Annotated in this window: 49 protein-coding genes (1 of these 49 only partly in view); 30 read left to right on the forward strand and 19 right to left on the reverse strand. The window is 72.1% G+C overall.

The window, feature by feature from the left end; genetic code table 11:
- The 3 genes from AC1DZA_RS10405 to AC1DZA_RS10415 all read left to right on the forward strand — a co-directional run.
- Positions 1–1199 carry the 3' portion of a DUF6807 family protein gene (locus AC1DZA_RS10405; RefSeq protein ID WP_476772692.1) on the forward strand. 724 nt of this gene lie to the left of the window's left edge, so only the last 1199 of its 1923 coding nucleotides appear in the window; its start codon lies beyond the left edge, outside the window; its stop codon occupies positions 1197–1199.
- Between the two features lie 8 nt (positions 1200–1207).
- The gene (locus tag AC1DZA_RS10410) at positions 1208–2329 is read left to right on the forward strand and encodes a Gfo/Idh/MocA family protein (protein WP_476772693.1); all 1122 of its coding nucleotides are present in this window, start codon (positions 1208–1210) and stop codon (positions 2327–2329) included.
- A 123-nt stretch (positions 2330–2452) separates the two neighbouring features.
- Complete coding sequence (locus tag AC1DZA_RS10415; protein ID WP_476772694.1) at positions 2453–3073, forward strand: peptidoglycan-binding domain-containing protein; 621 nt, start codon at positions 2453–2455, stop codon at positions 3071–3073.
- A gap of 109 nt (positions 3074–3182) precedes the next feature.
- Here the strand turns inward: AC1DZA_RS10415 and rplL are convergent, their stop codons facing one another.
- Both rplL and rplJ read right to left on the reverse strand, forming a co-directional pair.
- Positions 3183–3572 (reverse strand): 50S ribosomal protein L7/L12, encoded by a 390-nt coding sequence (rplL, locus tag AC1DZA_RS10420; protein ID WP_159603822.1) that lies wholly within the window; start codon positions 3570–3572, stop codon positions 3183–3185.
- A gap of 49 nt (positions 3573–3621) precedes the next feature.
- Positions 3622–4137, reverse strand: coding sequence for a 50S ribosomal protein L10 (rplJ, locus tag AC1DZA_RS10425; protein WP_130351776.1), 516 nt, complete (start codon positions 4135–4137; stop codon positions 3622–3624).
- A gap of 435 nt (positions 4138–4572) precedes the next feature.
- Here rplJ and AC1DZA_RS10430 point away from each other — a divergent pair, with 435 nt between their 5' ends.
- From AC1DZA_RS10430 to AC1DZA_RS10455, 6 genes are all read left to right on the forward strand, one after another.
- Positions 4573–5934 carry a S8 family serine peptidase gene (locus AC1DZA_RS10430; RefSeq protein ID WP_476772695.1) on the forward strand — a complete coding sequence of 454 codons (1362 nt, stop codon included), beginning with the start codon at positions 4573–4575 and terminating at the stop codon, positions 5932–5934.
- 30 nt (positions 5935–5964) lie between these two features.
- Positions 5965–6204 carry a hypothetical protein gene (locus tag AC1DZA_RS10435; RefSeq protein WP_476762674.1) on the forward strand — a complete coding sequence of 80 codons (240 nt, stop codon included), beginning with the start codon at positions 5965–5967 and terminating at the stop codon, positions 6202–6204.
- Between the two features lie 64 nt (positions 6205–6268).
- Positions 6269–6658: a RidA family protein gene (locus tag AC1DZA_RS10440; RefSeq protein WP_309974359.1), complete on the forward strand. Its 390-nt coding sequence runs from the start codon at positions 6269–6271 to the stop codon at positions 6656–6658.
- 176 nt (positions 6659–6834) lie between these two features.
- Positions 6835–8547, forward strand: a complete 1713-nt coding sequence (locus AC1DZA_RS10445; RefSeq protein WP_476772733.1) for an MDR family MFS transporter — start codon at positions 6835–6837, stop codon at positions 8545–8547.
- Position 8548: 1 nt separating this feature from the next.
- Positions 8549–9001: a MarR family winged helix-turn-helix transcriptional regulator gene (locus AC1DZA_RS10450; protein WP_476772696.1), complete on the forward strand. Its 453-nt coding sequence runs from the start codon at positions 8549–8551 to the stop codon at positions 8999–9001.
- 131 nt (positions 9002–9132) lie between these two features.
- Positions 9133–9681 carry a MarR family winged helix-turn-helix transcriptional regulator gene (locus AC1DZA_RS10455; protein ID WP_476763974.1) on the forward strand — a complete coding sequence of 183 codons (549 nt, stop codon included), beginning with the start codon at positions 9133–9135 and terminating at the stop codon, positions 9679–9681.
- On the opposite strand, the gene AC1DZA_RS10460 is transcribed toward AC1DZA_RS10455, so the two are convergent.
- Complete coding sequence (locus AC1DZA_RS10460; RefSeq protein ID WP_476772697.1) at positions 9664–11289, reverse strand: sensor histidine kinase; 1626 nt, start codon at positions 11287–11289, stop codon at positions 9664–9666. The two genes, AC1DZA_RS10455 and AC1DZA_RS10460, sit on opposite strands and share 18 nt — an antisense overlap.
- Positions 11286–12029, reverse strand: coding sequence for a response regulator transcription factor (locus AC1DZA_RS10465; protein ID WP_309974369.1), 744 nt, complete (start codon positions 12027–12029; stop codon positions 11286–11288). Before AC1DZA_RS10465 ends, AC1DZA_RS10460 begins: the two co-directional genes overlap by 4 nt.
- A gap of 198 nt (positions 12030–12227) precedes the next feature.
- Between AC1DZA_RS10465 and AC1DZA_RS10470 the strand changes: the two genes are divergently transcribed.
- The 4 genes from AC1DZA_RS10470 (at position 12228) to AC1DZA_RS10485 (ending at position 16011) form a co-directional block, all read left to right on the forward strand.
- Entirely contained in the window at positions 12228–13748 is a 1521-nt protein-coding gene (locus AC1DZA_RS10470; RefSeq protein ID WP_476772698.1) for an ABC transporter permease, read from the forward strand.
- 72 nt (positions 13749–13820) lie between these two features.
- The gene (locus tag AC1DZA_RS10475) at positions 13821–14489 is read left to right on the forward strand and encodes an ABC transporter ATP-binding protein (protein WP_476762872.1); all 669 of its coding nucleotides are present in this window, start codon (positions 13821–13823) and stop codon (positions 14487–14489) included.
- Between the two features lie 63 nt (positions 14490–14552).
- Entirely contained in the window at positions 14553–15305 is a 753-nt protein-coding gene (locus AC1DZA_RS10480; protein WP_476772699.1) for an amidase domain-containing protein, read from the forward strand.
- Between the two features lie 55 nt (positions 15306–15360).
- On the forward strand, positions 15361–16011 hold the full coding sequence (locus AC1DZA_RS10485) for an amidase domain-containing protein (protein WP_476772700.1): 651 nt from the start codon (positions 15361–15363) through the stop codon (positions 16009–16011).
- On the opposite strand, the gene AC1DZA_RS10490 is transcribed toward AC1DZA_RS10485, so the two are convergent.
- Entirely contained in the window at positions 15990–16484 is a 495-nt protein-coding gene (locus AC1DZA_RS10490; RefSeq protein ID WP_476772701.1) for a DUF1294 domain-containing protein, read from the reverse strand. The genes AC1DZA_RS10485 and AC1DZA_RS10490 overlap by 22 nt on opposite strands.
- A gap of 165 nt (positions 16485–16649) precedes the next feature.
- Here AC1DZA_RS10490 and AC1DZA_RS10495 point away from each other — a divergent pair, with 165 nt between their 5' ends.
- Both AC1DZA_RS10495 and AC1DZA_RS10500 read left to right on the forward strand, forming a co-directional pair.
- Entirely contained in the window at positions 16650–17270 is a 621-nt protein-coding gene (locus AC1DZA_RS10495; RefSeq protein ID WP_476772734.1) for a YqaJ viral recombinase family protein, read from the forward strand.
- On the forward strand, positions 17267–18061 hold the full coding sequence (locus AC1DZA_RS10500) for an alpha/beta fold hydrolase (RefSeq protein ID WP_476762126.1): 795 nt from the start codon (positions 17267–17269) through the stop codon (positions 18059–18061). The genes AC1DZA_RS10495 and AC1DZA_RS10500 overlap by 4 nt, the downstream gene beginning before the upstream one ends.
- A gap of 21 nt (positions 18062–18082) precedes the next feature.
- Here the strand turns inward: AC1DZA_RS10500 and AC1DZA_RS10505 are convergent, their stop codons facing one another.
- A complete protein-coding gene (locus tag AC1DZA_RS10505; RefSeq protein ID WP_476772702.1) occupies positions 18083–18790 on the reverse strand; it encodes a Pr6Pr family membrane protein in 708 nt (235 codons plus the stop codon).
- Positions 18791–18882: 92 nt separating this feature from the next.
- Between AC1DZA_RS10505 and AC1DZA_RS10510 the strand changes: the two genes are divergently transcribed.
- Entirely contained in the window at positions 18883–19857 is a 975-nt protein-coding gene (locus tag AC1DZA_RS10510) for an NADP-dependent oxidoreductase (protein WP_476772703.1), read from the forward strand.
- A gap of 6 nt (positions 19858–19863) precedes the next feature.
- Here AC1DZA_RS10510 and AC1DZA_RS10515 read toward each other — a convergent pair whose 3' ends face one another.
- Positions 19864–20823 carry an ArsR/SmtB family transcription factor gene (locus AC1DZA_RS10515; protein WP_476762123.1) on the reverse strand — a complete coding sequence of 320 codons (960 nt, stop codon included), beginning with the start codon at positions 20821–20823 and terminating at the stop codon, positions 19864–19866.
- Between the two features lie 56 nt (positions 20824–20879).
- Between AC1DZA_RS10515 and AC1DZA_RS10520 the strand changes: the two genes are divergently transcribed.
- The gene (locus tag AC1DZA_RS10520; RefSeq protein WP_476772704.1) at positions 20880–22322 is read left to right on the forward strand and encodes an MFS transporter; all 1443 of its coding nucleotides are present in this window, start codon (positions 20880–20882) and stop codon (positions 22320–22322) included.
- Between the two features lie 52 nt (positions 22323–22374).
- Entirely contained in the window at positions 22375–23751 is a 1377-nt protein-coding gene (locus AC1DZA_RS10525) for a cryptochrome/photolyase family protein (protein WP_476772705.1), read from the forward strand.
- Between the two features lie 33 nt (positions 23752–23784).
- Here AC1DZA_RS10525 and AC1DZA_RS10530 read toward each other — a convergent pair whose 3' ends face one another.
- The gene (locus tag AC1DZA_RS10530) at positions 23785–24720 is read right to left on the reverse strand and encodes a bifunctional helix-turn-helix transcriptional regulator/GNAT family N-acetyltransferase (RefSeq protein ID WP_476772706.1); all 936 of its coding nucleotides are present in this window, start codon (positions 24718–24720) and stop codon (positions 23785–23787) included.
- A gap of 54 nt (positions 24721–24774) precedes the next feature.
- Positions 24775–25317 (reverse strand): GNAT family N-acetyltransferase, encoded by a 543-nt coding sequence (locus AC1DZA_RS10535; protein WP_476772707.1) that lies wholly within the window; start codon positions 25315–25317, stop codon positions 24775–24777.
- Between the two features lie 51 nt (positions 25318–25368).
- Here AC1DZA_RS10535 and AC1DZA_RS10540 point away from each other — a divergent pair, with 51 nt between their 5' ends.
- A complete protein-coding gene (locus tag AC1DZA_RS10540; protein ID WP_476772708.1) occupies positions 25369–26748 on the forward strand; it encodes an ATP-binding protein in 1380 nt (459 codons plus the stop codon).
- 103 nt (positions 26749–26851) lie between these two features.
- On the opposite strand, the gene aceB is transcribed toward AC1DZA_RS10540, so the two are convergent.
- The 3 genes from aceB to AC1DZA_RS10555 all read right to left on the reverse strand — a co-directional run bounded on the left by aceB (position 26852) and on the right by AC1DZA_RS10555 (position 31112).
- Positions 26852–28543, reverse strand: a complete 1692-nt coding sequence (aceB, locus tag AC1DZA_RS10545; RefSeq protein WP_476772709.1) for a malate synthase A — start codon at positions 28541–28543, stop codon at positions 26852–26854.
- A 45-nt stretch (positions 28544–28588) separates the two neighbouring features.
- Positions 28589–29926 (reverse strand): isocitrate lyase, encoded by a 1338-nt coding sequence (gene aceA / locus AC1DZA_RS10550; protein ID WP_476772710.1) that lies wholly within the window; start codon positions 29924–29926, stop codon positions 28589–28591.
- 307 nt (positions 29927–30233) lie between these two features.
- Positions 30234–31112, reverse strand: a complete 879-nt coding sequence (locus tag AC1DZA_RS10555; RefSeq protein ID WP_476772711.1) for an NAD-dependent epimerase/dehydratase family protein — start codon at positions 31110–31112, stop codon at positions 30234–30236.
- A 55-nt stretch (positions 31113–31167) separates the two neighbouring features.
- Here AC1DZA_RS10555 and AC1DZA_RS10560 point away from each other — a divergent pair, with 55 nt between their 5' ends.
- A complete protein-coding gene (locus tag AC1DZA_RS10560; RefSeq protein ID WP_476772712.1) occupies positions 31168–31563 on the forward strand; it encodes a winged helix-turn-helix transcriptional regulator in 396 nt (131 codons plus the stop codon).
- 29 nt (positions 31564–31592) lie between these two features.
- Positions 31593–32534, forward strand: a complete 942-nt coding sequence (locus AC1DZA_RS10565; RefSeq protein ID WP_476772713.1) for an aminoglycoside phosphotransferase family protein — start codon at positions 31593–31595, stop codon at positions 32532–32534.
- Between the two features lie 62 nt (positions 32535–32596).
- On the opposite strand, the gene AC1DZA_RS10570 is transcribed toward AC1DZA_RS10565, so the two are convergent.
- From AC1DZA_RS10570 to AC1DZA_RS10580, 3 genes are read right to left on the reverse strand one after another with little or no spacing between them, the layout of a single operon-like run.
- Complete coding sequence (locus tag AC1DZA_RS10570; protein WP_476772714.1) at positions 32597–33190, reverse strand: DUF3618 domain-containing protein; 594 nt, start codon at positions 33188–33190, stop codon at positions 32597–32599.
- Complete coding sequence (locus tag AC1DZA_RS10575; protein WP_159603253.1) at positions 33187–33642, reverse strand: phage holin family protein; 456 nt, start codon at positions 33640–33642, stop codon at positions 33187–33189. Before AC1DZA_RS10575 ends, AC1DZA_RS10570 begins: the two co-directional genes overlap by 4 nt.
- Positions 33642–34523: an ATP synthase subunit B family protein gene (locus AC1DZA_RS10580; protein ID WP_476772715.1), complete on the reverse strand. Its 882-nt coding sequence runs from the start codon at positions 34521–34523 to the stop codon at positions 33642–33644. Before AC1DZA_RS10580 ends, AC1DZA_RS10575 begins: the two co-directional genes overlap by 1 nt.
- A gap of 255 nt (positions 34524–34778) precedes the next feature.
- Here AC1DZA_RS10580 and AC1DZA_RS10585 point away from each other — a divergent pair, with 255 nt between their 5' ends.
- The 4 genes from AC1DZA_RS10585 to AC1DZA_RS10600 all read left to right on the forward strand — a co-directional run bounded on the left by AC1DZA_RS10585 (position 34779) and on the right by AC1DZA_RS10600 (position 39446).
- Positions 34779–35732, forward strand: a complete 954-nt coding sequence (locus AC1DZA_RS10585; protein WP_476772716.1) for a TIGR03557 family F420-dependent LLM class oxidoreductase — start codon at positions 34779–34781, stop codon at positions 35730–35732.
- A gap of 145 nt (positions 35733–35877) precedes the next feature.
- Entirely contained in the window at positions 35878–37380 is a 1503-nt protein-coding gene (locus tag AC1DZA_RS10590; protein ID WP_476772717.1) for a helix-turn-helix domain-containing protein, read from the forward strand.
- A 225-nt stretch (positions 37381–37605) separates the two neighbouring features.
- Positions 37606–39054 carry an NAD(P)/FAD-dependent oxidoreductase gene (locus AC1DZA_RS10595; RefSeq protein WP_476772718.1) on the forward strand — a complete coding sequence of 483 codons (1449 nt, stop codon included), beginning with the start codon at positions 37606–37608 and terminating at the stop codon, positions 39052–39054.
- A complete protein-coding gene (locus AC1DZA_RS10600) occupies positions 39051–39446 on the forward strand; it encodes a cupin domain-containing protein (protein WP_476772719.1) in 396 nt (131 codons plus the stop codon). Before AC1DZA_RS10595 ends, AC1DZA_RS10600 begins: the two co-directional genes overlap by 4 nt.
- Before the next feature lie 71 nt (positions 39447–39517).
- On the opposite strand, the gene AC1DZA_RS10605 is transcribed toward AC1DZA_RS10600, so the two are convergent.
- On the reverse strand, positions 39518–40171 hold the full coding sequence (locus AC1DZA_RS10605) for a hypothetical protein (RefSeq protein ID WP_476772720.1): 654 nt from the start codon (positions 40169–40171) through the stop codon (positions 39518–39520).
- A gap of 133 nt (positions 40172–40304) precedes the next feature.
- Here AC1DZA_RS10605 and AC1DZA_RS10610 point away from each other — a divergent pair, with 133 nt between their 5' ends.
- Positions 40305–40862, forward strand: a complete 558-nt coding sequence (locus AC1DZA_RS10610; protein WP_476772721.1) for an MOSC domain-containing protein — start codon at positions 40305–40307, stop codon at positions 40860–40862.
- A 34-nt stretch (positions 40863–40896) separates the two neighbouring features.
- Here AC1DZA_RS10610 and AC1DZA_RS10615 read toward each other — a convergent pair whose 3' ends face one another.
- From AC1DZA_RS10615 to AC1DZA_RS10625, 3 genes are all read right to left on the reverse strand, one after another.
- Positions 40897–41670: a winged helix-turn-helix transcriptional regulator gene (locus tag AC1DZA_RS10615; RefSeq protein WP_476772722.1), complete on the reverse strand. Its 774-nt coding sequence runs from the start codon at positions 41668–41670 to the stop codon at positions 40897–40899.
- Positions 41671–41677: 7 nt separating this feature from the next.
- Positions 41678–42139 carry a VOC family protein gene (locus tag AC1DZA_RS10620; protein WP_476772723.1) on the reverse strand — a complete coding sequence of 154 codons (462 nt, stop codon included), beginning with the start codon at positions 42137–42139 and terminating at the stop codon, positions 41678–41680.
- A gap of 105 nt (positions 42140–42244) precedes the next feature.
- Complete coding sequence (locus AC1DZA_RS10625) at positions 42245–43966, reverse strand: PucR family transcriptional regulator (RefSeq protein WP_476772724.1); 1722 nt, start codon at positions 43964–43966, stop codon at positions 42245–42247.
- Positions 43967–44068: 102 nt separating this feature from the next.
- Between AC1DZA_RS10625 and AC1DZA_RS10630 the strand changes: the two genes are divergently transcribed.
- The 4 genes from AC1DZA_RS10630 to AC1DZA_RS10645 form a co-directional block, all read left to right on the forward strand.
- On the forward strand, positions 44069–45553 hold the full coding sequence (locus tag AC1DZA_RS10630) for a CoA-acylating methylmalonate-semialdehyde dehydrogenase (RefSeq protein WP_476772725.1): 1485 nt from the start codon (positions 44069–44071) through the stop codon (positions 45551–45553).
- A gap of 94 nt (positions 45554–45647) precedes the next feature.
- On the forward strand, positions 45648–47078 hold the full coding sequence (locus tag AC1DZA_RS10635) for an aminotransferase class III-fold pyridoxal phosphate-dependent enzyme (protein WP_476772726.1): 1431 nt from the start codon (positions 45648–45650) through the stop codon (positions 47076–47078).
- Between the two features lie 144 nt (positions 47079–47222).
- Positions 47223–48422 (forward strand): aminotransferase class I/II-fold pyridoxal phosphate-dependent enzyme, encoded by a 1200-nt coding sequence (locus AC1DZA_RS10640; protein WP_476772727.1) that lies wholly within the window; start codon positions 47223–47225, stop codon positions 48420–48422.
- A gap of 35 nt (positions 48423–48457) precedes the next feature.
- Positions 48458–48853: FAD-dependent oxidoreductase (locus AC1DZA_RS10645; protein WP_476772728.1), on the forward strand; the 396-nt coding region annotated here is incomplete at its 3' end.

The raw sequence follows: 48853 nt of genomic DNA on the forward strand, positions 1-48853 counted from the left end.
TGATCGCCTTCAACGACCTCGTCGCCCTCGGCCTCCTCGCCCGGCTCCGCGAGCTCGGCGTCGACGTGCCAGGTGAGATCTCGGTGGCGGGCATCGACGACATCCCGCTCGCGCGGTTCTCCGCTCCGGCGCTCACCACCATGTCGGTGCCGCGCCTCGAGCTCGGCGCCCAGTCGTGGCGGCGCCTGCGCGATGCCATGGCCGGCTCGCCGGCGACGCATCCGCTCTCCTACCGGGCGATCCTCGAAGCGCGCGGGAGCACGGGACCCGCGCCCGAGGCGTCGGGCTGGCTGTCGCCCGGCCGTCCGGTGCTGCGCATCGGCGACCGGGTGGTGGCCCGCTACGAGGAGGGCACGAGCATCGACTCGGTGCTCTCCCCGCGGCCCTACCTGCACCCCGTCGAGACGCTCGGCGGCGTTCGCGTGACCGACAGCCACCCCACCGACCACCTGCACCACTTCGGCATCGGCGTGGCCCTACCCGATGTCAACGGCACCTCGTACTGGGGCGGTCGCACCTACGTGCAGGACGTGGGCTCGGTCATGCTCGAGAACCAGGGCGCGCAGCGACGCGACGCGCTCACGGTCGACGACGACGTGCTGGTCGAGCGGCTCACCTGGATCGACGAACGCGAGGTGGCGCAGCTCAGCGAGGTGCGCGTGCTCACGGGGCGTCCGGCCCGTGTCGGCGAACGCGACGCCTGGACGCTCGGCTGGCGCAGCACGCTCGCCGCGAACTTCGGCGCGCTCACGCTGGGCTCCCCCGCGACGAACGGCCGCGAGGGCGCAGGCTACGGCGGCCTGTTCTGGCGGTTCCCCCGGTGGGACGCCACGGTGATCACCCGCGACGGCGAGGGCGAACGCATCGCGCACGGCTCCACGTCGCCCTGGCTCGCCGTCGTCGACGCCGGACGCCGTGTCACGGTGCTGCTCGCGCAGCCCGAGGGGCGGCCCGCGCTGCCGTGGTTCGCGCGGGTCGACGAGTACCTGGGCATCGGCCCCGCCGTGGCGTGGGACGAGGTCGTCTCGGTGCCCGAGGGCGGCCGGCTCGAGCTCGGCATCGACGCCCTGCTCATCGATCGCGCGATCACGGATGCCGCAGAGCTCGAGCTGCTGGCCTCGACGCTCGGCGCCGTGGTGAACACGCCGGTCTCCGGCCTCGAGACGGGGCTCGTCGCCAACCCGGCCCGGCACTCGTGATCGGCCGGATGCCGCGCATCGGCCTCGCGGGCGTGCACGGCCACGGCGCCAGCCACGTGCGCGCGGCGCGGGAGCTCGAACGCGAAGGACGCGCGGTGCTCGCCGCGGTGGCCGACCACCGACCACCGGGGCCCGACCTCGACGGCGTCACGGCGTACCGCGAGGCGAGCGACATGATCGCCGCGGAGGGACTCGACATCGTGGTCCTGTGCACGCCGATGCACACCCACCTCCCCCTCGCCGAGCAGGCGCTGCTGCACGGCGCGCACGTGCTGCTCGAGAAGCCGCCGACCCCGACGCTCGACGAGTTCCATCGTCTGCTCGCCGCGAGCGAGGCGACAGGGCGGGCGGTGCAGCTCGGCTTCCAGAGCCTCGGCTCGGCCGCCGTTCCGGTGATGCGCGACCTCATCGCTGCCGGGGCCATCGGCGATCCGGTGCGCTACGGCGCCCTCGCGACCTGGGTGCGGAACGTCGACTACTGGCGGCGGGCACCATGGGCCGGGCGCAGCACGCTCGACGGGGTGCCGGTGGTCGACGGCGCCGTCACGAATCCCCTCGCGCACGCGGTGGCCACGGGCCTCGCGGTCGCCGGGGCCACGCGCGAGGAGGACGTCGCCGCCGTGCGGCTCGACTTCTACCGGGCGAACGACATCGAGGTCGACGACACCTCGTCGCTCGTCGTCGACCTCGCCGGCGGCGCGACCCTCGCCGGCGCCCTCAGCCTCACCGCGCCACGGCGCAGCGAGCCGTGCATCATCGTCGAGGGCACGGCCGGGCGCCTCGTGCTCTGGTACACGCTCGACGTCATCCAGCTCGTCGAGCCCGGCTCCGACGTGCCCGTGACGAGCATCCATCCCCGCACGGGGCTCCTCGCGAACCTCGTCGACCACGTCGTCGACGGCACCCCGCTGCTCGTGCCGGCGGCATCCACCGGCGCGTTCATGCGCGTGCTGGAAGCGGTGCGGGAGAACGGCCCGCCCGCCCGAATCGCCGCGCGGCACCTGGAGCGCGTCACCGACGACGAGGGCACGCACCTCGTGGTGCAGGAGCTCGAGCGCTGGAGCGCCCGCGTCGTCGCCGAGGGCCGCACGTTCGCCGAGATCGGCGCGCCGTGGAGCCGTGTCGGCTGAGGTTGACCCGCGCCTCAGGGACAGCACGGTGGTCGTCTCATGGTCGGCGTCGTAGCGTCCCCAACGGGCGACCTGCGGTACCGATCCGGACCGCGTACGGCCCCACCGATGAAGGAGGGCACCATGACCACCGAGACCGCTGCCGCCTCAGGCGCGGCGATCAGCGCCGCCGACGGGATCACGCTGCAGAGGGTCGCCCGCGCGGGCGGCTACACGGGTCCGAACGACGGCATCCCGGGGCCGAACACCTGGAAGGCCCTGCAGCAGACCGGCAAGGGATACGGGTACGCCGGCAGCATCGACGGCTCGCCCGGGCCCGACACGTACCGGGGCGTCCAGCGGCTCGCCGCCCAGGGCGGCTACACGGGCCCCATCGACGGCGTCATGGGACCCGGGTCGTGGAAGGGCGTGCAGACCGTGCTCACGGGCTTCGGCTATGCCGGCCCGATCGACGGCGTTCCCGGAACCGACACCTGGCGGGCGCTCCAGGTGCTCGCCCGCATCGGCGGGTACTTCGGCCCGTACGACGGCGCCCTCGGGCCGAACTCCTGGAAGGGCGTGCAGGTCGTCCTCACGGGCGCCGGGTACACCGGCCCCATCGACGGCGTCGCCGGGCCGAACACCTGGAAGGCGCTGCAGCGCATCGCGCAGCGCGGCGGGTACGCGGGGCCGATCGACGGCGTCCCGGGCCCGAACACGTACGCCGGGCTGGCCGCGCTCCTCGTCCGCAGCGAGCACGACTGACCTGCACGAACGACGGATGCCCCGTGGCTCGCGATGAGCCACGGGGCATCCGTGTGTTCAGGTGACGCGGGTCACCTCAAGCGGGAAGCGCTCGAGCGAGCGCGACCACTTACTTGAGGGTGACGGTCGCGCCGGCCTCCTCGAGGGCGGCCTTCGCCTTGTCGGCGGTCTCCTTGTTCGCGCCCTCGAGCACGGCCTTGGGAGCACCGTCGACGACGGCCTTGGCCTCGCCGAGGCCGAGCGAGGTGAGCTCGCGGACGACCTTGATGACCTGGATCTTCTTCTCGCCGGCAGCCTCGAGGACGACGTCGAAGGAGTCCTTCTCCTCGACCTCTTCAGCAGCAGCGCCGCCGCCAGCGGCAGCGGGGCCGGCAACGGCGACCGGAGCGGCCGCGGTGACCTCGAAGGTCTCCTCGAACGCCTTGACGAACTCCGAGAGCTCGATGAGGGTCAGGCCCTTGAACTGCTCGAGCAGCTCTTCAGTGGACAGCTTCGCCATGATTTTTCTCCTTAGATTCTTGGTTACTCACCGCTTGAGAGGCTCGCGCCTACGCAGCGGACTCCTGCTTCTCACGCAGCGCGTCGACCGTGCGAACGGCCTTCGACAGCGGTGCGTTGAACAGATATGCGGCTCCGAACAGCGAGGCCTTGAAGGCACCGGCGAGCTTCGCCAGCAGCACTTCACGGGACTCGAGGTCGGCGAGCTTGCCTACCTCTTCGGCGGTCAGGGGCTTGCCATCGAAATAGCCGCCCTTGACCACGAGGAGGGGGTTCGCCTTGGCGAAGTCACGCAGGGCCTTCGCGACGGCGACCGGGTCACCGTGCACGAATGCGATCGCGGAGGGACCGGCGAGCTCGTCGTCGAACGACGAGATGCCGGCGTTGTTCGCCGCGATCTTGGTCAGCGTGTTCTTCACCACGGCGTAGCTCGCGTCCTCACTGATGGACTTGCGCAGCGTCTTGAGCTGCGCAACAGTGAGGCCGCGGTATTCGGTCAGCAGAACGGCGGTCGAGCTCTCGAACAGGTTCGTGAGTTCGGCAACCGAGGCTTCCTTGTTCGCCATGGCCACTCCTTGTGAATTCAACGCGCACCGCGGAAGCGGTGCACGGCCTGGGAGCGCTGGAAGCTCAGAGCGTCGAGCAAAAGAAAAGAGCTCCGGCGCAGTTGCGCGGAGCTCGGCCCGAATGAACGGGAAGTCTTCGTCACACCTGCGCGGGCACTTGCTTTCGCAAGACTTCGGTCGACTCGCCCCGTGAATGAACTCGGTGCGCGCACGACAACCAGCGGTCTTCGGCTCCGACAAGAGTAGCGGATGCCGCGGGCGCCGCCAAATCGGCCCGCCCGCGGCATCCGGCACCGACTTCGCGGATGGTGGAGCGGCGGTCAGTGCCGCCCCCGATGTCGGATGCCGGATCGAAGCTGAGACTGTGCGCAGTACGGGCGCTGCACCCCGACCCCGAGGCGCATCCGGCAGCTTCCGCGATCGAAGGAACACATCATGACGACAGAGACCGTCGCCGACCGCGTGCCCGAGGGGCCGACCGGACGACAGATCATCACGTTCGCGCAGGTGGACCCGGCAACCGCGGCTCGGGAGCTGCGGGACGTCGCAGGGCTCGACCTCGCCAACGCCCGCGACGTGGGCGCGTTCGGCACGCTCGAGGAGGTCGCCGGCGACGGCGTCTACCTCGAGGAGCTGAACATCGCGATCGTCGACTCGGTGCCGGATCAGCTGGGCGCCCTCTCACGCGCGGTCGACGACTCGGCGAGCCCCGTGCTCGCCATCGAGCCCGAGGTGTGGGTGCACGCCCTCACCATGGAGGACACCCGCACGTTCGAGGACGTCGAGACCGGCGAGACCACGCAGGACGACGAGGTCGACGCCGCGGAGGTCTACGCCGACACCGCCGCGTACACGTGGGGCCTGAGGGCCGTACGGGCCATCCCGCCGATCCTGCGCACCGCGCCGTGGTCGGGCACCGGCATGCGCGTCGCGATCCTCGACACCGGCATCGACCTGGGGCATCCCGACTTCGCCGGACGCGTGCTGGCGAGCCAGTCGTTCATCCCGGGGCAGCCGGTGCACGACGGCCACTCGCACGGCACGCACTGCGCGGGCACGGCGGCCGGCATCAAGGTGCCGCCGGGCGGACAGCGCCGCTACGGCGTCGCGCACGGCGCCCGCCTGCTCGTGGGCAAGGTGCTGTCGAACTCGGGCAGCGGCACGAGCGGGCAGATCCTCGCGGGCATCAACTGGGCCATCCAGCAGGGTGCGACCGTGATCTCGATGTCGCTCGGCTCCTCGGTGAACGTCGGCCAGGCGCACTTCACGTACTACGAGCAGGCCGCGGTGGCCGCGCTCAACGCCGGGACGCTCATCGTCGCGGCGGCGGGCAACGACGGCTGGGCCCCGGTGAACGCGCCGGCGAACAGCCCCTCGGTGCTGGCCGTGGCCGCGGTCGACCAGACGCTCCAGCGCGCGTCGTTCTCATGCGTGGCGCTGAACGGCGGTGGCGGCGAGGTCAACGTCGCGGCCCCCGGCGTGGCGACGTACTCGACGGTGCCGGTGGAGAAGGGCTCCTACGGCGTGAAGAGCGGCACCAGCATGGCGACCCCGCATGTCGCGGGCATCGCGGCGACCATCGCCCAGAAGACCGGCCTGCGCGGGCGCGAGCTCTGGCGCGAGATCGAGCGCACCGCCCTGGCGCTGCCGCAGTCGGCGCAGCAGGTGGGCGCGGGCCTCGCGGTCGTGCCGACGCGGATGCTGAAGATCGTGGTGCCGACGCCGATCCCGTGGCGCCCGGGCCCGATCATCGATCCCGGCCCCATCCAGCCGCCCATCGACGTCCCGGCGCCGTGAGCGACCGGCGAACTCGGTGGTGAGACGGGGATGACGAAGGAAGGCCGGCGTCGCGTGCACGTCACGCTCGGCGGCGACCCCGAGGCGGCGAGGTCCGTGGAGGACCTCGCCGCCGCGGGCCTCGAGGTCGAGGAGCGCCTCGATGCCATCGGCGTGGTCACCGGCTGGGCCGATGACGAGACCCTCGAGCGGCTGCGCTCGATCGACGGCGTGACGGTGGAGGCGGAACGCGGCGTGCAGCTGCCGCCACCGGACGCACCGGTGCAATAGCGCACGACGGGGTGCCCCGGGTCCCGGTGGGCGCCGTGTCGGAGGCCGGGAGTAGACCGGGGACATGGAGATCACTCACCTGAATCCCGCGTCGTCGTTCCGGAACCCCGCGTTCAGCCAGGGGGTCCTCGTCCGCGGCGCGTCGAACCTGTTGTACGTCGGCGGCCAGAACGCCACGGACTCGTCGGGGGCCATCATCGAGGGCGGCCTCGGGGCGCAGACCGAGCAGGCGCTGAAGAACGTGCTCGCCGTGCTCGCCGAGGCCGGCGCCGACCAGTCCAACGTGGTGCGCCTCGCCGTGTACCTCGTCGACGGCGAGTCGGTCGACGAGGGCTACGCCGCATCCGCGAAGGTCTGGGGCATGAACCCGACCGCTCTCACCGTGCTCATCGTGCCGCGCCTCGGCCGGCCCGACGCGCTCGTCGAGATCGAGGCGGTGGCCGTCCTCGAATGAGCGCGGCGTGGCCGGCGGAGGTCGGCAGCGCCGAAGGCGGCCCGGGGGAATAGTTGACCCACGTCCAAAGTTGACTAAATACAACTACTTATATATAGTTGCTGAATATCAACTTTCAGGCCCCTGCCTCACCAGGCGGAGCGCCTCGCACGACGTAAGGGATCAACGTGACTTCTGTGGCAGACAAGCCGGCGACCGGGGCCGTTCCGGCCGTTCCGGCGCAACGCACCCCCCGCGAGGTGATCATCGCCATCTCGGGCCTCGTCGTGGCGATGTTCGTCGCCGTCATCTCCGGCACGGTCGTCTCGACCTCGATGCCGCTCATCATCGCCGACCTCGGCGGCGACCAGACCGCCTACACCTGGGTCATCACCGCGAGCCTGCTCGCCATGGCCGTCTCGACCCCGATCTGGGGCAAGCTCGCCGACCTGGTGAACCGCAAGGTGCTGCTCATGGCGGCGATCGGCCTGTTCGTCGTCGGCACGGCGATCGCGGGCTTCGCCCAGGACACCACGACCCTCATCGCCGTGCGCGTGATCCAGGGCCTCGGCGCCGGCGGGCTCATGTCGCTCGTCATGATCCTCATCGCGGTCATCATCTCGCCGCGCGAGCGCGGCAAGTACATGGGCTTCGTCGGCGGCATCATGGCCGTCGCGACCATCGGCGGTCCGCTGCTCGGCGGCGTCATCACCGACGCCTGGGGCTGGCGCGCCAACTTCTTCCTTCCGGTGCCGCTCGCGATCATCGCGCTCATCGTCATCTCGCGCACGCTGCACCTGCCGGCCATGCCGAAGCGCGCGGTGAAGATCGACTACCTCGGCATCGTGCTGCTCGCCGTGGGCGTCTCGCTGCTGCTCGTCTGGGTGTCACTCGGCGGCAGCGAGTTCGAGTGGGACTCGATGACCAGCTACGTGATGATCGGCGTCTCCGCCGCCGCCATCATCGGCTTCATCATCACCGAGTTCTTCGTGCCCGAGCCCATCGTGCCGATGACGCTCTTCAAGAACCGCACCTTCACGCTCGCCGTGATCGCCTCGGTCGCGATCGGCGTCTCCATGTTCGCGACCAGCGTCTTCCTGGCCCAGTACTTCCAGCTCGCCCGCGGCGCGACCCCCACGGAGTCGGGGCTCATGACGATCCCGATGATCGTCGGCCAGATGGGCGCCTCGATCCTCATCGGCGCACTCATCAGCAAGTTCGGCAAGTGGAAGCGCTTCATGCTCCTCGGGTCGCTGCTCGTCGTCGCCGGCAGCTACCTCATGACGACGCTCAGCTACGACACCGACTACCTCTGGGTCAGCGTCTACATGATCGTCCTCGGCGCGGGCCTCGGCATGGTCATGCAGAACCTCACACTCGTCGTGCAGAACGACACGCCCGCCTCGCAGCTGGGTGCGGCGAGCTCGAACGTGAACTTCTTCCGCACGATCGCCGGCACCATCGGCGTGACGATCATGGGCTCGATCCTGGCCACCCAGGTCACCACGCACATCACGTCGGGCCTGAAGGGCTACACCCCCACCTCGCCCGAAGACGTCGAAGCCCTGAAGGGCCTCGCCGGCGGCGGCATCCCGCACGTCTCCGAGCTGCCCGACGGCATCCGCGTCATCATCGAGAGCGCGTACGGCAACGGCATCGCCGATGTCTTCTGGGTCGCCGTGCCGCTCGCGGTGCTGAGCGTCCTCGCGATCGCGTTCCTGCCCAACAAGGCGCTCTCGACGAAGACCTCGGCCGAGCAGCTGAAGGAGGAGCTCGAGCAGGTCGCGATCGACCTGGCCGAGGCCGAGATCGGGTCGCCCGTCACGTCGTCCATCCAGATGGTCGAGGAGGACGCCGAGGCCGAGCGTGCCGCGAAGGCTGCGAAGACCTCCTCCGAGTCCGCCCGCTGACATGACGCTCGCGATCGAGGTTCCCGACCGTACCGACGAGGCCATCGCCGACGTCGAGGAGCAGTTGAGCATGCTGTTCGGCCGCATCCGCACGGTCTGGAAGGAGTCGGCCGAGCAGGTGCATCCCGACCTGCAGCCGGCCGGCTACAAGCTCATCTCCGCGATCACCCGGCTGGGCACGACCAACGCGCACGTGCTGGCCGAGATGTTCGAGATGGACAAGTCCGTCGTGAGCCGCCAGATCCGCATGCTCGAGGAGCTCGGGCTCGTCGAGACGCGTCCCGACGAGACCGACGGCCGCGTGCGCGTGCTCGTCGCCACCCGGAACGCGCTCGACGCGCTGCAGGGCGTGCGCGACCGCAACCAGCAGCGGCTGCGCGCTGTGCTCGCCGGCCACCCCGAGGCGGAGCTGCGGAGCTTCGCGAGCCTGCTGCGGAGCCTCGGCGACGCCTGACATCCCTCGCCCGATCGCCCCTCGAACGCGACGAAGGCCCGCCCTCCTCCCGGAGTGCGGGCCTTCGCTCGTCCACGGAGGATGTCCGCCCCGTCGCGACAGGCGCCCTCGACCCGAATAGGATCACCCGCATGACCGACACCGCCTCGAGTGCCGCCCGCACGGCCACCGACGACGAGATCGCGTCGGTCGAGGAGCAGCTCCGCCGACTCTTCGGCCGGGTGCGGCTCGTCTGGAAGGAGGCGGCCGCCGCGGTGCACCCCGACCTCCAGCCCGTCGGTTACAAGATCCTGTCGGCGCTCGTGCGCCGCGGGCGCATGCACGCCGGCGCGATCGCCGAGGTCTTCGAGATCGACAAGAGCGTCGTGAGCCGCCAGGTGAAGCACCTCGAGTCGCTCGGGCTGGCCCGGGTCGTCGCCGACCCCGACGACGGACGAGCGCGTTTCATCGAGGCGACGGACGAGGCGATCGCGAGCGTCGAGCAGAAGGGCTCGCGGATGCAACAGCGGCTCTACGCGCGGCTGCGCACGTGGTCGGGCGACGACGTCGAGACACTCGCCACCCTCCTCGGGCGGCTCGGCAGCGAAGTGGTGGAGGACGGCGCGGAACCGGAGGGCGCCGAGTCCGACGCGACCGACCGTGAACCCGAGGCGGGCTCGGGCTCAGCGACCGGCGACTGACCGCTCCGCCGCGTCCACCCCGTCGGCCTGGTCCGCCGGCACGCGGCCGCGCCCGTCGTCGGCCGACGCCGGCTCCTCGGCTGACGCGGCGGGCAACCGCACGGTGAACCGCGTGGCGCCGGGCTCGCTCGAGACCGACACCTCGCCGTGGTGGGCGCCGACCACGGCCTGCACGATCGCCAGCCCGAGCCCCGTGCTGCCGGCTCGGCGGGACCGCGACGAGTCACCCCTCACGAACCGTTCGAAGAGCGAGTCGACGAGCTCGGGCGGGATGCCGGGTCCGTCGTCCTCGACGGTGAGCACCACGTCGGAACCGTCACGGGCAAGCGAGGCGACCACGCTTGTGCCGTCGGGCGTGTGCACCCGGGCGTTGGCGAGCAGGTTCGTGACGACCTGTCGCAGGCGCGGCTCGTCGCCGACGACGACGGTCGCGGCATCCGGCAGTCGCACCTCCCAGTCGTGGTCGGGCCCCGCGGCCTGCGCGTCGCCGACCGCCTCGACCACGACGCGGCCGAGGTCGACGGGCCGGGCTGCGAGCTCGCGGCCCTCGTCGAGCCGCGCGAGCAGCAGCAGGTCCTCGACGAGCTCGGTCATGCGCACCGACTCGGACTCGATGCGTCCGATCGCGTGCGTCACGTCGGGCGGCAGCTCGCCGCCGTGCAGGCGCGTCAGCTCCGCGTAGCCGCGGATCGAGGCGAGCGGCGTGCGAAGTTCGTGGCTCGCGTCGGCGACGAAGCGGCGCACCTTCTGCTCGCTCTGCTCGCGCGCCGAGAGGGCGGATGCCACGTGCCCGAGCATGCGGTTGAACGCGGTGCCGAGCCGGCCGACCTCGGTGCCCTCGTCGTCGACCCTGACACGCTCGGCGAGTGCGACGTCGCCGCGGTCGAGCGGCAGGTTGGACACGCGCTGGGCGGTCGCGGTGACCTGGGCGAGGGGGCTGAGCGCCCGGCGGATCACGGACGAGCCGATGACGAGGGCGATCACGAGGCCGACGATGGCGACGATGGCGATGGTGAGCGCCAGCTGCATCGTCGAGGCGTTGACTTCGGCGAGCGGCAGGGCGAGGACGACGGCGACCTCGCCCCACTCCTCCTGCGTGTGGGCGATGGCCCGGTACTCGCCGAACCGGGGCACGTCGACGGTGTGCGGCTCGCCATCGGGCGGCACCGCGCCGAGCGCGTCGGCGATGTTCGGCGGCAGGTCGAGCACGCGGCCGCGCTCGGTGATGTATCCGGCCCGCGTCGTGCCGTCGTCGGTGACGAGTGCGGCGAGCGTGCCGGCCTCCTGACCCGGGATGTTCAGCACGAGGCCGGGCGCCTCGTCGGGGTCGCCGGGGAATCCGGGCGGCTGGCCCGCGATGGCGACGTTGGCCCGGGAGCTCGCCGAGGCCAGGTTCGCATCGAGGCGCGCGACCGACGACTCGTGGAACACGGCCACGCTCACCACGCCGACGACGGCGCTCACGGCCACCAGCAGGCCGGCGACGATGACGAGGAGCCGCCGGTGCAGCGTCCAGGTGAAGCGACGGCGCGGGGCATCCGTCGTCTCGTGGATCGCCGCCTCCTCACGCGACGCGGCGGCGTGCCCGGGGTCGCCGGGCCTGGTCATCCGACGGCCTTGAGCATGTACCCGGCGCCACGGACCGTGTGGATCATCGGCTCGCGGCCGGCGTCGATCTTCTTGCGCAGGTAGGAGATGTAGAGCTCGACGACCGACTCCTTGCCGCCGAAGTCGTACGACCACACGCGGTCGAGGATCTGCGCCTTCGAGAGCACCCGGCGGGGGTTGCGCATGAGGAAGCGCAGCAGCTCGAACTCGGTGGCGGTGAGCTCGATGGGCGTGCCGGCGCGGGCGACCTCGTAGGAGTCCTCATCGAGGGTGAGGTCGCCGACGGTGAGCACGGGGTCCTTCGCCTGCGCGAGGGTGAGGGTCGAGCGCCGGATGAGTCCGCGCAGGCGCGCGACCACCTCCTCGAGGCTGAACGGCTTGGTGACGTAGTCGTCGCCGCCGGCGGTGAGCCCGGCGATTCGGTCGTCGAGGGAGTCCTTCGCGGTGAGGAAGAGCACGGGCGTCTCGGTGCCGTCGGCGCGCACGCGCTGCAGCACCTCGAGCCCGTCGATGTCGGGGAGCATGATGTCGAGCACGATGGCGTCGGGACGGAACTCGCGCGCGACCTTCACGGCGCTGAACCCGTCGGCGGCGGTGCGCACGTCCCAGCCCTCGTAGCGCAGGGCCATCTTCAGGAGCTCGGTCAGGGAGTGCTCGTCGTCGACGACGAGCACTCGCACCATCGAGCCGTCGCCCTTCGTGATCGGGGCGCGGTGCTGGGCGGTCGGCGCAGTGCTCATGTCTCCAGTATCCGCTTCGGCCTATGCGTTCCCTATGACGCAGATGAGCGGATGCCGCAGCTCGGCGCCGACCCCCGCGACGCCGCCGACGCATAGGCGATTCATCGTGGGGCCAGTGACCCCGCATAGCCCGGCTGCCTAGCGTCGCGATCGGCGTCCTGCCCGGGCGGCCTCCCCCACGACCTCAGAGGAGACCCCATGTTCTTCACCTCCCTCCGGCGCGAGCTCGCCGGGCGGCGCAGGCAGACCGCGATCGTCGCGATCGGCATGGCGCTCGCGATCGCGCTCGTCATCATCGTGAACTCCGTGGCGTCGGGAGTGCGCGATGCGCAGGCGTCGGTGCTGCAGTCCGTCTACGGCGTCGGCACCGATCTCACCGTGTCGCAGGAGCCCACTCCGCCCGCCGAGGGCGAGGCGGGCGCCGGCCCCGGGCGCTTCGAGTTCGGCGCCGACGACGGCACCGCGTCCGGCGATTCCACCGAGGTCAGCCAGTCGCGGCTCACCGCCGGCTTCGGCTCGACCACCTTCGACGCGTCGGCGCTGGAGACGGCGACCGAGGTCGACGGCGTGGCCGCGGCATCCGCTGCCCTGTCGTTGACGAACATGACCTTCTCGGGTGAGATGCCGCAGTTCGCGACCCGCGACGAGGGCACGCTGCCCGCCGACGGCGGAGGCGACGACGCGACCGCCCAGCAGCCGCCGACCGGGGGCTTCGACGGGGCCGGCGGCAGTGCGTTCGACGTGGACAGCTTCACGGTGCTCGGCATCGACCCCGCGGCCGCCGCGGTCGGCCCGCTGTCGTCGGTGGAACTCGCCGACGGGCGCGGGCTCGAGGCGGCCGACGCCGGACAGCCCGTGGCCGTGCTCGACGCGTCGTACGCCACGAGCGCCGACCTCGCGGTGGGCGACACCATCGACGTGGGCGGTACGGAGTTCGAGATCCTCGGCACCGTGACGTCCACGTCGGCGGATGCCGCGACCGCGTCGAACGTGTACATCCCGCTCGACCTGGCCCAGTCGCTCTCGGGCCTCGACGGTCAGGTCAGCGACGTCTACGTGCAGGCGGAATCGTCCGACCGCATCGCCGACGTGCAGGCCGACCTCGAGGAGGCGCTCCCCGACTCGACCGTGTCGACGCAGGCCGACCTCGCCGCCTCGGTGTCGGGCTCGCTGGCGACCGCGTCGACCCTCGTCTCGAACCTCGGGCTGTGGCTCTCGCTCGCCGTGCTCGTCGCCGCGTTCCTCATCGCGATCCTCTTCACGATCCAGGGCGTGGCCCGGCGCACCCGCGAGTTCGGCACGCTGAAGGCCATCGGCTGGTCGAACCACCGTGTCGTCGGGCAGGTGGCCGGCGAGTCGCTCGTGCAGGGCCTCATCGGCGGGGCGGCCGGCCTCGTGCTCGGCCTCGCCGGCATCTGGGTGATCAACCTCATCGCCCCGACGCTCGGCGGGAGCGCCACCACGGGTGCCCTGCCCGGCGGCGGTGCCCTGACGGCCGGCGGGGCCGGTGGCGGACCGAGCGCTGCCGGACCCTTCGGCGACCGACTGGCGGATGCCGCGGGCTCCACGACGGAGGTCGTGCTGAACGCGCCCGTGACCATCTCGGTGATCGCGATCGCCATCGGCCTCGCCGTGCTCGGCGGACTCCTGGCCGGCGCGATCGGCGGCTGGCGCGCGTCGCGCCTCCGACCCGCCGAGGCCCTGCGCAGCGTCGCCTGAGCCCGCCCCGCTCGGCGCGCCCCCACCACCCCCGAGTCCCGTTGATCCACCAACGTCCAGGAAGGACCACCCATGTACACGCTCGAGCACGTCTCGAAGACCTATTCGCAGTCCAAGCGCCGCGTCACCGCCCTGCAGGACGTGACGCTCTCCATCCCGTCGGGCCAGCTCGTCGCGATCCAGGGCCCGACCGGCGGCGGCAAGTCCACCCTGCTGCAGATGCTCGGCGCACTGGACCGGCCGACGTCGGGGCGCCTCACCCTCGGCGACGCGGAGCTCTCGCACCTGCCCGACCGCAAGCTCGGCGGCATCCGCGCCAAGGAGATCGGGTTCGTCTTCCAGGGCTTCAACCTCATCCCGACCCTCACCGCGCAGGAGAACGTCGAGACGGCGCTCGCGCCGCTCGGCGTCCCGGCCGAGGAGCGGCGCAGGCGAGCGGTCGACGCGCTCGCCTCCGTCGGGCTCGCCGATCGCGCCGGCCACATGCCCGGCGAGCTCTCGGGCGGCCAGCAGCAACGGGTCGCGATCGCGCGCGCCCTCGTGAAGGAACCCGACGTGCTCCTCGCCGACGAGCCCACCGGCAACCTGGACGAGGAGACCCGCGACGAGATCATGGACCTGCTCGAGGGCCTCTGGCGCGACCGGGGGCTCACGCTCGTGATCGTGACGCATGATTCGGCCGTCGCCAAGCGCGCCGAGCGCCGCCTGCACATCAAGCTCGGCACGGTCACCGAGCGCTGAGGTCACGCCGGGATGGCCCCCGTCCGGGGGGTTCACAGGAACCACACCGTACCGTCGAGAACGATGCCCGACTTCGCGAAGCCGTCCCAATCCGCCCTGCGGAACCGCCGTCTCCTGCTCGCCACCGCCGCGGTCGTCGTGACCGGAGGCCTCCTCGCCGGAGGCGTCGCCGTCGCCACCGCCCTCACCTCGCAGCCCGACGCCGCCGACAACACGGCCTCCCGACCGCCCGGCGAGTCGGGGGCCGAGTCGGTGCCCTCCTCCGCCGAGGACCCGAACGCCGAGCAGCTCGGCGTCGACGACTCCGACGAGGCGCTCGCGGCCTACGGCCCGGCCGTGGCGGCGCAGCTCGCGTACGTGCGCGACCACTGGCAGTCGACGGAGGACGAGACGTTCGGCTTCCTCGATGAGAACGACTGCGCGAACTTCGCGAGCCAGTCGCTGCTCGCCCGCGGCCTCACCGAGGACGACGAGTGGTGGTACTCGGGCGACGGCGACGGGTATGCCAGCGCCCCGGCGTGGGTCAGCTCGACGGCGCTCACGGACTACCTCGAGGAGCATCCCGAGCTCGCCACCGAGCTCAGCGACGACCAGCGCGACCAGGTGAAGCCGGGCGACATCGTGCAGTTCGACTGGGACGGTTCGGGCGACCGCGATCACACCGGCATCGTCACGGCGGTCATCCCCCGCAGCGACGGCACGATCGCCATCGCCTACGCCGGGCACACGGATGCCACGTGGGACCGCTCGGTCGACTACGCGATCACCGTGCTGCACCCCGGCGGCTCCGCGACGTACTGGAGCATCGCGGAGTAGCGACGCCCGGCGCGGCCGACCGGATGAGCAGCGACGCCTGCCTACGCTCGAAGGGATGCCGACTCCCGAACAGACCCGCGTGTTCCGCCGACGCCGTGCCGTCGTGGCGGCCGTCGCCGTGGCGGTGCTCGTCACGGGCGGCGCCACGATCGCGTGGGCCGTCGGGCCGCAGGACTCCGCGGCATCCGGCGTGCCCGCCCTCGACACGTCGGGCCTCAGCCCGTCGGTCGCAGCCCAGCTCGAGTACGCCTACGCGCACTGGGACGACCCCGACGCCGAGCGCTTCGGCGTGATCGACGAGAACGACTGCGTGAACTTCACCAGCCAGACCCTCCTCGCCCGCGGCTGGGCCACCGATGACGAGTGGTGGTACGACGAGGGCGGCGACGCGTATGCCTCATCGGGCGCCTGGATCAGCTCCACCATGCTCAGGGACTATCTCCTGCGGCATCCCGAGCGGGCGACGCCGCTCACCGACGACCAGCGCGACCAGGTGAAGGTCGGCGACATCGTGCAGTTCGACTGGGACGACTCGGGCGATCGCGACCACACCGGTGTCATCACGGCGGTCGTGACCGAGGACGACGGCTCGATCGACCTCGAGTACGCGGGGCACACGGATGCCACGTGGAACCGCTCCGTCGAATGGTCGATCACCGAGCAGCATCCGCACGGCGTCGCGTACTACTGGAGCATCCCCGAGTAGCCGGCACCCAGCAGCGCGGGTCCGCCGGCGAGCCAGGCGATGAGCAGCCCCAGTGCGACGACGTTGCACACCACCGTCGCCCAGAACGCCCGCCGGAACGTGCGCTTGCGCGTCTTGTGCCGGAACACCTGCTGCGCGACGAGCGCGCCGGGCCAGCCACCGACGAGCCCGAGCGCGAGCAGCGTGCGCTCGGACACCCTCGGGGCCGACCGGCGCGCGGCGGACTTGTCGGCGCCGTACACCGCGAACGCCACGACGCTCACCCCCGCGTACCAGGCGGCGAGCCACCACGACAGCGCGGATGCGGCGACCGCCAGCGCGAGCCCGCTCGCGAACACGACGAGCACCGTCCAGCTCAGCGACGCGGGCAGCGGACGGGAGCGGTCGCGGTCGGGGCGAGCGGGCGCGGGGCCGGCGGCACGAACGCGCGCGGCGCCGGGCCTCGCGGCGGGTGGCCTGCGGGCTGAGGGCATGGTCCCGATGCTATGGCCGCGCACCGTCACCCACCGCGCCGCGACGCGCCGCGCCACCGGCCGAGCGGGGTCGGTGCGCGGTACGCTCGGGAGGTGCCCGACACCCCGTTCGCCCTCTTCGACCTCGAGGGCACGGCGACGGCGGTCCGCCTCCCCCCGCCGCCCGTGCGGCATGCGCACGAGCAGCGCATCGTCGCCGACGCGAGCGACCGGGTCGCGTGGCTCCGGGCCCGCTCCCAGGGCGTGACGGCGACGGATGCCGCGAAGCTCTCGTCGCGCGCGGCGGTGCGCTCCGCCGCGTGGGAGAAGCTCCACGGCAGCCGGGGCCGCTTCGGCGGCAGCCGCTTCACCGACCACGGACGCGAACGCGAGCCCGTGATCGCCGAGTGGGTGCGCAGCACGCACGGCATCGAGCCGTCGTCGCTGCTGTTCCACGCGGCATCCGACCGCCGTCATCTCGCCACGCCCGACGGGCTGCGGGTCACCGCCGACGGCACCCCCGAGCTGTGCGAGATCAAGACGACCTCGCGGCCGTGGCGGGGCGTGCCGCGCGGCTACCTGCGCCAGGTGTGGTGGCAGCAGTACGTGCTCGGCGCCGAGCGCACCCTCGTCGTGTGGGAGCAGCACGACGACTTCGTTCCCGTCGCCGACGAGCCGCGGTGCTGCTGGGTCGATCGCGACGACGACCAGATCGCGATCCTCGTGCGCCTCGCCGAAGAGCTGCTCCTCGCCCTGCGGCCCGACGACCCGGCGCGTTCCGTCTATCGTCCGGGTGCGTTGGCGTGACGACCGTCCTCCTGCACGGGCTCGGGTCCGACCGCCGGCAGCCGCTCGGCATCTTCGAACCCGTCGTGCAGGCGGTCTCCGGGCCCGACGAGCTGATCGTCGCTCCCGACGTGCGGGCCCACGGCGGGTTCCTCGCGGTCGGGGAACCCGGCGACTTCCATCTCGACCGGCTCGCCGCCGAGGTCTGCGAGCAGGTGCCGGCGTCGCTCGTCGAGGCCCACGCCGGGCATGGCGACCCCGATGACGCCGTCACGCTCATCGGCATCTCGATGGGTGCGGCGCTCGCCCTGCGCATCGCGCTGCTCGGCCTGCTGCCCGTGCGCCGTGCGGTGTTCGTGCGGCCCGCCTTCGACGACCGCTCACTGCCCGACAACCTGCGGCCCTTCCCCGTGATCGGGCAGATCCTCGCCGATGCGGGTCCGGCCGGCGCCGACGAGTTCCAGGAGCGGGCGATCTACCGGGAGATCGCCTCGGCCACCCCCGCCGGCGGCCGGGCGCTGCTCGCCCAGTTCCAGGCACCGGATGCCGCACGCCGGGCCATGCGCCTCGTCGAGATCCCGCGCAACCGGGCGTTCGCCGACGACGCCGAGCTCGAGGAGCTGACGGCACGCGGCATCCGTTCGCTCGTGGTCGGCGCCCCCCGAGACCCGGTGCATCCCTTCGGCATCGCCGAGCGCTGGGCCGGCGGCCTGCACACCATGCTCGAGCTCGTGCCCGCCCGCGACGACGGCCAGGCCCAGCAGACGAGCGTGCTCCGCGAGCGCGTGGCCCGCTGGCTGCAGCGCGACTGAGCCTGCCGGCCTGGGCCCGGCTCAGGCGGAGGTGACGCCTTCGCGTTCGCCGTGACGCCCCGACGGTGCGGCGGCCGTGGGCTCGTCCGTGGGCTCGTCGGGTTCATGCGGCCATGGCGTGCGGCTCAGGGCGATGATGCCCGCGCCGACCAGCAGGATGAACGCCGCGATGGCGATGACGTACACGGCCACGCCGCCGTAGCCCGCCTGCTGCGCCGGGTCCAGGAACGGATAGGGGTACCAGCCGACGATCGCGCCCCGGATCATCGAGTAGACCGCCCAGGCGATGGGGAAGATCGCGATGGTCCAGAGCCGCCGCCACTCGACGCGGCGGCGTCCGGGCGCGAGCACCCAGTCGGCGATGAGGTAGAGCGGCGCCCACACGTGCAGGATCTCGTTCGACCACGGCACCGTCGTGGCCTGGTCGAGCGAGATCTCGCGGAGGAGCAGGTTGTAGACGACGAACGTCGTGGCCATGTAGGTCACGACGCACGCGCGCACCAGGTTGTAGGCCGCCGGGTCGACGCGCCGGGCGAAGGCGTACCAGGCGCCCACGAGCAGCACGATCGCCGAGAGGGCGTTCGAGAGGATCGTGAAGAAGCTGAAGAAGTTCACGACGAAGGCGAGCCGATCGCTCACCATCGACCAGCTCTGCGCGAACTGGCCCACGATCGCCACGATGATCCCCGCGGCCGCCAACAGCCGCAGCACCCCGAACAGTCGCCTCACGGAATTCCCCGTCCCCGCCGCATCCGTCGGCCCCGCGGCGCACAGTGTGCAGCATAGTGGTGCGTGGGGATGCCGACGGGGAGGAAGTGGCGATGGCGGAGACGATGCAGGCGCTCGTGATCGATCGCACCGGGGAGGCCGACGAGCTGCACCTCGCGGAGGTGCCGCGGCCCACCCGCGTGAGCGACGAGGTCGTCGTGCGCGTGGTGGCGGCCGGCGTGAACCCCATCGACGCGAAGACCCGGGCGGGCCGCGGAGTCGCCGCGGCGATCGGTTCGTATCCCGCCGTGCTCGGCAACGACTTCGCCGGGGTGGTCGAAGCGGTGCCGTACGCGGCGCACCCGCTGCAGCCCGGCGACCGCGTCTACGGCATGGGCCGCGTGCCGCGGCTCGGGGGCAGCTACGCCGAGTACATCGCCGTGTCGTCGCTGAGCGTCGCTCCGATGCCAGCATCGCTGGGCTTCGCCGAGGCGGCCGCGGTGCCGCTCGCCGCCCTCACGGCCTGGGGCGCGGTGATCGACACGGCGCGCGCACATGAGGGGCAGCGGATGCTGGTGCACGCGGCATCCGGCGGCGTCGGGCACTTCGCCGTGCAGCTCGCGGCCTACTTCGGCGCGGAGGTCACGGCGACCTGCTCGGCCCGCAATGTGGACTTCGTGCGGTCGCTCGGCGCCCGCCACGTCATCGACTACACCTCGGAACGGTTCGAGCAGGTCGCCTCCGAGCAGGACGTCGTCATCGACCTCATCGGCAACGTCGCCGATGACACCGGCACGCGGTCGCTCGACGTGCTGCGCCCCCACGGGCTCGTCGTGAACGTGCCCACCGGGTCGTGGCCGACCATGGCCGACGAGGCGGCCGGCCGCGGCATCCGTGCCACCGGCTACTCGGTGTCGCCCGACGCGCGCACGCTGGCGGTGATCACGCGGCTCATCGACGACGGCTCCGTGCGCGTGCACGTCGACCGCGAGCTGCCGCTCGCCGAGGGCGCCGAGGCGCACCGGCTGCTCGAGGGCGGGCACGTGCGTGGCAAGGTCGTGCTGCGGGTGGCGGCGGATCCGGACTGACCCCGCTCACCCCGCGCGCGACTCGAGCAGGGCACTGCCGAGTTCGCTTCGCAGGTAGAGCACGCTGCGGCCGTACCGGGTGCTCACGAGCAGGCCCGCATCGCGCAGCACGCGCAGGTGCTGGTTCACGGCCGACGCGGTGACGCCGAGGCGCACGCCGAGCTCGGTCGACGAGGCGGGATCGCCGAGCGCCGCGAGGAGGCTCGCCCGGGTCTGGCCCAGGACCGCGACGACGGCGGCCGGGTTGGCGACGTGCTCCGTCTCCCACAGCGCGCCCTGGCCGCGGGCGGAGTACATGATCATCGGCGGCCCATCGCCCACCGGCGCGGATGCCCGACGGGTGAACATGGTGGGCACGAGCGTCAGGCCGTTGCCGTCGATGGCGATCGTGCGGTCGGCGGGGTCGTGCAGCCGCACGGCGACGACGCCCCGGTCGTACTCGATGCGCTCCGAGAGCCCGTTCAGCATGGTCGCCACGCCGGCCTGCGCGATCTGGCGGCCGCGGTACACGACGTCCGCCTCGAGCACGGCGCGCATGCGCGGCCAGTACGGTTCGAAGCACGTCTCCCAGAGCTGCCGCAGCGCCCGGGCGATGCGCCGAAGCGACGCACTGGTGGATCCCGCGAACACGTCGGGGATGTGCCCGTGCACGGCGATGAGGTCGCGCCGGAAGACCTCTGGCGGTGTCTCGAGGAGGCCGGCGAACTCGTCCTCGATGCGGGTGAGCGGCGAGCTCGGACGCGGGTTCAGGAAGTCCGGCGTCCACATCCGCTCATCGATGAGCCCCGAGAGCGTGTGGAGGTCGAGGCGGGCCCGCGCCTCCTCGGTGCGGCGCAACCAGCCGAGCTGCAGCGGGAAGCGCGCGGGCTCCTTGATCGCCCGAAGCGAGAGCCCCAGCTCGCAGAGCGGCGAGATGCCGAAGCGCACGCTGCCGACGTCGTCCTCGGTCAGCAGGTACCTCAACATGTAGCCCAACGCTACATCGATTTCGACCGCCCCCGCAGCTCTGGCAGAACTGAGACGTGAGCGCGACCCCCACCCCCGACACCGGCACCCTCCCCGTCATCCAGCCCGACCTCGACGACGCATCCGCCGCCTCGGACGAGGCGAACGCCTCCGACGTCGCAGCCGCGACGGAATCCACGCACGCCGATCGACCGAACCTCTTCCGTCGCATCATCGGCTCGCTCGCCGACCCCGTGCTGCGCATCCTCGTCATCGCCACCCTCATCAGCCGGGTCGGCCGCGGCATCTTCCTCACGGTGACGGTGCTCTACTTCACGCTCATCGTCGGCCTCGCGCCGCACGAGGTGGCGATCGTCCTCGGCGCCGCGAGCGCCGCGGGCGTCCTGTCGTCGCTGGCGGGCGGCTGGCTCGCCGACCGCACGAGCGCGAAGCGCCTGCTCATCGTGCTCTCCATCGTCGACGGCATCGGCCTCGTCTGCTACGTGTTCGCCCACGACTTCGTCACGGCCCTGGTGATCGCCGTGCTCGTCGGCGCCGTCGAGCAGGCCGCCAACTCCACCCGCATGGCGATCATCGCCCGCGCCTTCGACGGCGAGAACCGGGTGCACGCCCGCGCGGTGCTGCGCACGGTGACGAACGTCGCCATCGCGGTCGGGTCGGGCATCGGCGCCGTCGCGCTGCTCGCCGGGACGGCCGACGCCTACCGCTGGATCATCGTCGGCGCGGGCGTCATGTACCTCGCGGGCGTCACCCAGCTCGTGCGGCTCCCCGCCTACGTCGACGCACCGAAGCGGGTCGCGACGGATGCCGCGGTGATCACCACGGCGACCGGGTCGACGGATGTCGCGGCATCCGCTCGCGCCGAACGCCTCGCCCGCCGCGCGCACTCGCCCTGGCGCGACCCGCGCTACCTCGGGCTCAGCGCGCTCAGCGCGGTCTTCGGCATGCAGTTCGGCGTCGGCGAGGTCGGCGTACCCCTGTGGATCGCGAACGACACGGCCGCCCCCGAGGTGCTCGTCGCGGTGGTGCTCATCCTCAACACGGCCATCGTGGTGCTGTTCCAGGTGCCGCTGTCGCGCGGCACCCACGACCTGCGACGGGCGGGCCGGGTGTCGGCGCTGGCGGCGTGGCTCATGGCCGCCGCCTGCCTGGTCTACGCCGCCGCCGCCGGGCTGCCCGCCGGCTTCGCCGCCGCGGTGATCGTCACGGCCGCCGTCACCCACGCCTTCGCCGAGGTGCTCTCCCAGGCCGGCGGCTGGGGCCTCAGCTTCGAGCTCGCCGATCCCGTGCAGGCGGGCACCTACCAGGGCGTGTTCTCGATGGGGTACTCGCTCGGCGCGATGGTCTCGCCCCTCTTCGTCACGTCGACCGCGCTGACCTTCGGATTCGGCGGCTGGGCGATCCTCGCCGTGGTGTTCCTCGCCTCCGGCCTCGGCACGTGGGCGATCGCCCGGGCCGCGGCGAGGACGGCCGCGGCGGCGCGGGCGGCGGCGGCGTAGCCGGGACCACCCGCACAGGCAGCATGACAGGGGTGTCGGCTATCGTCGCGGCATGAGCGTCGGGCCCTCGATCGTCTGGTTCCGCGACGACCTGCGGGTCGCCGACCACCCGGCGCTCGTGGCCGCGGTCGAACGCGGGGCGCCGGTCGTGTGCGTGTACGTGCTCGACGAGGAGTCGCCCAGCATCCGCCCACTCGGGGGCGCGGCGAAGTGGTGGCTGCACGGGTCACTCGAAGGCCTCGGCCAGGGCCTCGAGGCGCTGGGCGCGCGGCTCGTGCTGCGGCGGGGCCCGGCCGGCGCCGTCATCCGCTCCCTCGTGGTGGAGACCGGCGCCGGCGCGATGTTCTGGAACCGTCGCTACGGCGGCCCCGAGCGCGAGGTCGACGCGGCCCTGAAGCGCGAGCTGCGCGACGAGGGCCTCGAGGTGCAGAGCTTCGCCGCCAACCTGCTGTTCGAGCCGTGGACGATCCGCACCGGGCAGGGCACCCCGTTCTCGGTGTTCACCCCGTTCTGGCGGGCGTGCACGCAGGCGCCCGAGCCGCGGCATCCGCTGCCCGTCCCCGCGGCGATCGACGGCGGTGGCACCGCCGCCACGGATGCCGCGAGCGACGCCCTCGACGACTGGGAGCTGCTGCCCACCCACCCCGACTGGGCGGGCGGCATCCGCGCGGCGTGGACGCCGGGCACCGCCGCGGCGCACGAACGGCTCGACGAGTTCGCCGACGACGGCCTCGGCGGCTACGCCGACGGACGCGACCGCCCCGCGCTCGACGTGACGTCGCGCCTCTCGCCTCGGCTGCGCTGGGGAGAGCTGAGTCCGTTCGAGGTCTGGCACGCACTGCGCGAGCGCCGGGTCCGGGGCGAGGGCGTGAACCGGTTCCGCACGGAGCTCGGCTGGAGGGAGTTCGCCTGGCACGTGCTGTACCACTCCCCCGAGCTCGCCACCCGCAACTGGCGCGCGGAGTTCGACGCGTTCCCGTGGCCACGACTGCATCCGGCCGCGCTGCGGGCCTGGGAGGCGGGCCGCACCGGGGTGCCGCTCGTCGACGCCGGCATGCGCGAGCTCTGGGCGACCGGCAGCATGCACAACCGCGTGCGCATGGTGGTCGCGTCGTTCCTCACGAAGAACCTGCTCATCGACTGGCGCCGCGGCGAGCAGTGGTTCTGGGACACGCTCGTCGATGCCGATGCGGCGGCCAACCCGTTCAACTGGCAGTGGGTGGCCGGGTCGGGCGCCGATGCCGCGCCGTACTTCCGCGTGTTCAATCCCGAACTGCAGGCGACGAAGTTCGACCCCGACGGCGCCTACGTGCGGCGCTGGGTGCCCGAGGCCGGCACCGACGGCTACCCCGAGCCGATCGTCGACCTGAAGGCGACCCGCGCGGCGGCGCTGGACGCCTACGAGCGGGTGAAGGCGGCGCGCGGCTGAGCAGGCGGCGCGGGGCGACGCGGCGCGACGCCGCTAGAGGCGCTTCTCGAACCAGTGGTCGGCGTACACCTCCTCGTTGAACGGCTCGACCTCGACGTAGCCCGACGCCCGGTACATCGCGACGGCCTCCGTGAGGCTCGCGTTCGTCTCGAGGGTGACGGACGCCGCGCCGTGATCGCGCGCGGCCTGCTCGAGCGCCGCGAGGATGCGCCGCCCGACGCCCATGCCGCGCACGGCGTCGTCGACCCACATGCGCTTGACGTAGGCCGGCTCGTCGTCGTGGAACAGCACCGCGCCGCATCCGATCGCCCGTCCGTGCAACCGGGCGAGCACGAACAGGCCCGTCGGCTCGGCGAACTCGTGCGTGTCGGGGTGCAGGCTCCGGCCGGGGTCGAAGCCGCCCGGGAACCGCCGCGCGAGCTCGTCGTAGTAGGCGGCGAGGCAGCGCCGGGCGTCGTCTGACGCGGCATCCGCCGGCTCGACCTGCACGAGCCCCGCCTCGAGCAGCCGCATGACCGTGCCCATCGCCTCGACGAGCCGGGCCCGCTGGCCGTCGCTCAGCGGTTCGAGCACGGATGCCGCGAGCGCATCGCTGCGGCGGTCGAGCTCGGCGCGCTCGACCCGCCCCGCCGGGGTCGCCTGCACGGTGCGCACGCGCGAGTCGGCGGATGACGCGGCCTCGACGGTCACGAGCCCCTCGCGCTCGAGCGAACGGAGCAGGCGGCTGAGGTAGCCCGAGTCGAGCTCGAGTCGCTCGCGGATGGTGCGGACCTCGACGCCGTCGCCCGCCACCTCCCAGAGCACGCGGGAGCTGCCGAGCGATCGATCGCTGCCGAGGTAGTGGTCCTCGAGTGCGCCGATGCGACTCGTGACGATGCGGTTGAAGGCGCGGACGGTGTCGATCGCGCCGCGGTCGGCGGCAAGGTCGGCGGCACGGTCGGCGGCGAACGCGCGGGGCGGGCTGGACATATTGCTGACCTTAGTCAGGCAATGGGGCGGCGGCAAGGCAACCGGCGCGATCGCTCAGGGCAGCGCGCGTGCCAGCACCCAGTCCTGCTCGAGGCGGTCACCGAGACGGAACCGCTTGCGGCCGGCCTTCGCGAACCCGTGCTTCTCGTAGAACCGGATCGCCCGGGCGTTCTCCTCGTTCACGCCGAGCCACGCGGCGATCGCGCCCGTCGCGGTGGCCGCATCGAGCGTCGCCGCCATGAGCGGTCCCGCGACGACGCCCGACCCGTGCGCGAGCGCGCGCGTGTAGAACTTGCTGAGCTCGATCGCCGGTCGTGCCGTGACGGCGGCCGCGGCATCCGTATCGGCCGGATCGCCCGCGATGAGCATCGAGTACCCGACCAGGTGGCCGTCGTCCTCCTCGGCCAGCAGCAGCGTGCGGCCCGCGTCGGCGAGGTACTCCTCCATGCGCTCCACGGTGAAGTTGGCGGCGATGAACGCGGCGATGGCCTCGGCGGTGGTGGACGGCGGGCAGGCGAGGGGGAACGTGTCCGCGGCGAGCTCGGCGAGCGCCGCGGCATCCGCTGCGCCCGCCGTTCGGATCGTGAGGTCTGGCACGAACACCGATTCTTCCAGAGCACGGATGCCGCGGGGTGGCATGATCGGCCCATGGATGCCGTGACCTCGCCCATCGCCCGCTCCGACGACGGGCGGTCCTTCCTCGTCGCCGACGCCGCCGGATCGAACCTCGTCGCCGGGTCGCTCGTGATCGTCACCGCCGACGGCGAGCGCCAGCTCGCGCTCGTCGAGGAACGCTCCGAGACCGTGCCGGCGCGCCTGCGCGGGCGCCTCATCGGCATCCTCGGCGACGGCGCGCTCGACACCGCCCGCAGCCGCGCGTTCGAGTCGGGCGTGGTCGAGGAGGTCGACGCCGCGACGATCGACGTGCTGCACGCCACCACTGGGGCGCTCCTCGAGGTGGGCCGCAATCTCACCGAGCCCGGCGGCCCCGCGAAGCTCCTGCCGCGCCGCTTCAACCGTCACACCTTCTGGTGCGGCCAGAGTGGATCGGGCAAGACCTACGCGCTCGGCGTGGTGCTCGAGCAGCTCATCGCGCACACCGCCCTGCCGGTGGTGATCTTCGATCCCAACTCCGACTTCGTGCGGCTCGGCGAGCTCAATCCCGGGGCGACCGGCCCGACCGCTGAAGCGCTCGCAAGCCGCGACATCCGGGTGCTGCGCGCCCGCGGTGAGGGCGAGCACCGCCTTCGCGCGCGGTTCCTCGACATGAACCGGCCGTCCAAGGCGGCCGTGCTGCGACTCGACCCCGTGGCCGACCGCGACGAGTACAACTCGCTCATCCACATGCAGGAACTCCTCCGGGCAGGCGAGCTCGACCAGCTGATCCCCATGCTCGAGGCCGCACAGGAGGGCGGCGACCAGCATCCGCTCGCCGAGCGCATCGAGAACCTGGGCGTGCTCGACTGGGAGGTGTGGGCGGGAGCCGACACCGCGGTCACCGACGTCGTCGCCGAGCGGCCCGACGCCACGGTGCTCGACCTCGGCGGGTTCTCGACGCCCGAGCAGCAGCTCGTCGTCGCCCTCTCGCTGCTCGACGACCTCTGGGAGCGGCGCGAGGAACGACGGCCCGTGCTGCTCGTCATCGACGAGGCGCACAACCTCTGCTCGCCCCAGCTCGACTCGCCGCTCGCCGTCGCCGTGCGCGACCGTATCGTGCAGATCGCCGCAGAGGGCCGGAAGTTCGGCCTGTGGCTACTGCTGTCGACGCAGCGCCCCTCGAAGGTGCACCCCGGGATCATCTCGCAGTGCGACAACCTGGCCCTCATGAAGATGACCTCGCCCGTCGACCTCGAGGAGCTCGGCACCTACTTCGGCTACGCGCCCGTGGCGCTGCTCGCGAGGTCGCCGTGGTTCCGCCAGGGCGAGGCGCTCTTCGCCGGGGGCTTCGTGCCGACCCCGTCACTCGTGAAGGTGAACGCGCGGCTCACACCCGAGGGCGGCAGCGACGTGGGCGTGCCGCTGCGCTGAACGAGCGCGTCGTGCTGCCCGCTGCGCGGGCGGATGCCGCGACGAAGCGGATGCCGCGGGGTCCCGCCCGCGGCATCCGCTCGCCCTGTTCAGCCCGGCAGGCTCAGAGGAACCGTGCGTACGCCCCCACCGTGAGGAACGTCGGGAACTCGGGCTCGAGCGCCACGGTGCGGAACACCGAGATCGCGTCGTCGAACCGGTCGCCCTCGAACCGAGGCAGCTCGGCGACGGCCGCGGCCATGATGCGCACGATCGAGGTCTGGTCGATGCGCGTGCCCTCGGCGGTGACGGTGTTGTCGTGCAGCCACTGCCACACCTGCGAGCGCGAGATCTCGGCCGTGGCGGCATCCTCCATGAGGTTGTCGATCGCCGCCGCGCCCGTGCCGCCCAGCCAAGACTCGATGTAGCGGATCGCGATCGAGATGTTGTCGTGCACGCCCGCCTCGGTGACCTCGCCGCCGATCGACGGGATGTCGAGCAACTGCGCCGCGGTCACCTCGACGTCGTCACGCAGGCGGTCGACCTGGTTGGGCCGGTCGCCGAGCACGGCGTCGAACTCCGCACGCGCCGTCGGGATGAGGTCGGGGTGCGCGACCCAGGTGCCGTCGAAGCCGTCGGATGCCTCGCGGCGCTTGTCGGCGGACACCGCCGCGAGCGCGCGTTCGGTGACCTCGGCGTCGCGACGGTTCGGGATGAACGCGCTCATGCCGCCGATCGCGTGCGCGCCTCGCTTGTGGCAGGTCGCGACGAGCAGCTCGGTGTAGGCGCGCATGAACGGCACCGTCATGGTGATCGACCGTCGGTCGGGCATCACCCAGCGGCGACCACGGGAGCGGAACGTCTTCACGATCGAGAAGATGTAGTCCCAGCGGCCGGCGTTCAGGCCCGCGCAGTGGTCGCGCAGCTCGTAGAGGATCTCATCCATCTGGAACGCGGCCTGGATCGTCTCGATGAGCACGGTCGCCCGGATCGTGCCCTGCGGGATGCCGAGTGCGTCCTGCGCGTACACGAAGATGTCGTTCCACAGCTTCGCCTCGCGATGCGACTCGAGCTTCGGCAGGTAGAAGTACGGGCCGCGTCCGCCGTCGATGAGGCGCTGCGCGTTGTGGAAGAAGTACAGCCCGAAGTCGACGAGCGAGCCCGAGGCGTGCATCGCCCGGCCGGCCCGGTCGTGGAAGCGCAGGTGCTTCTCCACGAGGTGCCAGCCGCGCGGGCGCATCACGACGGTGGGCGTCTCGGTCGCCGTGACGCGGTAGTCGCGCCCCTCGGGGCTCGTGTACTCGAGGGTGCCGCGCGCGAAGTCGAACAGGGTCAGCTGCCCCTCGATGACGTTCGCCCAGGTGGGGCTCGTGGCATCCTCCTGGTCGGCGAGCCAGACCTTCGCGCCCGAGTTCAGGGCGTTGATCGCCATCTTGCGGTCGGTCGGGCCGGTGATCTCGACGCGACGGTCCTCCAGGCCGGGGCCGGCGCCCGCGACGCGCCACGACGGGTCGTCGCGGATCCACCTCGTCTCGGGCAGGAACCTCGGGTCGCGGCCGTTCGCCGCGTCGACGCGGGTCTGCAGCCGCACGGCAAGGAGGTCGTGCCGGGTGTGCGCGAACCGGTCGTGCAGCTCGGCGAGGAACTGCAGCGCCTCGGGCGTGAGGATCTCGTCGTACCGCTCGCCGAGCGGGGCCGTCACCTCGATGCGCGGCTCATGGGTGCGGAAGCTCGCGGTGGCGGGAGCGGGTTCGGTGGGTTCGGTGCGGTGTGCGGATGCCGCGGCATCCGTTCGCTCGATGGTCAGGGTGTTCATGATGTCGTCTCCTCGGGGAGTCGGTGGGTCAGTGGAATCAGTGGGTCAGTGGTTGAACTGGTCTTCCTCGGTCGATCCGACGAGGGCGAGCGTGGCGCTGGTGGGGTTCAGCGCGGTGGCGATCCGGTCGAAGTACCCGGTGCCGACCTCGCGCTGGTGGCGCGTGGCGGTGTATCCGGATTCCTCCGAGGCGAATTCCGCCTCCTGGAGCTCGACGTAGGCGCTCATGTGCCGCTCGTTGTAGTCCTTGGCGAGCGTGAACATGGAGTGGTTGAGGGCGTGGAAGCCCGCGAGGGTGATGAACTGGAACGCGTAGCCCATGGCCGCGAGCTCGCGCTGGAAGGTCGCGATCTGGGCGTCGTCGAGGTGGCGCTTCCAGTTGAACGACGGCGAGCAGTTATAGCTCAGGCGCTTGCCCGGGAACTTCGCGTGCACGGCCTCGGCGAAGCGGCGCGCGAGGTCGAGGTCGGGCTCGGCCGACTCGACCCAGAGCAGGTCGGCGTACTCGGCGTACGCGAGGCCGCGGGCGATGACCGGCTCGATGCCGTTCTGCACCTCGTAGAACCCCTCGGCGGTGCGCTCACCGGTGACGAAGGGGCGGTCGCGCTCGTCGTGGTCGCTCGTCAGCAGCGTCGCGGCGAGCGCGTCGGTGCGGGCGATGATGATCGACGGCACGCCGGCGACATCCGCCGCCAGCCGCGCCGCGTTGATCGTGCGGATGTGCTGCGACGTGGGGATCAGCACCTTGCCGCCCATGTGGCCGCACTTCTTCTCGCTCGCGAGCTGGTCCTCCCAGTGCACGCCGGCCGCGCCCGCCTCGATCATCTGGTGCATGAGCTCGTACGCGTTGAGCGGTCCGCCGAAGCCGGCCTCGGCGTCGGCGACGATCGGGGCCATCCAGTCGGAGATGCCGGTCTGCGCCTCGCTGCCCTGCTCGATCTGGCCGCCGCGGAGGAGCGCGTTGTTGATGCGGCGCACGACGGCGGGGACTGAGTTGGCGGGGTAGAGCGACTGGTCGGGGTAGGTCTGGCCGCTGAGGTTGGCGTCGGCCGCGACCTGCCAGCCGCTCAGGTAGATCGCCTTCAGGCCGGCACGCACCTGCTGCACCGCCTGGTTGCCGGTGAGGGCGCCGAGCGCGGCCGACCACTGCGGCTCCTCCTGCGGCGCGAACGCCGTGCCCGTGTTCTGCTGGAGGTCCTGCCAGAGCCGCTCGGCGCCGCGGCGAGCGAGCGTGCGCTCCTCGCGGACGGGGCCGCGCAGGGCGATGACGTCCTCGGCGGCGTAGTCGCGGCGGACGCCGTCCCAGCGGGGGTTCGCGTCCCATTCGAGCTGGAGCTCGGCCGCGGTCTGGGTCTGGTCGCCTGGGCGGTTCGGGGTGCTCATCGGGGTGCTCCTTCGGTGCAGCGTGCGGATGCGTCGGTGCCCCCGTCGTGACGCCGGCTGCGGCGCCGTCCGTGGGGCGGTGCATCCACTCTGCGGGCCTCGGCACCCCTGCTGACGGCGATCCCGGGGGTGAACTTCTCCGGTTCTTCTGCGCGGCGGAAGAACCGCGTCCACCCGGGCCACCCTCGCCCGATCCCACCCGGCGCGCGCCCGCCGAAATGCAGGAAGATCCGGCGCCCGAGCGGCGCGGCGGCGCCAGCACGGGCGGCGTGTCACCCGGATGTTCCTACATTTCGGTGCGCGGTGCTCAGGCGGCGGATGCCTCGCGCGCGGCTCGCGCGTCCTCGATCACGCTCACGTGCTCGGGCACCCAGCCCAGCCCGCGGGCGACGCGGCCCGTGGCGGCCTGGTCGAGGAGCAGCGCGCCGGCGAAGTCCGAGCCCAGGCGCTCGCGCGAGGCATCCGGAGTCTCGGGCGCGACGCCGGGGGCGCCGAGCACGTCTGCGACCGCCTCGGCGAGCGCCCGCACCGTCGTCGGCGAACCGTCGGACCCGATGACGCGACCACGCACGCCGGCTGCCTCGACGACCGCGAGGTAGAGGCGGGCGAGGTCGTCGACATGCACGAACGTCCACTGCTGCGACCCGTCGCCGACGAGCCGGAGCGCGCCGGCATCGGTGCGCGCGGCCTCGGCGATGAGGGACGGCACGAGCCCGCCGTCATGTCCGTACACGATGCCGGGGGCCACGATCGCCGCGTCGACGCCGGACGCGAGCAGCCGCTCCTCGAGCGGCACCCGCCAGGCGACGAGCTGCGGCGGGTCGAGGGCCGCGTCGTCGGCGAGGTCGCCGCCGGCGCCGTACTCCCAGATGCCGCTCGTCAGCACGAAGCGGCGCCCGCCGTGGCCGTACGCCCGGATGGCCGCCTCGATCACGGCGTCGTTGAAGGCGGGCGCCCCGTGCTCGGGGGCAGCCGTGTGGATCGCGGCATCCGACTCGGCGAGCCTCGAGGTGAACCAACCGACGTCGGTCACGTCGCCCTGCACCGCAGTGGCGCCGCGCTCGGCGACCTCGCGGGCCGCCCGTTCGCTGCGCACCACGGCGGTGACCTCGTGTCCCGCCTCGACGAGCACGTCGAGCACGGCCGATCCGATGTAGCCGGTCGCCCCGGTCAGAAGAATTCGCATGGCCGCAATAGTATGGATTGGATACCGGTTACTTCAACGGAACCGAGGTGGAACCGTGACGCAATCCGACGCAATCGGCGAGGCCATGCCGGCCGTCGCCAACGACGTGCTGCGCCCCGACTGCCCGAGCCGCGTGGTCATGCAGCGCATCGGCGAGCGCTGGTCGATGTTCGTGATCCTCGCCCTCGCCGACGGCCCGCTCCGGTTCACGGCGCTGAAGGCCCGCGTCGGCGTGGTCACGTCGAAGGTGCTCACCGAGACGCTGCGTGCACTCGAGGCCGACGGGCTCATCGCGCGGCAGGCCTACGCCGAGTCGCCACCGCGCGTCGAGTACGAGCTCACCGGCCTCGGCGCCTCACTGCTCGTGCCGCTCGCCGGCATGCGCGCCTGGGCGGAGACACACGTGCCCGAGGTGCTCGCCTCCCGAGCGCGCCACCTCGTGACGTCGTGACGGGCGCGGGCGAGCAACTGCACCCTCGCATGCACGATGACGAGGTGCAGACGGATGCCGCGCTCGCGGCCTCGCTGGTCGCCGCCCAGTTCCCCGAGTGGGCGGGCCCGCCCGTCGAACCGGTGCCGTCGACGGGCACCGACAACGCGATGTACCGGCTCGGCGACGACCTGTCGGTCCGGATGCCCCGCATCCACTGGGCGGTCGCCCCGCTCGAGCGCGAGTTCGCCTGGTTGCCGCGGATCGCTCCAGCACTTCCGTTCGCGGCGCCCGTGCCGCTGGCCCTCGGCGCGCCCGGCGAGGGGTACCCCTGGCCGTGGACCCTGTGCCGGTGGGTCGACGGCGTGCACCCTGCCGCCGAAGCAGACGGCCTCGATGCGCAGGCACTCGCCGCCGACCTGGGCCGGTTCGTCGTCGCCATGCGCGCGCTCGATCCGGCGGGGGCGCCGACGACGGCGTGGCCGCAGCCGTTGCACGAGGAGGACGAGCTCGTGCGCACGAACCTCGCGCTCCTCGAGGAGGAGCTGCGGCCGGTGCGCGACGACGTCGCCGCCATCTGGGAGGAGGCGCTCCGCGCGCCCCGAGCCGATCGGCTCGCGTGGATCCACGGCGACCTGTCTCCCGGCAACCTGCTGGTGCAGGGCGGCGCCGACCACGCGAGCGGCGGAGGCCTCGTCGGCGTGCTCGACTTCAGCTCGATGGGCCTCGGCGACCCGGCCAGCGACCTGCGCGCCGCGTGGAACCTGCTGCCGCCGGCGGCGCGCCCGACGTTCCGGGACGCCGTGGGCGCCGACGACGCGACCTGGGCCCGCGCTCGCGGCTGGGTGCTCCTGCAGGCCCTGGCGCAACTGCCGTACTACTCGACGCGCAATCCCCCGCTCGCCGCGAACGCCCGGCACGTCATCGCGGAACTCGTCGCAGAACGGGCCGGGCAGGACGGCGCGGGCAGGACGATGCCCCGTCCGCACTAGGGGGGTTCACTCGGGGGGAGTGGCGGACGGGGCATCCGTTCGGATCAGCCGGGTAGGCGGCCTCAGCTCATCTGGCGGTCGGCCGCGTGCTTCGCATCGTTCTGCACCTGCGACGCCGCGTCCTGACCCTCGGCCTTCACATTCTCGACGCCCTCCTGCGCGCGGTCCTTGACCGCCTCGGCGGCCTCGCGTGCGGGCTCCTTGAGGTGTTCGGCCGACTCCTTGGCGACGTCCTTGGCCTCGTCGACGAGGGGCGCCGCGGCATCCTTCACCTTGTCGGCGGCGTCCTGCTCGACGCGCGACGCCGGGATCAGCGAGGCGGCGAGGAGGCCGACGCCGAAGGCGATGAGGCCGACGGCGACCGGGTTGCCCTGAGTGGCGGACGCCACCCTGCGGGGCGCATCGGCGATGGCCTCGCCGGCGTGGCCGACCGCGGACTGCGCCGAGTCGCCGACGTCGGAGGCGGTGCCCATCACCCCGTCCTTGAACCGGGATGCGGCCCGCTTCACCTTGTCGGTCTGGCGCTGGGCGGCCTTGGCCGGGTTCACCTTGTCGGCGAGCGCGTCGACGTCCTGGCCGAGTTCACGCTGCGTGCGCTCGATGTCGGCGCGGATCACATCAGGGTCGTCCGAGCGGACGACATCGGGGTTGCTCATCGGTTCTCCTCATTCCTCTTCAGCGTCTCGGGGATCTCCTTGACGGTGTCGACGGTCTGGGGCATGCCCTCGACCTCTTCGATCTCCTTCTTGCCCGTGAAGTACAGCACCGCGGCGACGATCCCCCAGATGACCGCCACGATCACTGCCGACCACGCGTTCCCCATGAGGTATCCGAGCGCCCACCAGAGGGCGATCGAGAGGAACAGCAAGGTGAAGAATCCGGCGACGCCGGCCCCACCGAAGAGGCCCGCGCCCTTCCCGGTCTGCTTCACCGTCTGCTTCAGCTCCGCCTTGGCGAGCGCCATCTCCTGCCGGATGAGCGTCGAGATGTCACGGCTGACCTCCGCCATCAGGTCGCCCAGCGACGTCGTCGCCGCCTGCTGCTCCGACGGCGTCGGCAGGTCGGATGCCGCGTGCGAGCCCGTGCGCGGCTGGTTCAGGTTCGTCATCAGAGGCCGTCCCTCGAGGTCGTGGTGCCGCCCTCCGTCCACGTCTCACCGGCCAGCGGGTCCGCGGCAGCGCCGCCGACCGTGCCCGTGACGACCGTGGTCTCACCCGGAACGGTGGTCCCGGTGCCCGCGGCGCCGCTCGTGCCGAGCGTCCCGGTGCGGCCGTACGACGTGCCGGTGCGCGTGCCCGCGGATGCCCTGTCGCCGTTGCCGTAGGTGGCGTAGCGGCGCGAGCCGCCCGACGAGTCGTCGTCCGACGGCTGGGCCAGTGCCCGCACCAGGCGACCGACGACCACGCCGGCGCCGACGGCGATGCCGATGAAGACGCCGGGACGGCGGCGGGCGAAGCCCTTCACTTCCTCGAGCAGGTCGCGCGGATCGCGCTCGTCGAGCCACTGCGCGACGGCGCCCACGCGGTCGCCCGCCTGGCGGGCGATATCCGCCGCGAAGCCCGAACCGGTTCCGGTGCCGTTGGCCATGCTGGAGAACTCGTCGCCGACGCTGCGGAGGCCCTTCGCTGCGCGGCTCTGCTGGGTCGCGGCCTGCTGGCGCACCTCGCTGCCGACCTGGTCGGCGAGCCGGCGGGCCTGGTAGCGCGCCTCCGATCCGACCGCCTTGGTCTCCTCCTTGGCCGTTCCCGCGACGCGCTTGCCGGCGTCGCCGGCCTCCTTGGCGAGGTTGGCGGCCTCGTCGCGCTTGCCAGGCGTGGTCGACTCGTAGGTCGTGCCGCTCACGCCGGTCGTCCCGGTCGTGCCCGTGGTTCCGGTGGTGCCCGTCGTTCCCGGCACGCCGGTGGTGGTGGAGCCGCCGACTGCCGCTTCGTTCGCACCGAATGACGCGTCGTTCGAACTCGGGTATCCAGGTGTCGTGCTGTTCGTCATCGTCAACTCACTTCCCGTCTCGGTGGCCTGCACAGGCAGGCCCCGCTCGTATCCCCAAGAACGCTAGGTTCGCGGTTCCACCGCCAGAAGACCCTTGCGAGGCGTCGAACCGAGGCGTATAACGCGAGCGCGCCCGCGCCGCCGCGCGCCTCCGAGCGGCCGCAGCCGGGCATTGTGACCCGACGTCGGCACGAACGCAACCGGATTCCGGCGGCGGCGATCCGCACGTAGCCTGCCGTGGTCGAGGGGAGACGCATGCAGTACGGCTACAAGCTTTCGGCCGAGGGGTTCGGACCCAACGAGTTGGTGCGCCAGGCGAAGCTGGCGGAGGCATCCGGATTCGATTTCGTCGAGATCAGCGACCACTACCACCCGTGGCTCGACTCGCAGGGGCACTCGCCGTTCGCCTGGACTGTGCTCGGCGCCATCGCGGCGAGCACCGAGTCGGTCGGCCTGGCCACCGGCGTGACCTGCCCGACGGTGCGGTACCACCCGGCGATCATCGCGCAGGCCGCGGCGACCCTGTCGCTCGTCTCCGACGGCCGCTTCACGCTCGGCGTGGGGTCGGGCGAGCGGCTCAACGAGCACGTCGTCGGACGCGGATTCCCCGCGGTCGCCGACCGGCAGGCGATGCTCCGCGAGGCCCTCGAGATCATCCGCCTGCTGTGGCAGGGCGGCTACCAGTCGTACCGGGGCGAGTACCTCGACCTCGAGGACGCGCGCGTGTTCGACCTGCCCGACGAGCTGCCGCTGATCGCGGTGGCGGCTGGTGGCACGGATGCCGCGGAGCTGGCCGCCGAGCTCGGCGACGGGATGTTCGGCACCGAGCCGAAGCCCGAGTTGTTCGACGCCTACCGCGGTGCCGGCGGCAGCGGGCCGACCTACGGCGAGGTGGGCCTCGCGTGGGCCGAGACCGAGGAGCAGGCGGTGCAGGCCGCCTTCGAGACGAGTCGCTGGTCGCTCACGGGCTGGAAGGTCATGAGCGAGCTGCCCAATCCGGCCAACTTCGAGGCGGCCTCGCAGGTCGTGAAGCCCGAGGACGTGGCGGCGTCGATGCCGTGCGGACCGGATGCCGCGAAGCACCTCGAGGCGATCCGGGAGTACGAGCAGGTCGGCTACGACCACGTCGTGCTCATGAACAACGGTCCCGACCCCGACGGGTTCATGGACTTCTTCGCCAGGGAGCTGAAGCCGGCGCTCGGCGGGTGACATCGCGACATCCGGAATTCGCGTTCTTCTTTCGCTCCACCTTGAAGCCGAGACCCACCGTTAACCGAGGCCGCAGCGATCGAACGCAGAATATTCGGGGTTGTTCCGTTTGCGGCATCCGCTCGCCCGTGTGAGCATCGAAGGCATGGTCATCGCCGATCGCCGCGCCGCACAGGTCGAGTCCGCCGACATCGACTCCGCCGGGGTCGACCCCGACGAGGTGGACGCGCTGACCCTGGGTCGCCGCATCCGAGAGCGCCGCGTCGCCCGCGGCATGACGCTCGGCCGGCTGGCCGCCGCCATCGACCGGGCGCCGTCGCAGGTGTCGGCGATCGAGAACGGCAAGCGGGAGCCGCGGCTGTCGATGCTGCGCACGATCGCGCTCGCGCTCGGCACGACGGCCGACGAGCTGCTGAAGCCCGACGCGCCGTCGGAGCGGGCCGCGCTCGAGATCGCCGTCGAGCGGGCCCAGCGCGGACCTGTCTTCGCCGCCCTCGGACTGCCGCCGTTCCGGGTGGCGAAGGGCATGAGCGACCAGACCCTGCAGACGATCCTCGCCCTGCACCACGAGATCGACCGGCTGCATCGCGAGCGCGCGGCCACCCCCGAGGAGGCGCGGCGCGCGAACGCCGAATTGCGCGCCGAGATGCGCGCCCGCGACAACTTCTATCCCGAGCTCGAGGCGGAGGCGGCCGAGCTGCTCGAGGCCGTCGGCCACACCGGCGGACCGGTGTCGCACCAGCTCGTCGCCGACATGGCGAGCCACCTCGGCTACTCGCTGCACTACGTGGGCGACCTGCCGCACTCGACCCGCTCGGTCACCGACAAGCGCAACGGTCGCATCTACCTGCCGACCCAGCAGTCGCCGTCGCGCGACTCGCGCTCGCCCATCCTGCAGGCGCTCGCGAGCCACCTGCTCGACCACGACGAGCCCCGCGGCTACGCCGACTTCCTGCGGCAGCGCATCGAGACGAACTACCTGACCGCCGCGATCCTCCTGCCCGAGCAGGCGGCCGTGCGCTACCTCACCGAGGCGAAGAACCTGCGCCGCATCTCGATGGAGGAGCTGCGCGACCACTTCGCCGTCTCCTACGAGACCGCCGCGCACCGGTTCACGAACCTCGCGACGGCGCGCCTCGACATCCCGGTGCACTTCATGAAGGTGCACGAGTCGGGCACCATCATCAAGGCGTACGAGAACGACAAGGTGCGCTTCCCGAGCGATGCGCTCGGCGCGGTCGAGGGCACCACCGTGTGCCGCAACTGGACGGCCCGCACGGTCTTCGACGTCGAGGACCGGTTCAGCCCCTGGTACCAGTACACCGACACCTCGTCGGGCACGTTCTGGTGCACGTCGCGCATCGAGAAGGCGAAGGAGGGCGAGTACTCGGTGTCGGTCGGCGTGCCGTTCGAGCACGTGAAGTGGTTCCGCGGGCGCGAGACACCCCATCGTGCGGTGTCGCGCTGCCCCGACGAGTCCTGCTGCCGTCGCCCGCCGGGCGACCTGGCCGACACGTGGGCGGATGCCTCGTGGCCGGCCGCGCGCACCCCCACGTCGCTGCTCGCGGCGCTGCCCACCGGCACGTTCCCGGGTGTCGACCAGACCGAGGTGTACCAGTTCCTCGAGGCGCACGCCCCCCGCGCCTGAGCGCGACCGCACGCGGTGACCGCATGCATCGAACTGCGGATATACGATCCGGCGCGCCGGAGTCCATGTGCCCAGAGCGGCGCGCCGGATCGTATATCCGCCGGAAGTGACAGGTTGCGCCGGGCAGGGTGTCCGGCGCCGAGCGGATGTCGCGACACCACGGTGCTGGCGTTCCCCGGGCGCCGCGCGGGAGGATGGAACCCCGACCGCCTTGGAGTGATCGCCGTGGGAACGACCGTATTCGAACGCCGCCGGCCGCCGGCATCCGTCGTCGAGCACTCGCTCGCCGAGACGCAGCAGCGCGTGTTCTGGCTCGACGACCTCAGCGACGACGCGAAGCGGCCACGACCGAGGTTGAGCGGCGAGCGCATCGCGACGCTCGCGATCGTCGGCGGTGGCTACACCGGGCTCTGGACGGCGGTGCTCGCGAAGCGACGCAACCCCGAGGCGCGCGTCGTGCTGCTCGAGGCGAAGTCGATCGGCTGGGCGGCGTCCGGTCGCAATGGCGGCTTCTGCGAGGCGAGCCTCACCCACGGCCGCGAGAACGGGATGTCGCGGTGGCCCGAGGAGATGCCGACCCTCGAACGCCTGGGCCTCGAGAACCTCGACGCCATCGAGGCCGCCGAGTCCGAGTTCGGCATGGACTTCGAGTTCGAGCGGAACGGCGCCCTGTCGCTCGCGGTCGAGCCTCATCAGGTGGAGTGGCTGCGCGAGGAGGCCGCCGCGGCATCCGCTCGTGGCGACGAGAGCGTGCGCTTCCTCGACGAGGCCGCGGTACGCGCCGAGGTCGACTCGCCCACCTACCTCGCAGCCGCGTGGGACACCCGCGGCAGCGCGATCCTGCACCCGGCGAAGCTCGCGGCCGAGCTCGCCCGCGTGGCCGAGGAGCTCGGCGTGGAGATCTTCGAGCACTCCCCCGTGCGCCGCATCGACACCCCGGGGTCGACGGGCGCCGTCACCCTCGTCACCGACCGCGGCTGGGTCGTGGCGCAGCGGGCCGTGCTCGCCACGAACGTGTTCCCGAGCCTGCTCAAGCGCAACCGGCTCATGACGGTGCCCGTGTACGACTACGCGCTCATGACCGAGCCACTGACCGCCGAGCAGCTCGCGTCGATCGGCTGGTCTCATCGACAAGGTCTCGGCGACCTCGCGAACCAGTTCCACTACTACCGGCTCTCGCGCGACAACCGCGTGCTCTTCGGCGGGTACGACGCGGTGTATCACTACGGCCGCCGGGTGCGCGAGCAGTACGAGCACCGGCCCGAGTCGTACGAGCGACTCGCCGCGCACTTCTTCACGACCTTCCCGCAGCTCGAGGGCCTGCGGTTCAGCCACCAGTGGGCTGGCGCCATCGACACAAGCACCCGGTTCTGCGCGTTCTTCGGCACGGCCCGCGACGACCGCATCGCCTACGCGGCCGGGTTCACCGGGCTCGGGGTCGCCGCCACGAGGTTCGCCGCCGAGGTCATGCTCGACCAGCTCGAGCAGCGCGACAACGAGCGCACCGGGCTGCGGATGGTGCGCGAGCGGCCGTTGCCGTTCCCGCCCGAGCCCGTGGCCGCCATCGGCATCAACGCCACGCGCTGGTCACTCGACCGCGCCGATCACACCGAGGGGAAGCGCAACGTGCTGCTCAAGACGCTCGACGCACTCGGCCTGGGGTTCGACTCATGAGCCCCGAGACGGGGATTTCGGGGGCGTCGGGCGCGGCGCCGGGTCCCCGGCTCGATCCGGGCACCATCGCGGATGCCGCATCCGTCACCCTCGAGCACCTGCCGGTCGAGGCCGAGCAGGTCATCGCCGGCAGCCCGACCACCGGCCACCTCGTGCTCGACGACGACGGTGAGCGAACGGTGGGCGTGTGGGAGATGACCGTCGGAGCGATGCGCGACGTGGAGGCCGACGAGGTCTTCGTCGTGCTCGCCGGCGCCGCGACCGTGGAGTTCGAGCATCCGCACGCCTCGCCGATCGTGCTCGCCCCCGGATCGGTCGTGCGACTCGAATCGGGCATGCGCACGATCTGGACGGTGCGGCAGACGCTCCGGAAGGTGTACGTCTCGCCGTAGGCGAGCCTCGAGCGCAGGTCGTGCGACGCGGCGCGAGCCGAGCGGAGCCGAGCCGTGGTCGACCGGTGAGGTCAGCCGCACATCTCCTTCGGAGCGCTGGCCCGCTCCGATGAGCCCATCGTGGTGACCGTCTCCTGGTTGACGATGAAGTCGATCCAACCCGTCGAGTCATCCCCGACCGCATAGCCGTACGCCTCCGAGGCGATCTGCGAGACGAGGATGAGGTCGGGATACGCCGCCGTGAGCTCGGTCATGGAGGATCCGAGGCGGATGCCGGTCTCCGTCGAGGGAGAGTCGGGGACCACCCCGTCGACGCCCGCGCCTCCCGCGACCCACACGGACCGTGTGTTCACTCCGTCGTCGCCGAGCACGATCGCGAACTGGCCCGCCCCCTCGGTCGAGAGCGTCATGACGCCGGGGCACATCTCGGACGCCTCGAAGCCCGCCAGGCCGCTGACCGAGTCGGAGTAGGCAACGTTCCGCTCGAGGGGGCCGATGCCCTCAGCGGTCACCATCCACGTCGTGACGTCGCCGGGATCCGCTGCGACCGCGGTCGGAGTCGCGGAAGGCGTCGGCGACTCGATCGGCGTCGGCGAGGGCGACGCTGTAGCCGTGGGTGTGTGAACGGTCTGGTCGGGCTGCGTGCACGCGGTGAGCGAGATCACCGTCAGGGAGATCGCGACGAGCGTAGTGATCTTCGCACCGGCAGGGCGGTATCTCGCCATGAATCTCCTTCTCTCGGCCCCGCCACGTGCGACGGGCTGGGACAGCCTATCGAGCGGGGACCAGCATCCGTGCGGCCCTCTCATCTCACTTCGATCACGACCCGATACCGGTGGCATCCGGCAGACTGGACCGGTGAACGCCACCGCACCCTCGGCCGCCGTGACGGCCGTCGCGCGCGACGACGGCCACCGCTTCTCGAAGCCGGTGCGAGCGGAGATCGAGCTCATCGCGGGCCACGGCATCGACGGCGACGCCCATGCCGGGGCGACCGTTCGCCGCCGCTCGCGGTTCCGCGGCACGTGGACGGAGGTCAACATGCGCCAGGTCCACCTGCTGCAGCGGGAGCTGTTCGACGAGCTCGCGGTCGAGGGGCACGAGGTCGCGCCCGGCGAGCTCGGCGAGAACGTCACCACTCAGGGCCTCGACCTGCTGGCCCTCCCCCTCGGCACGCGGATCCGGCTCGGCGACTCCGCCGAGGTCGAGCTCACCGGGCTCCGCAATCCGTGCGTGCAGATCGAGCGGTTCCAGTCGGGCCTGATGAAGCGCCTCATCCGGCGCGACCGAGCCGGCGTCACCCATCGCCGGGCGGGCGTCATGGCGATCGTCGTCGAGGGCGGCGTGGTGCGACCCGGCGACGCCATCACGGTCGACCTGCCCGACGCGCCGCACGAGCCGCTGCCGGTGGTCTGACGAGGAACGTCATCTGACCCCGCGGGGCAGAACGTCAGGCGACGGATGCCGCGGACGCGCCCGGTGCCCCGGCGTCCCCGGCGTCCCCACCGTCCCCGGCCTCGGAGGAGGCACCGGGTGCCGGGCCGACCGGATCGATGCGGAACACGCGGGTGAAGCGCACGACCGCCTCGGACTCGCCCGCCACCACCCGCACGGCCGCGGGATCGAGGGCGCCGGCGATGAGGTCGCGGAACTCCGCCGGTTCGAGCACGAGCTCGGCGCCCGCCTCGAACGCCACCTCGGTCGGGTTCCCACGCCTGGGCTGCGGGAGCGCTCCCGGGCCGATGGGCACGACCTCGAGCGTGCGGTTCGCCACGACGGCGACCACGGACGCGTCGGCCACGTGCAGCACGTACTCGGTCGGGGGCGCGCCCGCCGCGGCATCCGGCCTGAATGCCGCCCGAAGCGTCGCCGTCAGCGCGTCGCGGGTGACGACCTCGCCCTCGGCGGGGTCGCCGAGCGCCGACCAGCCCCACCGTTCGAGCCCGTCGATGACCGGCTCGAGGGCGCGGCCCCGCGGCGTCAACTCGTAGCCGCCGCGCACGGTCGGAACGCGGCGAACGATGCCGGCCTCCTGGAGCTCCTTCAGCCGGTCGCTCAGGATGTTCGTCGGGATGCGCGGCAGCCCGGCCTTCAGGTCGCTGTAGCGGCGCGCGCCGACGAGCAGGTCGCGGATGATGAGCAGCGCCCACCGCTCCCCGACCCGCTCGACGGCTCGTGCCACGCCGCTGTACTGGCCGAGGCCGCGTGCGCCGCGTGTCGCCATGCGACGCTCAGGCCGACGGCGACGCCGACGCGCCCGCGCCCTGCTGGGCCATGTAGGCCTCGGGGCCCATCTCGGCCGCGGCGGGCTCCATGAACAGGAACGAGAGGTTGTTGCCGTCGGGGTCGTCGAGGTCGCGCGAGTACATGAACCCGTAGTCCTGCGCCTCGCGCGGCTCGGAGCCGCCCGCCGCGAGACCCTTCTCGAGGACCTCGTCGACGGCCTCGCGCGTCTCGCGGCTGAGTGCGATGGACACCTGGGCCTGGGTCGCGGGGTCGATGACCTGCTTGTCGGTGAACGTGCCGAAGTACTCGCGGGTGAGCACCATGAAGTACACGTTGTCGTCGAGCACGACGCAGGCGGCGTTCTCATCGGTGAAGTTCGGGTTGATCGAGAACCCGAGCGCCTCGTAGAACGCCTTCGCGCGGTCGAGGTCGGACGTGGTGAGGTTCACGAAGATGCTGGTGGTCATGGTCTGCTCCAGTGTGGGATCGGTCGGTTCCGGGTTGCGAACATCAGCTTGCTCTTTGCAAGCAAACTTGTCAATAGCAAGTAAACGGATGCCGCGGGCCGGCGCTCAGCGCACGGCGCTGCGCCGCGCGAGCAGGGCGAGGTGCAGTGCGGTGAGCGCCTCGCCGTCGTCGAGGTCGACCCCGAGCAGGTCCCCGATGAGCGCGAGCCGCTGGTAGAACACCGAGCGCGACAGGTGGCTCGCCGCAGCGGCGGCCGTGCGGTTGCCGGGGTGCGCGAGCATGGCGCCGAGCACGGTGAGCAGGTCGCCGTCGCGCGCCAGGTCGTACTCGATGAGCGGCGCGAGCATCCGCTCGCTGTGCCGCAGCAGCCGGTGATCGTCGCGCAGCGAGGTCACGAGTCGCATGAGGGGCCTGTCCTCGGCGCGGCGAACGACGAGGCCGCGCGCCTCGCGCGGTCTCGGCCCGCGTCCGAGGTCGATCGCCTCCTGGACCGAGCCGAGCAGGCCGTCGAGTCCGTCGGCGGCCGCGCCCATCGAGACCACCAGCCGTTCGACGGATGCCGCGTCGGCGCCCACGAGGGTCGTCGTGAACCCGCGCACCGCCGCGTCCGACAGCTCGCCCGATCCGTCCGGGAGCGAGAGGAGCACGATGCGCGCGCCCGGTCCGGGGAACGCAGAGGCGGGCGCCGCCGCATCGATCGCACGTCCGCCGAGGGCCCGCGCCGCGGCATCCGCTGCGCCGTCGACGACGGGAGCACCGGAGACGACCAACCCACGGACCCGGGCGCCGGTGATGGGCAGGCCGGCCGCCTCGAGGCGCGCCACCGCACCGGCAAGCCCGGCGAAGCGACCGGCGAGCAGGCCGTCGACCAGCCGCTGGCGCCCGATGCGCATCCATTCGTCGGCCGCGCCGTCGGCGAGGCGACCCAGGGCCAGGGCGATCGCGCCCTGTTCGAGCACGCTCGCACGGCCCGCCGGGTGCGCCGGCCCGGGCAGTGCGATGAGGTGGCCCCAGCGCACCCCGCGGGCCTCGACGGGCACGATGAGCCACTCGTCGTGGGCGCGGTTGGCGCCGGTGCCGCCGGCGGTGGCCAGTCCCGCGATGAGCTGCTCCGCGTGCCGGCGATGCGCCAGCCGCGATCGTGCCTCCCAGCCGGAGAAGAGCTCCTGCTCGGCCGCCGGCGGCACCTCGCTGGCCACCACCTCGTGCGCGAGGTTCTCGAGCACGACCGCCGACCCGAGCGTCTGTGCGAGCTGGTGCACGATGAAGTCGGCGGGCGATCCCCGCAGGCTCAGGGCGGTGAAGCGCTCCCGCACCTCGTCGCGGGCCCGCAGGGCGGCGGTCTGCTCCGAGATGATGCGGCTGTGCACGGCCTCCGTGAGCGTGACGAACTTCACCTCGCGGTGCAGCGCGACGAGCGCGAGGCCGTGATCGCGAGCGGCCTGCTCCACGACCGCGGGAACGTAGCGGTAGTGCACGCCGAGCTCGAGCACGAGCCCCGACAGGCCCGCCTCGACGAGCTCGGCCACGAACGCCTCGAGCTCACGCGGCTCGGTCGGCCAGCCCGAGCCGGTCGAGAGCAGCAGCTCGCCGCCGACGAGCAGCCGCGCGACGCCCGCGCTGTCGGAGACGTGCACCCAGCGCACGCGCGCGTCGAGCGCACCCTCGCCCGAGAGCACCTCGGGAAGGCCGTGTGCGACCGCCTCGAGCGTGAGGATCTCCCGCACGGTCGGCAGCCCGTCGGCGGCCGTGGCGCTCGCCGCGGTCGCCGCCGGCGCCGTCGGACGATCTGTTCGGATCGCGTCGTCTTCGCGACGATCTGCCATCGATCGGGCCTCTCTGCCTCTGTAAGACTCGGGAGTGCCAGCCTAGACGACCACATCGGCCATTCTGTCCGACCCTCGTCGCCCACGTCACGAAGGACCCGCATGAGCCTCATCCGACACTTCATCAACGGCCGCGAGGTCGCCGACGCCGAGCGCACCGGTCCGGTCTTCAACCCGGCCACCGGTGCGCAGCAGCACGAGGTGGTATTCGCCTCGGTGGGCGAGGTCGAGCAGGCGATCGCCGCGGCATCCGCTGCCCTGCCGGGCTGGCGCGCGACGGGCCTCATCAAGCGCGCCGACGTGTTCTTCAGGCTGCGTCACCTGCTCGTCGAGCGCCAGGGCGAGCTCGCGGCGATCCTCACGAGCGAGCACGGCAAGGTGCTGTCGGATGCCGCGGGCGAGATCTCGCGCGGCATCGAGAACGTGGAGTTCGCCGCCGGGCTCGTGCACCTGCTGAAGGGCGAGCACTCGGAGCAAGTCGCGCGCGGCGTCGACGTGCACTCGACGAAGCAGCCCGTCGGCGTGGTCGGCGCGATCACGCCGTTCAACTTCCCGGTCATGGTGCCGCTGTGGATGGTCGCCTCGGCGATCGCGTGCGGCAACACGGTCGTACTGAAGCCCTCCGAGAAGGACCCGAGCGCCGCCGTCTTCCTCGCGAAGCTGTTCCAGGAGGCGGGCCTTCCCGACGGCGTGCTCAACGTCGTGCACGGTGACAAGGTCGCGGTCGACACGATCCTCGACGCCCCCGAGGTGCGCGCGATCTCGTTCGTCGGCTCGACGCCGATCGCGAAGTCGATCTACGAGCGGGCCGCCGCGAACGGCAAGCGGGTGCAGGCACTGGGCGGTGCGAAGAACCACATGGTGGTCATGCCCGACGCCGACCTCGAGGGCGCGGCCGACGCCGCGGTGTCGGCCGCGTACGGCTCGGCCGGCGAGCGCTGCATGGCCGTGTCGGTGCTCGTCGCGGTGGGCGACGTGGCCGACGACCTCGTCGAGGCGGTGCGCAGCCGCATGGGCGCGCTCGTCATCGGCGACGGCACGGATGCCGCGAGCGAGATGGGTCCGCTCATCACGCGCGAACACCGCGACAAGGTCGCCTCCTACGTGACGGGCGCAGCGGCCGAAGGCGCGACGGTCGTCGTCGACGGCACCACGCAGGCCTTCGACGGCGACGGCTTCTTCGTCGGCGTCTCGCTCGTCGACCACGTGAAGCCGGGCATGAAGGTCTACGACGACGAGATCTTCGGCCCGGTGCTCTCGGTCGTGCGCGTCGAGTCGTACGACGAGGCGGTCGCGCTCATCAACGCCAACCGGTTCGCGAACGGCACCGCGATCTTCACGCGCGACGGCGGCACGGCCCGCCAGTTCGAGTTCGACATCGAGGTCGGCATGGTCGGCGTGAACGTGCCGATCCCCGTGCCCGTCGGCGCGTACTCGTTCGGCGGCTGGAAGAGCTCGCTGTTCGGCGACTCGCACATCTACGGCCCCGAGTCGGTGCACTTCTACACCCGCTCGAAGGTCGTCACCACCCGCTGGCCGAACCCGTCGGAGTCGCAGGTCAACCTCGGCTTCCCGTCGAACCACTGACCCTCTTCCCATCGAGATGACGGCAATTGTCGGTTCGCTCTGCCCGATACCGACAACGACTGTCATCCGGAGACATCCGCGAGGAGCACCACGCATGACCGACACACTCACCGAGACCCAAGCGACGGATGCCGCGACGGCGAGGTACGCCGACCGGAGCGGCACGCGGCATCCGCTGCCCGACCTCGAGGCCGACGCCCGGGTGCGCGCCGACGACCGCGCCCACGTGTTCCACTCGTGGAGCGCGCAGGCGCTCATCGACCCGCTGCCGATCGCGGCTGGTGAGGGCTCGACGTTCTGGGACTACGCGGGCAACGCCTACCTCGACTTCTCGAGCCAGCTCGTGAACCTGAACCTCGGGCACCAGCATCCCGACCTCGTCGCGGCGATCCAGCAGCAGGCGGGCCGCCTCGCGACGATCCAGCCGTCGATGGCGAACGACGTGCGCGGCGAGCTCGCCCGCCGCATCGCCGAGGTGGCGCCCGGCGACCTCGACAAGGTGTTCTTCACCAACGGCGGCGCCGACGCCAATGAGTACGCCGTGCGCCTGGCCCGCGCCGTGACCGGCCGGCGCAAGGTGCTCTCGATGTACCGCAGCTATCACGGCGGCACCGCCACGGCCATCTCGCTCACGGGCGACCCGCGCCGCTGGGCGAACGAGCCGAGCGACGGCAGCGTCGCGCACTTCATGGGCCCGTACGCGTACCGCTCGTCGTTCCACGCCGACAATCCGGAGCAGGAGGCCGAGCGCGCGCTCGCCCACCTGGAGCAGGTCATCACGCTCGAGGGAGCCGGCACGATCGCCGCGATCATCCTCGAGACGGTCGTCGGCACGAACGGCGTGCTCGTGCCGCCGCCGGGCTACCTGCAGGGCGTGCGCGAGCTGTGCGACCGCCACGGCATCGTCTACATCGCCGACGAGGTGATGGTCGGCTTCGGCCGCGTCGGCGAGTGGTTCGCCGTGAACCACTTCGGCGTCGTGCCCGACCTCATCACCTTCGCGAAGGGCGTGAACTCGGGCTACGTGCCACTCGGTGGCGTCGTCATCTCGGCGCGCATCGCCGCGCACTTCGACACGGTGGCATTCCAGGGCGGGCTCACCTACTCGGGGCATCCGCTCGCCTGCGCGGCGGGCGTCGCCACGTTCGAGGTGTTCGAGCGCGACGGCATCCTCGAGCGCGTGCGCGACCTCGGCTCGCGCGTCGTCGAGCCGCGCCTCCGGGCGATGGCCGAGCGGCATCCGTCGGTCGGCGAGGTGCGCGGGCTCGGCCTGTTCTGGGCGATCGAGCTGGTGTCGGATGCCGCGACGCGCGAGCCGCTCGTTCCGTTCAACGCCGCGGGCGCGGCCGCCGCGCCGATGGCCGCCGTGGCTGCGGCCTGCAAGCAGGCGGGCCTCTGGCCGTTCATCCACTTCAACCGGATGCACGTGGCGCCGCCGCTCGTGATCACCGAGGACGAGCTCGTGCGCGGCCTCGAGATCATCGACGCGGCCCTCGACGTGGCCGACGGGTACGTCACCGGCTGAAAGTCGGCGACTGACGGCTCGACGCTCCGCGTCTCAGCGGCTCATGGAGGCCCCTGAGGCGCGGGCGTCGTCGCGGAGTAGCATGGGCCGCGTTCACGGGGACTTCGCGCCCGCGGAGCATCCCCGATCCCGAGGGAAGCGCCCATGGATGACCGACTCACCTCCGACCGTGTCGTGACCGTTGCGGCGGCGACGCCGTTCCAGCTGCTCTACGACTACTACCGGCTCTCGGGCTACGAGCAGCGACGGCACGAGCCGGGCGTGCTCGACTTCACGTTCGGCGACCCGCACGACCCGCCGTCGCAGGCCTACGTCGAGATCCTCCGCGAAGCGCTGGTGCCGCAGCACGAGTTGTGGTTCGCCTACAACTTCGGCGACGCGAAGGCGGTGGCCGCGGCGACCGAGTCGCTCAGCCGGCATGTCGGCATCCCGTTCGAGCCCGAGGACGTGCACCTCACCACGGGCGGGTTCGCGGCCATCTCGACGGCCCTCAAGATCGTCGGCGACCCGGGCGACGAGGTCGTGTACAGCCTCCCGCCGTGGTTCCTCTACGAGCCGCTCGTGATCGAGGCCGGCATGGTGCCGGTGAAGGTGTCGATCGACCGCGAGACCCTCGATCTCGACCTCGACGCGATCGCCGCGGCCATCACGCCGCGCACCCGCATCGTGATCGTGAACAGCCCCAACAATCCGACGGGCCGCATCTACCCGCCGGCCACGCTCGAGCGGCTCGCGGCGATCCTCGACGAGGCGTCGGAGCGCAACGGCCGGCGGATCTTCCTCATCTCCGACGAGGCCTACAACCGCATCGTCTTCGACGGGGCGCGCTTCCGCAGCCCGGTGGAGTTCTATCCGTGGAGCTTCCTCGCCTACAGCTACGGCAAGACGCTGCTCTCGCCCGGCGAGCGCATCGGGTACCTCGCCGTGCCCCCCACCATGCCCGGCCGCGAGGCGTTCCGCGACGCGATCGAGACCGTGCAGATCTCGGGCGGCTGGCTCTTCCCCAACGCGTCGATGCAGTACGCGCTGCCGAAGCTGGAGACGCTCGCGTTCGACCTGCCGCTCTTCCAGCGCAAGCGCGACGTGATGGTGGCGGCCCTGCGCGAGATCGGCTACCGCGTCGCCCAGCCCGAGGGCACGTTCTACCTGTTCCCCGAGTCGCCGCTCGGCGACGACGTCGAGTTCACGCGGGCGCTCGATCGCGAGGGCGTCCTCGTGCTGCCGGGGCGCATGTTCGAGACGCCCGGCTTCTTCCGCATCTCGCTCACCGCCACGATGGAGACGATCGAGGCCGGCCTCCCCCGGTTCGCCGCGGCGTTCCGCGCGGCCGCCGCGCCGGTCTGACGGCGGCGTCGGCCCCGTCGGCTAGCCTGAATCCCATGGACTCTCGGGCGGCGTCCGGCGGCATGGCCCGGCGAACCTTCCTCGCCGCGTCGCTCTCGGGGATCGCCGCCGTCACGCTCGCGAGCTGCTGGCCGCAGCCCGCGCCCACGCCGGCTCCCACGACCTCGGCGCCCCCTGTGCCCGCGCCAACCCCCCGGCCCGACGGCGTCCCCGCGCCGACGGCCATGCGCCGCTCGCGGTGGGGCGCCGACCCGTTCGCTCGCGGCGCGTTCTCGTACGACGCGATCGGCACCACTCCCCGCCTGCGCGAGTCCCTGGCGGAGCCCGTCGCCGAGCGCCTCTGGTTCGCCGGCGAGGCGTGCGCCGCCGACGCGCCCGGCACGCTGACCGGGGCGCGCGACTCGGGGCTCGCCGCGGCGGCGCAGGTGGCC

It is taken from the genome of Agromyces sp. P2_B3, assembly GCF_056404815.1.

Excerpts from the sequence above, each read along its gene's own strand:
- AC1DZA_RS10410 (WP_476772693.1), top strand. The coding sequence starts at position 1,208 with ATGCCGCGCATCGGCCTCGCGGGCGTGCACGGCCACGGCGCCAGCCAC.
- AC1DZA_RS10415 (WP_476772694.1), top strand. The coding sequence starts at position 2,453 with ATGACCACCGAGACCGCTGCCGCCTCAGGCGCGGCGATCAGCGCCGCC.
- rplL (WP_159603822.1), bottom strand. The coding sequence starts at position 3,572 with ATGGCGAAGCTGTCCACTGAAGAGCTGCTCGAGCAGTTCAAGGGCCTG.
- rplJ (WP_130351776.1), bottom strand. The coding sequence starts at position 4,137 with ATGGCGAACAAGGAAGCCTCGGTTGCCGAACTCACGAACCTGTTCGAG.
- AC1DZA_RS10430 (WP_476772695.1), top strand. The coding sequence starts at position 4,573 with ATGACGACAGAGACCGTCGCCGACCGCGTGCCCGAGGGGCCGACCGGA.
- AC1DZA_RS10435 (WP_476762674.1), top strand. The coding sequence starts at position 5,965 with ATGACGAAGGAAGGCCGGCGTCGCGTGCACGTCACGCTCGGCGGCGAC.
- AC1DZA_RS10440 (WP_309974359.1), top strand. The coding sequence starts at position 6,269 with ATGGAGATCACTCACCTGAATCCCGCGTCGTCGTTCCGGAACCCCGCG.
- AC1DZA_RS10450 (WP_476772696.1), top strand. The coding sequence starts at position 8,549 with ATGACGCTCGCGATCGAGGTTCCCGACCGTACCGACGAGGCCATCGCC.
- AC1DZA_RS10455 (WP_476763974.1), top strand. The coding sequence starts at position 9,133 with ATGACCGACACCGCCTCGAGTGCCGCCCGCACGGCCACCGACGACGAG.
- AC1DZA_RS10460 (WP_476772697.1), bottom strand. The coding sequence starts at position 11,289 with ATGACCAGGCCCGGCGACCCCGGGCACGCCGCCGCGTCGCGTGAGGAG.
- AC1DZA_RS10465 (WP_309974369.1), bottom strand. The coding sequence starts at position 12,029 with ATGAGCACTGCGCCGACCGCCCAGCACCGCGCCCCGATCACGAAGGGC.
- AC1DZA_RS10470 (WP_476772698.1), top strand. The coding sequence starts at position 12,228 with ATGTTCTTCACCTCCCTCCGGCGCGAGCTCGCCGGGCGGCGCAGGCAG.
- AC1DZA_RS10475 (WP_476762872.1), top strand. The coding sequence starts at position 13,821 with ATGTACACGCTCGAGCACGTCTCGAAGACCTATTCGCAGTCCAAGCGC.
- AC1DZA_RS10480 (WP_476772699.1), top strand. The coding sequence starts at position 14,553 with ATGCCCGACTTCGCGAAGCCGTCCCAATCCGCCCTGCGGAACCGCCGT.
- AC1DZA_RS10485 (WP_476772700.1), top strand. The coding sequence starts at position 15,361 with ATGCCGACTCCCGAACAGACCCGCGTGTTCCGCCGACGCCGTGCCGTC.
- AC1DZA_RS10490 (WP_476772701.1), bottom strand. The coding sequence starts at position 16,484 with ATGCCCTCAGCCCGCAGGCCACCCGCCGCGAGGCCCGGCGCCGCGCGC.
- AC1DZA_RS10510 (WP_476772703.1), top strand. The coding sequence starts at position 18,883 with ATGGCGGAGACGATGCAGGCGCTCGTGATCGATCGCACCGGGGAGGCC.
- AC1DZA_RS10515 (WP_476762123.1), bottom strand. The coding sequence starts at position 20,823 with ATGTTGAGGTACCTGCTGACCGAGGACGACGTCGGCAGCGTGCGCTTC.
- AC1DZA_RS10525 (WP_476772705.1), top strand. The coding sequence starts at position 22,375 with ATGAGCGTCGGGCCCTCGATCGTCTGGTTCCGCGACGACCTGCGGGTC.
- AC1DZA_RS10530 (WP_476772706.1), bottom strand. The coding sequence starts at position 24,720 with ATGTCCAGCCCGCCCCGCGCGTTCGCCGCCGACCGTGCCGCCGACCTT.
- AC1DZA_RS10540 (WP_476772708.1), top strand. The coding sequence starts at position 25,369 with ATGGATGCCGTGACCTCGCCCATCGCCCGCTCCGACGACGGGCGGTCC.
- aceB (WP_476772709.1), bottom strand. The coding sequence starts at position 28,543 with ATGAACACCCTGACCATCGAGCGAACGGATGCCGCGGCATCCGCACAC.
- aceA (WP_476772710.1), bottom strand. The coding sequence starts at position 29,926 with ATGAGCACCCCGAACCGCCCAGGCGACCAGACCCAGACCGCGGCCGAG.
- AC1DZA_RS10555 (WP_476772711.1), bottom strand. The coding sequence starts at position 31,112 with ATGCGAATTCTTCTGACCGGGGCGACCGGCTACATCGGATCGGCCGTG.
- AC1DZA_RS10565 (WP_476772713.1), top strand. The coding sequence starts at position 31,593 with ATGCACGATGACGAGGTGCAGACGGATGCCGCGCTCGCGGCCTCGCTG.
- AC1DZA_RS10570 (WP_476772714.1), bottom strand. The coding sequence starts at position 33,190 with ATGAGCAACCCCGATGTCGTCCGCTCGGACGACCCTGATGTGATCCGC.
- AC1DZA_RS10575 (WP_159603253.1), bottom strand. The coding sequence starts at position 33,642 with ATGACGAACCTGAACCAGCCGCGCACGGGCTCGCACGCGGCATCCGAC.
- AC1DZA_RS10580 (WP_476772715.1), bottom strand. The coding sequence starts at position 34,523 with ATGACGAACAGCACGACACCTGGATACCCGAGTTCGAACGACGCGTCA.
- AC1DZA_RS10585 (WP_476772716.1), top strand. The coding sequence starts at position 34,779 with ATGCAGTACGGCTACAAGCTTTCGGCCGAGGGGTTCGGACCCAACGAG.
- AC1DZA_RS10590 (WP_476772717.1), top strand. The coding sequence starts at position 35,878 with ATGGTCATCGCCGATCGCCGCGCCGCACAGGTCGAGTCCGCCGACATC.
- AC1DZA_RS10600 (WP_476772719.1), top strand. The coding sequence starts at position 39,051 with ATGAGCCCCGAGACGGGGATTTCGGGGGCGTCGGGCGCGGCGCCGGGT.
- AC1DZA_RS10605 (WP_476772720.1), bottom strand. The coding sequence starts at position 40,171 with ATGGCGAGATACCGCCCTGCCGGTGCGAAGATCACTACGCTCGTCGCG.
- AC1DZA_RS10615 (WP_476772722.1), bottom strand. The coding sequence starts at position 41,670 with ATGGCGACACGCGGCGCACGCGGCCTCGGCCAGTACAGCGGCGTGGCA.
- AC1DZA_RS10620 (WP_476772723.1), bottom strand. The coding sequence starts at position 42,139 with ATGACCACCAGCATCTTCGTGAACCTCACCACGTCCGACCTCGACCGC.
- AC1DZA_RS10625 (WP_476772724.1), bottom strand. The coding sequence starts at position 43,966 with ATGGCAGATCGTCGCGAAGACGACGCGATCCGAACAGATCGTCCGACG.
- AC1DZA_RS10630 (WP_476772725.1), top strand. The coding sequence starts at position 44,069 with ATGAGCCTCATCCGACACTTCATCAACGGCCGCGAGGTCGCCGACGCC.
- AC1DZA_RS10635 (WP_476772726.1), top strand. The coding sequence starts at position 45,648 with ATGACCGACACACTCACCGAGACCCAAGCGACGGATGCCGCGACGGCG.
- AC1DZA_RS10640 (WP_476772727.1), top strand. The coding sequence starts at position 47,223 with ATGGATGACCGACTCACCTCCGACCGTGTCGTGACCGTTGCGGCGGCG.